This is a genomic window from Streptomyces sp. NPDC060209, assembly GCF_042728155.1.
Taxonomy (GTDB): Bacteria; Actinomycetota; Actinomycetes; order Streptomycetales; family Streptomycetaceae; genus Streptomyces.
The window spans coordinates 1-50,260 of the sequence record NZ_JBHWZS010000030.1 but is presented as its reverse complement, the minus strand read 5'-3'; the positions used below and the strand labels follow the sequence as shown (position 1 = coordinate 50,260).

The window sequence follows — 50,260 nt, the reverse complement described above, 5'->3', positions numbered from 1 at the left end:
GCTCGCGTGAGGACGGGCGCCAACCCGCTCGTGTTCCGACGGGCGGGCCGGCGCCCGGCAGCGGCATGAGCAAGTCGGAGCGGGTCGGCCCCGGTTGGCCTGATTCGGTACTCCGCTGGATCAGACGGCCTGAACGCGCCGGTCCGGGGCTTCACCTCAGGGATGTCACGGGCCGACGAGGTGGCTGTCACCGACAGGTCACGCAGCCCTGAACTGTCCGATGGTGCGTCTAATGTTGCTGTCCATAGCGATGACCACCTCTTGGGGGGCCTGGATGCGCAGCGAGGGCACGGCCGGCAGCGGTCCGGAGGACGGGCCGGACACGGTGATCGCGGGCCGTTACAGGCTGCTGCGCCAGCTCGGGCGTGGCGGGATGGGGGTGGTCTGGGAGGCCTTGGACACGAGCCTGGACCGGAAGGTGGCCGTGAAGGGGCTGCTCTATCCGGGAGCCGCGAGCTCCGGCGCCCAGGCGAACTGGGTGAGCCGGGCGCGCCGTGAGGCACAGGCCATCGCCAGGATCGGCCACCAGAACGTGGTCGCCGTGCACGACGTGATCGAGGACGGCAGCCAGGTCTGGATCGTGATGGAGCTGCTCAACTCCCGCTCCCTCGCCGACCTGCTGCGCGAGCAGCAGCAGCTTTCCGTGCCGCACGCGGCTCGGATCGGCCTGCAGGTGCTGCGCGGACTGGCCGCCGTGCACGAGTCCGGCGTGCTGCACCGCGATGTGAAGCCCCACAACATCCTCTTCCGCCCCGACGGGCGCGCGCTCCTCATGGACTTCGGGATCGCCACCTTCGAGGGTGCGGCGCAGGTGACCCGCTCCCACGAGATCATAGGGACCCCGCAGTACCTCGCACCCGAACTGCTCAGCCACACACCCGAGAACCCGCGTCCGGCCTCGACCGCGTCCGACCTGTGGGCGCTCGGCGTCACGCTCTACGAGATGGTGGAGGGCAGGCGCCCGTTCGACGGTGGCGGGAGCTTCGAAGTCCTCATCGCCGTCCGTGAGTCACCGATGCCGCCGACGAGGTACGCCGGCCCGCTCGCCGGGCTGATCGAGGCACTTCTCCAGAAGGACCCCGGGCGGCGCCCGGACGCCGCCGAGGCGGACCGGATGCTTCAGGCCGTGACCCAGGACGTCGCCGCACTGGACAGCCCCGCGGTCCGGGCGAAGCCCGCGGAGCCGGCGCCCATGAGGACGCCGGAACATTCGCGACCCGCGCCTGCCCGGCCTGCGGAAGGAGCCGGTGCGCAGTCCGCGAAGCCGGTGGATCCCGCGAAGTCCGCCGGGCGCGCGGGTGCCGCCCTGCCCGCTCCGGTGCCCGCGGCGGTGCGGCCCGAGGCATCCGGCCGCGGTCGCCGGGACCGGTGGAAGGTCCCGGCGGCCGTCGTCTGCACGGCGCTGCTCATCGGCGGAGGGCTGTTCGCCTGGGGTGAGCTCGGGGGCGACGGCGGCTCGAAGGGCGACACGGGGGCTGACAAGGGGGCCGCCGCGGCCGGGGAGACGAAGAGCCCGAGGTTCAGCGACACGCACAAAACACTGCGCGTGGGCGTCAAAGCCGATCAGCCCGGACTGAGTGTGAGGTCCGGCAACAGCTACAAGGGATTCGAGGTCGACCTGGCCGAGGAGCTCGCCCGGCATCTGGGATTCAAGGACGACCAGGTGGAATTCGTCAGCGTGAACTCCGGTAACCGGAGCGATCTGCTGGAGGCCGGGAGGATCGACCTGGTGCTGGCCACGTACAGCATCAGTGAGCAGCGCGAGGAGGAGGACAAGGTGAAGTTCGCCGGTCCCTACTTCGAGGCGCTCAAGGGACTCCTGGTGCGCAAGAACCGGCCGTACAACGACCTCAAGGACCTGCAGGACGATCCCACCGCGGACGTCTGCACCGCGAGGGAGTCGGTCTACGCGTCGTGGATCGAGAAGGAGGGCCTGGGCGACCAGATGGACCTCCGCGCCGGCTACGAGGACTGTGTGAGGGCGCTGCTGAACCCCGAGTCCGCCGTCTACGCGGTGGCCACGGACGACGTCATCGTCGCCGGGCTCGCCGACAAGTACTCCGAGAAGACGAAGGCGCTCGACAGCCTCGGGGGCTCGGAGGGCTACGGGGTGGCGATGGAACAAGGGGAGACGGGGCTGCACCGGGAGGTGTGCGGGGCGCTGTCGGACATCATGGAGAACAGTGCCGGAGAAGCCTCGCAGTGGGCCGGGATCTACGCCAGGCATCTGCAGCCGATAATGAAGCAGCCGGCTCCGAAGGAGCCGAGACTGACGTCCTGCTGAAGGGCCTGAGCCCCGCCCCCTCAGCCGATGCGGGTCCCCGTCCCGCTCACCCTGATCCGCGCGTCACCCGGCCTCAGTTCGACGGTGAGGGTGCCGGGACGGCCCATGTCGGCACCCTGGTGCAGGGTGAGGACCGCGTCGTCCGGGACGAGGCCGAGCTCGCGCGCGTACGCACCGAACGCGGCCGCCGCCGCGCCCGTCGCCGGGTCCTCGACGACGCCACCGACCGGGAACGGGTCGCGGACGTGGAAGACGCTGTCGGACTCCCGCCACACCAGCTGGACGGTCGTCAGGTCGAGCCGATGCATGAAGGCTTCCAGGCGGGCGAAGTCGTACGACAGGTCCGCCAGCCGCTCCCGGCTCGCGGCGGCCAGCACCAGGTGTCGGGCGCCCGCGTACGCGACGCGGGGCGGCAGCGCGGGGTCCAGCCCGGCGGCCGGCCAGTCAAGCGCGGCCAGGGCCTCCGCCAGGTCCTCGGGGGCGGCGTCGGTGATGTGCGGCTCGACGCTGGTGAGGGTGGCGCGGAGCTCGTCGCCCTCGCGGACGACGGTGACCGGCACCGTACCGGCGGGGGTGGAGAACACCAGATCGCCCGGGCCGTCCCGCTCGGCGAGCGCGATGGCGGCGGCCACCGTGGCGTGGCCGCAGAAGGGGACTTCGGCCTTCGGGCTGAAGTAGCGGACGGTGTGACCGCCGTGGCCGTCCGGGGCGGTGAGGAACGCCGACTCGCTGTAGCCCAGCTCCGCGGCGACGGCGAGCATCGCCGTGTCGTCGAGCCCGGAGGCATCCAGGACGACCCCGGCCGGGTTGCCCCCGTCGGGGTCGGCGGAGAACGCGGTGTAGCGGAGGACCTCGGCGCCCGGCTGTGTACTCATGTCGCAGCTCAACCACGGGGCGGGGCAACGCATTCCCGGTGGTGCCTCGGACGGCTCACCGGCTTCCCTGGCCTGCTTTCCGCAGAGGTGGTCCGGGGTCCTGACCCCCCGGACCACCCCCTGGCCGCTCCCGCGGACCCCCCGGCCGCGGCGGCCCCGTCACTGCGGTCAGTGGCAGACCTTCACGCCGGTGCCCTTCCCCCAGGAGCAGGAGTCCAGGAGGGCGCCGCTCGGCTTGATCAGCCGGGCCTTGTCACCGGTGTTGTTCCAGACGTACGAGCCGCGGTTCCAGTACACGTGGGCCCCGGCGTTCTTGCCCTTGCCGGTGTGGACCCGGACCGTCTTCCCCGCGGCGACGGTGAAGCTCGGGAAGGTGTAGGTGTAGCCGGTGTTGTCCTTCAGCTTGTAACCCTTGAGCTGCAGCTTGGACTTGCCGTTGTTGTGGATGTCCACGTATTCGGCGTTGAGGGACGTGTTCGTCCGGGTGTCCTTGCCGGGGCTGTCGTACTGGATCTTGCCCAGGTGCAGCCCGCCCTGGTGGGAGGCCGCCGAGGCCGGGGCCGTGGCGAGGAGCGAGCCGGCCAGTGCGGCGGCGGCGGCCAGGGCGAGGGGCGCGGCGGTGCGTATGCGCATGCTTTGTGGTCCTTCTGTGTGCATCCGGTGAAGGTCAGTAGCATACGGGCAGCACGCGCTTGCTCGGACTCAGAGATGAAAACTCGCAAAATCTGTCAGTCGGGGGCGAGTTCCGAGCAGGCGTGGACCGAAGTGGATCAGCCGCGGCCCACGTACGGCATGGCTGTCGCCAGCACCGTCGCGAACTGCACATTGGCCTCCAGGGGCAGCTCCGCCATGTGCAGGACCGTCCGGGCCACATCCTCCGCCGCCATGACCGGCTCGGCGGCCACCTCGCCGTTGGCCTGGAGGATCCCCGTGCTCATCCGCTCCGTCATGTCGGTCGCCGCGTTGCCGATGTCGATCTGCCCGCAGGCGATCCGGTACGGCCGCCCGTCCAGCGACAGCGACTTCGTCAGGCCGGTCACCGCGTGCTTCGTCGCCGTGTAGGCGATGGAGTGCGGGCGCGGGGCGTGTGCCGAGATCGAGCCGTTGTTGATGATCCGGCCGCCCTGCGGTTCCTGCTCCTTCATCAGGCGGTACGCCGCCTGGGCGCACAGGAACGTCCCCGTCAGATTGACGTCCACCACCGTCCGCCAGTCCTCGTACGCGATGTCCTCGACCGGCGCCGAACGCGGCCCGAACGTGCCCGCGTTGTTGAAGAGCAGGTCCAGCCGGCCGAAGCGGTCCCGTACGGAGGCGAAGAGCGCGGCCACGCCGTCCGGATCGGTCACATCGGTGGGCAGGCACACCGTGGCACCCGGGCCCGCCGCGGAGGCCGTCTCCTCCAGGGCTGTGGACCTCCGGCCCGCCAGGGCCACCGTCCAGCCCGCACCCGTAAGAGTGAGGGCGACCGCCCTCCCGATCCCCGATCCGGCGCCTGTGACGACAGCGATTCTCTGCTCAGCGTTCATGGCCCGGCAGCGTACGGGAGGTTTCACGGCGACCGGCACCCGGTGCTCATCGCACCGCCATACGGATGTTGTGTACGTGCCAACGGGAAGTCGTCGTCCCGCACTCCAATGCCTCTGACAACATCCGGCAGGGGAGGGGCATATGACACCCGCACAGATCAGCAGGACGCCCGGGCAGGGCGGTCATTCCGCCGAGCTGCGCAGTGCCGCGCAGAGGCTCGGATCCGGCGTCGGCCGACGCCGATTCCTCACCGTCACCGGTGCCGCCGCCGCACTGGCTTTCGCCGTCAACCTGCCCGGCGCGGGTACGGCGGCCGCCGCCGAGCTCGACGCCCGGAAGATCACCGAGGACCCCTTCACCCTCGGGGTGGCGTCCGGGGACCCGCTGCCGGGATCCGTGCTCCTGTGGACGAGACTCGCGCCCCGCCCGTACGAGGCCGACGGTGGGCTGCCCGCCGAGCGCGTCGAGGTCCGCTGGGAGATCGCCCGCGACGAACGCTTCCGGCGGATCGCGCGGCGCGGATCCGCCACCGCGCACCCGGAGTTCGGGCACACCGTCCATGTGGACGTGGACGGCCTCGACTCCGACCGGAGCTTCTACTACCGCTTCCGCGCCGGCAGCTGGATCAGCCCCACCGGCCGTACCCGCACCGCGCCCGCCCGTGGCGCCCGCAACAGCTCCCTGACCCTGGCCGCCGTCTCCTGCCAGGCGTACCACGACGGCTACTTCACCGCCTACAAGCACCTCGCGGACGAGGACGTCGACGTGGTCTTCCACCTCGGCGACTACCTCTACGAGTACGCGGTCACCGCCGCCGGCGGCGCCCGCAACTACACCGACCGCGTGCTGCCGGACCACTACAACCGGGAGACGCTCACGCTGGAGGACTACCGCATGCGGTACGGCCTCTACAAGTCCGACCCGGACCTGCGCGCCGCACACGCCGCGCACCCCTTCGTCGTCACCTGGGACGACCACGAGACCGAGAACAACTACGCGGGCGACACCCCGGAGAACAGCGTCCCCCCGGAGGAGTTCCTGCTGCGCAGGGCCGCCGCCTACCGCGCGTACTGGGAGAACCAGCCGCTGCGCACCCCGCAGCGGCCCACCGGCCCCGACATGCGGCTCTACCGCCGCCTGCAGTTCGGCCGGCTCGCCCAGTTCGACATCCTCGACACCCGCCAGTACCGCAGCAACCAGGCGTACGGGGACGGCTGGAAGGTCCCCGGACCGGAGTCCGAGGACCCGTCGCGCACCATGACGGGAGCCGCCCAGGAGCGCTGGCTGCTCGACGGCTGGAAGAACTCGCGGGCCCGCTGGAACGTCGTGCCGCAGCAGGTCACCTTCGCCCAGCGGCGCGACGTGCCCACGGACGCCTTCAAGCTGTCCATGGACTCGTGGGACGGCTACCCCGCCTCCAGGCAGCGGATCATGGACGGCGCCGAGGCCGCCGGCGTCGACAACCTGATGGTGCTGACCGGGGACGTCCACGTCGGCTACGGCTTCGACCTGAAGAAGGACTTCGACGACCCGGCGTCCAGGACCGTCGGTACGGAGATCGTGGCCACCTCGATCGCCAGCGGCAAGGACGGCTCCGAGAAGCCTGCCAACTGGAACAACCTGACCCAGGCCAACCCGCACATGAAGTTCTACAACGGCCGCCGCGGCTACGCGCTCGTCACCCTCGGCACGGACCGGGCGCGTGCCGACTTCCGTACGGTGTCGGCGGTCACCACGCCCGGTGCGCCGGTCAGCACGGCAGGCTCCTTCGTGACCGAGGCAGGGAACCCGGGGCTGACCCCCGCGTAGACCCGCCCCGGCCCCGCGCGAGGTCAGGCGCGGTCGTCCGCCGGATAGCGGACGCCGACACGGTCACGTACCGCGTCGAGCGTCCGCATCACGGCGAGCGAACCCTCCAGCGGCACCAGCGGGGACTCCTTCTCTCCCGCCAGCAGCGCGCGCGTCACCTCGGCGGCCTCGTACTGCATGCCCGAAAGCCCCTGCGGGCCCGGGCCCGTGACGACCTTCTCGGGCTCCCGGCCATCCCGGTGCAGGAGGAAGTGCTCCGGGTGGAAGAAGCCCTGCGGGAAGTCGATCCGCCCGGCCGTGCCGGTGACGGACGCGGTGGTCGGCAGGTTCCCGACGATCGAACAGCTGAGCAGCGCCGTGGCACCGGAGTCCCAGCCCAGCAGCATCCCGGTGTTCAGGTCGACGCCCTCAGGGGACAGCAGCGCGTCGGCCTGCACCCGGTCCGGCTCACCCAGCAGGAGCTGCGCGAACGACACCGGATAGACCCCGAGGTCCAGCAGCGCGCCGCCGCCCAGCGCGGGATCGCGCAGCCGGTGCTCGGCCCCGAAGGTGCCCGCGAAGCCGAAGTCGGCCTGCACCGTGCGGATCTCGCCGATCGCACCGTCCCGCACCAGCTCGGTCATCCGGCGGATCAGCGGATTGCAGTACGTCCACATGGCTTCCATCAGGAACAGCCCGCGCTCCCGGGCAAGATCCACCAGCTCCCGCGCCTCACGCTCGTTGAGGGTGAACGCCTTCTCGCACAGCACGTGCTTGCCGGCCTCAAGGGCGAGCCCGGCCGCCTCCCGGTGCGCCGAGTGCGGGGTGGCGACGTAGACGACGTCGACGGTGTCGTCCGCGACGAGCTCCGCCCAGCTGCCGTACGCCCGCTCGATCCCGAACCGCTCGGCGAACGCCTGCGCGGAGGCCTCGGTGCGGGAGGCGACCGCCACGACCTCCGCCCCCGAGTCCTTCATCGCCAGCAGGTCCCCCGTGAACGTGGCGGCTATGCCGCCCGTCGCCAGTACACCCCAACGCACAGTCCCACTCATGCCCGCCCGCTCCCACGCAAAAAGGTATCGACCACTACGGCTGACCTGAGAGCATAGATGTGGATTCAACGAAGCGGAGACGAGGATGCCGGACAGCGGCGCGAGCCGGGCCCAGCAAGAGCAAGAGCACATACCGACGAGCAGCAGGGGCGCCGAACTCAGCGCCCAGGCCACCGCCACCCCCACCGCTGCGGGTGTCCCGGCCATTTCCACGACCATCGCGCCGGGTGTCCCGGCCACCTCCACGACCACCGCACGGCGGGCCGGACTTCTGGTCACCCTGGTGCTGGGCGGGCTCACCGCACTGCCGCCCCTGTCGATGGACATGTACCTCCCGGCACTCCCGGAGGTCACCGACGCGCTGCACGCCCCGGCCGCGACGGTCCAGCTCACCCTGACGGCCTGCCTCACCGGCATGGCGCTCGGCCAGCTCGTCGTCGGCCCCATGAGCGACCGCTGGGGCCGGCGCACGCCGCTGCTCCTCGGCATGGTCGTCTACGTGATCGCCACCGCGATCTGCGCCGTCGCCCCCACCGCGGAACTCCTCATCGGCTTCCGCCTCCTGCAGGGCCTGGCCGGCGCCGCCGGCATCGTGATCTCCCGGGCCGTCGTGCGCGACCTCTACGACGGCGACGAGATGGCCCGGTTCTTCTCCACCCTGATGCTGATCTCGGGAGTCGCGCCGGTCATCGCGCCCGTGATCGGCGGCCAGGTACTGCAGTTCACCGACTGGCGCGGCATCTTCGTCGTCCTCACCTTCGTCGGCGTGCTGCTCACCCTCGTCGTCTGGAAGTGGCTCCACGAGACACTGCCCACGGCGCAGCGGCACACAGGCGGTGTCGGCGACGCGCTGCGCACCATGCGCGGGCTGCTGGCCGACCGGGTGTTCACCGGCTACATGATCGCGGGCAGCCTCGCCTTCGCCGCGCTCTTCGCCTATGTGAGCGCGTCCCCGTTCGTCGTCCAGGAGATCTACGGGGCCTCGCCGCAGACCTTCAGCCTGCTCTTCGGGATCAACTCCGTCGGGCTGATAGCCGTCGGCCAGATCAACGGCAAGCTGCTCGTCGGGAGGGTCAGCCTGGACAAGGCGCTCGGCCTCGGCCTCGCCGTCATCTCAGTCGCGGCGATCGCCCTGCTGCTGATGACCTCCGGGGTCTTCGGCGAGGTCGGCCTGCTGCCGGTGGCCGCCGGGCTGTTCGTGCTCATGTCCGCGATGGGCCTCGCGATGCCCAACACCAACACCCAGGCCCTGATGCGCACCAGGCACGCGGCCGGCTCCGCCTCCGCGCTGCTGGGGACGTCCCAGTTCCTGATCGGTGCCATCGCCTCGCCGCTGGTCGGCATCGCCGGTGAAAGGACCGCCGTACCGATGGCCGTGGTGCAGGTGGTCTGCGCACTGTCCGCGGTGGTGGCCTTCCTGCTGCTGTGCCGGCCGTGGCGGAGCACGGGCGCCGCGAGGGGCCCGCTCGCGAAGTGAGAGGCGGCCGGCCGGGCGGGTCCCGGCCGGCTCAGCCCACCCGCGGGTAGCCCAGCAGGTGCAGCCGGTCCTTGCGGTCCGTCCAGCGGAACACACCCACGCCGGAGGTCTCCACCTCCGGCAGCCGTGTGTTCGGTGACAGCGCCTCGACCTCCCCGGTCGTGAAGCTCATCGTGACCGGGCCGCCCCCGTCGCCCTCCAGAGCCTCGTCCGCGTCACGCACGGTCGTCGCGCCGTAGGCGCTGCCCCCGTCCGTCACCGACGCGAGCGTCAGCTGCGCCGCCCCGCCCTCGTCCTCGAAGCAGAACCCCTTCTTCGCCTCCAGGTCGAAGGCCAGATTCCCCGCGACCAGGTAGCCGCCCGAGGGCGAGACCACGGCCTGCGGATAGCGGCCCGGCTCTATGGCCGGTGTGTGGCACTCCACCGAGACGACCGGCTTCCCGCTCACCGCGTCGTGGACCGTCCACAGCTGGTGGGTGGCGGCCCGCTTCGCCCCCTCGGCGAGCTGCCACCTCGCAAGGATCAGGCCCGGCGCCACGGAGGTCGGCACCCCGGTCGCCGGGTCCGCGCCCTTCGGCGCGGTCTGCCTGCTGAACCAGCCGCCCCGCACCCAGAATTCGCGCACCCCGCTCAGCAGCAGGCCCTTCGCCGTCTGCCCGCGCACCTCGGTGAGCTGCTTGCAGGCCGCGCAGCCCTTCGGATACGTCACCGCGGACGCGGCGATCTCCGACACCTCGCCGCCGACGGGGTCCACGACCGCGCTGTTCGCCCTGCCGTCGCTGATCAGGATTCCCGGGCCGGTCGCCGTGACGACCGGTGCGCCCGTCCACGGCACCTCGACACGTCGGCGCTCGCCGTCCACCACGTCGTACACGTCGAGGGAGACGAAGGACTCCGCGGGTGTGAGCCCGTCGCCGGTCTTTCCGTAGGACCAGGTCACGAAGAACTGCCGGTCGTCCTTGGCGACGGTGAGCAGGTTCGGGAAGTGCAGCGGGTCCGGCGGCCGCCATGCCTCGCCGCTCCAGCCGGCCCGGCCGGTCTCCGTGTCGAGGGTCCGCAGCCGGTAGCGGTGGTCGGGGGCCTTCACCAGATACGCCAGCCGGCCCGTCGTGTGCGAGACGGCGTAGTCGGGCCCGGCGCCGACGACCTCCCAGCCGCGCGCCGTCGAGTACTCCGGGGGGACGTTCAGCCGCGTCGCCGGGCCGGCGCTCCTCTTCGAGGGCTTCCGCGCCTTGTCGTCGTCCCCGGCGCCTCCACCGCCCCCGCAGGTCGCCAGCACAAGCAGCAGTGCGAGGAACAGCACCCCGCCCACCAGAGCCAGGCGCACGATCCTCTGTCTCATGGTCCCCCCGACGACGATCCGACCCCTTAGCGATCCCCGAGGCGGCGTCGGTCAGCGTAGCAACGGGCCCACGGCGAGCAGCAGTTCGGTTCCGTAGCCGTTCTGTCCCGGTTCCGTACCGGGCCACCGGGCTGCGGGGGGAGGGTCCGCTGCGCCTACAATTCGGCGGTGAACGCCACCCTCCCCACCGCGGAAGCCCTGCGTGCGGCGCTTGCCGCCCTGCTCGACGGGCTGTCCCCGACGCAGGCCGCGCAGGCCGTCGACCGGCTGATCGCCAACTACCGCGGGACCACCCCCACCGACGCCCCCATCCTGCGGGACCGCTCGGACGTCGCCGCGTACGCCGCGTACCGCATGCCCGCGACGTTCGAGGCCGTACGGTCCTGCCTCGCCGCACTCCGTGAGGCCGCGCCCGACTGGGTGCCCGCCACCCACACCGACATCGGGGGCGGTACGGGCGCGGCGAGCTGGGCGGTCGCCGGGGCCTGGGAAGGCCCGCGGACGACGGTCCTGGACTGGTCGGAGCCGGCCCTCGCGCTCGGCCGTGAGCTTGCCGAGGCCTCCGGCATCCCCGCGCTGCGGGCCGCCACCTGGGAGCGGGCGAGGATCGGGGTGTCACCGGCTCCGGCGTCCACGGACCTGGTGACCGTCTCGTACGTGCTCAAGGAGCTCACGGCCGAGGACCGGGCCACCGTCGTGGACGCCGCGGCGTCGGCCGCGCAGGCCGTGGTGATCGTGGAGCCCGGCACCCCCGACGGCTACGACCGCGTCATCGAGGCACGCGACCGGCTGATCGCCGCAGGACTCCGCGTCGCGGCACCCTGCCCCCACGACGACGCGTGCCCCATCGAGCGGGGCACCGACTGGTGCCACTTCTCGGCGCGCGTCAGCCGCTCGTCCCTGCACCGCCGGGTCAAGGGCGGCTCGCTCAGCCACGAGGACGAGAAGTTCAGCTATGTCGTGGCGACCCGGTTCGCCACCGATCCGGTCACCGCCCGGGTCACCCGCAAGCCGCAGATCCGCAAGGGCCAGGTGCTGCTGGAGCTCTGCACGAAGGACGAGGGCCTGCGGCGCGCGACGGTCACCAAGCGGCACGGCGCGCTCTACCGTGCCGCCCGGGACACCGCGTGGGGCGACGCCTGGCCGCCGCCCGAGGGTGATTAGGGCCTTTCCGGATCAGGCCCGCAGCTCCTGGGTGCAGCACTTCACGCTGCCGCCGCCCTTGAGCAGTTCGCCCAGATCCATCGGGACCGGCTCGAAGCCCCGGTCCCGGAGCGGGTCGAGGAGCCCCACGGCGGCCTGCGGGAGCAGCACGTGGCGCCCGTCGCTCACCGCGTTGAGCCCCAGCCTGGCGGCGTCCGCCTCCTCGGCCAGCAGCGCGTCCGGGAAGAGCCGGGCCAGCACGGACCGGCTGCCCGGCGAGAAGGCTCCGGGGTAGTACATGATCTCGTCGCCCGCGTCGTCGAGGACGCACAGCGCCGTGTCCAGGTGGTAGTAGCGCGGGTCCACCAGATCGAGGCCGATCACCGGACGGCCGAAGAACTCCTGGGCCTCGTCGTGGGAGAGCGGACTGGACCGGAAGCCCCGCCCGGCCAGCAGATACGAGGCGGTCACCGCGAAGTCGCCCTCGCCCTCGTTGACATGGGCCGGCTCGCGGATCTCGGTGAAGCCGTTGGCCCGGAACCATTCCCGGTGGGCCTCGGCCTCCGCGTACCGCTCCCGGTAGGCGAAGAGGGCGCCGAGCACCCGGCCGTCGATGACCGTGGCCCCGTTGGCGGCGAACACCATGTCGGGGAGGTCGGGGCGGGGGGTGAGGAGCTCCACGGTGTGACCGAGGGCTCGGTAGCGGTCGCGCAGGTCCTCCCACTGGGTGGTGGCCAGGGGCAGGTCCACGGGTTTCGAGGGGTCCATCCACGGGTTGATGGAGTACGTGACCTCGAAGTGGGCCGGGGCGCACATCAGGTAGCGACGAGGGGTGGCGTCACGGGTCAATGCAGGCTCCTCACGAACGGCGGCCGTGGCCGCGGAACGGTGGGATGCGCACGGGGTTGTGTGCGTGAGTTCATGGTGCGCCGCGCCGGGCCGTTGCGCTGTGATCCGTTCGGGTGGTTCAGCGGACGGCGTGATGGGTGGGCCGGCGCCCTACAAGACGATACGTATCGGACCGTGAGCCTCTAGGCTGGCCGTATGTCACAGCACAAGGTCCCCGACTCCAGCCGCCGCAGCGACCGCTCCCGCCGCGCGATCCACGACGCCGCGCTCGCACTCGTCGGCGAGGTGGGGTATGCGAAGACGACGATCGAGGGTATCGCCGCCCGGGCCGGGGTCGGCAAGCAGACGATCTACCGCTGGTGGCCGTCGAAGGCGGCCGTGCTCATGGAGGCGTTCCTCGACATGGGCGCCCGGCAGGCGGCGGAGGCGGACGGAGCGGGAGGCGGCGGCGAACACGGGATTCCGGACACCGGCGACCTGGCGGCCGACCTCAAGCTGGTCCTGCGGGCCACGGTCGACGAGCTCAACGACCCCGCGACCGAGGCGCCCACCCGGGCCCTGACCGCCGAGGGCGTCATCGATCCGGCGCTCGGGGCCCAATTCGTAGAGAATCTGCTCGAACCCCAGCTTCAGTTGTATGTCACACGCCTGCTCTCCGCCCAGGAGGCCGGCGAGGTGCGCGCGGACGTCGATCCGCGCATCGCGCTGGAGCTCCTGATCGCCCCTCTCACCCACCGCTGGCTGCTGAGAACGCTTCCGCTCACCCATGCGTACGCGGACGCCGTCGTCGATCACGCCCTGCGCGGGCTCTTGATCCGGCCATGAAGCCGGCAGTGCATTTCGTGACATTCCGTACGGGTGTGACGACCTCTGCGCGACGGCCCGAGCACCCCGCTTGGGAAGTCCGGCCACTCGAGGAGCAGGATGGTGGGACCATGGAGAGGTAACCGCTGAGGTGAGGGGATTGATGGGCGCCGATTCCGGCCGCTACCGCGGCACAGAGGGCAGGATTTCCCAGTGGCTGCGCAGGCGGCCGAAGGCACAGCCGGAAGCCGACGAAGCGGTGCGGCTGGCGCTGCTCCTTGCCGTCGCCGAGGCAGGGATGCCGATCTCACCCGCCGCGCACCCGTCCGGATACCGATGTTCGTGCGAACGCGTCGGTTGTCCCACGCCCGCGCGGCACCCCATCTCGTTCGCCTGGCAGACGCAGTCCACGACGGACCGCGCCCAGGTCGAACGCTGGGCGGCCAATCAGCCGCTGGCCAACTTCATCACCGCGACGGGCATGATCCACGACGTCCTGGACGTCCCCCTCACCGCAGGGCTCGCCGCCTTGGAGCGGCTCACCGCTGCGGGGATCGACGTCGGCCCCGTGGCCCAGTCCGGTACCGACCGGATGCTCTTCTTCACCGCCACCCGCGGCACCCCGGACGACGAGGACGAGTGGTGGCCGTGCGAGCTGGACTGCCACCCCGAGACCATGGACGAGCACCCAGGGCTCCGCTGGCACTGCCGCGGGAGCTACGTCCTCGTGCCGCCCGCCCGGCTCCCCGGTGAGGTGGACGTGCACTGGATCCGCGGACCGGAGAACCCGCTGCCCGACCCGCTGACCCTGCTGGAGACGCTCACCGACGCCTGCGCGAGGTATGCGGACACGGCCGACGCGAGCGACCTCGACCACGATTCGGTGGCCTGGCCGCTCAGTCGCTGAGAGCGCCCGCGGTCCGGCCGCCCGGCCGCCGAGGGACCCGCCGGGCAACAGGGCCCGTGCAGGGCCCTGCCGTCCGAAGCGGTCAGGAGCCCTGCGCCGCGACCAGGCCGGGCAGCCGGTTCAGCACGCGCACCTTGCCGTCCGCGTCCCCCGCGCCCTTCTTGGGCACGTAGACCAGCTGGCTGGAGACCCGCTCCTTGGTGAGGGTGCTCTTCACCTCGCCGGTCAGCAGCGCCTGCACGTCCGCCGTGACCGTCGGCCGCAGCCCCTCGGCCGCCGTCTGCCGCTCGAAGTGCTTGCTGCTGAAGAAGACCAGCGCTCCGCCGTCCTCCGTCGTCAGGCCCAGCGGCGCGAACGTCCCGGATTCCAGCGCCTGGTCGACGAACTGGTACGAGAAGCCGGCCCTGCGGGTGTTCTTCCGCGCGTCCCGCCAGCCCGAGGTCATCGACCCCGGCGCGAACACATCCGGTGCGCCGTCACTGAGGTAGCCCGTGTACGTGGTGCTCAGGTCCGCCGGCGGGGTGGCCAGCGCGGCGTCCGTGTCCGCCGAGGGCACGGGCTGCGCCCAGCCGTCGGCGTCCTTGCGGAACTTCGGGATCTCCGACGGTGAGGCCACCGCCAGGTAGGAGACCTTCCACGGCGCGTCCGGCCCGGTGCGGACGAACGTCAGCAGCCAGCGGGTGTCCAGCTTCCCGCCGTCCTGGTCGCGGTTGGAGTCGGTGTCCGCGAGGAACCAGCGCGGCCAGCCCGCCTTCTTGGGAATGACGTACGAGGCGTCCGTCAGCTCCAGCGGCTTGTGCTGCGCGTTGCCCTCCGGACTGGTCTTCCGCCGCGCGGCCAGACCGGCCTGGTTGATCGCGCCCAGCGAACCGGTCACCCGGTCCTCGTCGAGCGCCGGATCGTATGCCTTGTCCGCCTTGTTGTAGGCGACGGTGAAGTCCTCCAGGGCCTTCGCGGCCTCGGACTTCGTCGCTCCCGGCACGACTTCCAGTTCACCGTGTACCGTCACGCAGCCGCTCGCCGTCACGACCAGTACCGTCGTCGTCGCGAGCCCCGCCGCCAGTCGACCCAGCCTTCTCATCCGTTGCCTTCTGCGCCTTCTGATCCGTCGTCCGCACTGACCGCCTGAACCCTACCGGGGCGAGGAACAGCGCGAGCGCGGGGATGAGATACAGCGCCCACACCGTGACCTGAAGAACGGTCGGATCGGCCTGGAAGTTGAAGACTCCCTTGAGCAGGGTGCCGTACCAGCTGTCCGGCGGAACCGTGGTCGTGATGTCGAACGCCTTGTTCTGCAGGCCGCCGAGGAAGCGGGCCTCCTGCAGGTCGTGCACGCCGTAGGCCAGCACGCCCGCCGCCACCACCACGAGCATGCCGCCCGTCCAGGTGAAGAACTTCGACAGGTTGATCCGCAGCGCACCCCGGTAGAACAGCCAGCTCAGCACGATGGCGCTCGCGATGCCCAGCAGCACCCCGATCAGGGGCGACGAGGAACCCTCACCGCTGGCCCGCACCGACGCCCACACGAACAGCGCGGTCTCCAGACCCTCACGGCCGACCGCCAGGAAGGCGGTGGCCACCAGGGCGCCGGTGCCCATCGCGAGCGCCGCGTCCAGCTTGCCGTGCAGCTCCCTCTTCAGATGCCGCGCGGTACGCCGCATCCAGAACACCATCCAGGTCACGAGCCCGACGGCGATGATCGACAGTGACCCCCCGAGCATCTCCTGCGCCTCGAACGTCAGCTCCTGGGAGCCGAATTCGAGCGCGGCGCCGAAGGCCAGCGAGATGGTGCAGGCGATGGCGATGCCGATCCACACCGGGCGCAGCGCGTCCCGGCGGCCGGTCTTGACCAGGTAGGCGACAAGGATGCAGACGACCAGGCCGGCCTCGAGCCCCTCGCGCAGGCCGATCAGATAGTTGCCGAACATGCCGGTCCTTCCACGGTGCAGCAGGTCATGAGAACAACGCCCGGGTCATGAGAACAACGCCCGGCCCCACCAGTCGTCCGTGTCACGGACGCCGGGCGGAACGGCGAAGACCGCCGAACCCACGTGCTGGATGTATTCGTTGAGGGCGTCCGAGGCCCCGAGACTGCGCTGCACCGGGATGAAGCCCGTGCGGACGTCCCGCTGGTAGGCCAGGAAGAAGAGTCCCGCGTCGAGCCTGCCCAGACCGTCCGTACCGTCGGTGAAGGAGTAGCCGCGACGCAGGATCGTCGCCCCGTTGTTGCTGTCCGGGTGCGCCAGGCGCACGTGCGCGGTCGGCAGCATCGCCTTCAGGAACGGCTCGTCGCGCTCCTTGGCCTTGCCGACCGGAGCACCCTCACCCTTGTCGCGGCCGAAGATGTCCTCCTGCTCCTGCAGCGGAGCGCGGTCCCACGTCTCGATGTGCATGCGGATGCGCCGGGCCACCAGATACGAACCCCCGGCCATCCAGTCCGTCCCGCCGGCCCACACGTGCTTCTTCAGAGCGGCGTCGTCCGTGCCCGAGATGTTCCGGGTGCCGTCCTTGAACCCCATCATGTTGCGCGGGGTCTGAGTACCGGGCGTCGTCGAGGACGTCTTGCCGAACCCCAGCTGCGACCAGCGGATGGCGGTGCGTCCCATCCCGATCCTGGCGAGGTTCCGGATGGCGTGCACGGCGACCTGCGGGTCGTCCGCGCACGCCTGGACGCACAGATCCCCGCCGCTACGGGCGGCGTCCAGATTGTCGCCGGGGAACTTCGGCAGGTCCACCAGTGCTTCGGGCCGCCGTTCGTCGAGGCCGAAGCGGTCCCTGGCGAACAGGGACGGGCCGAAGCCCAGCGTGAGCGTCAGCCGGGACGGCCTGAGGCCCAGCGCCTCGCCCGTGTCGTCCGGTGGGGCCTGGGCCGGCCCTCCGTACGCCCCCTCGCCCACGGTCCGTCCGGCCGTCATCCGCTCGGCGGCCCGGGTCCATTCCTCGAGGAGGGCGATCAGTTCGGCCCGGTCCTCCGTCGTCACGTCGAACGAGGCGAAGTGCAGCCTGTCCTGGACGGCGGTGGCGATCCCCGCCTGATGCGCTCCGTGGAAGGGCACCGCCGCACCGCTGTCCGAGGCCGGCTCCGTACCCTCGCCGGAACGCACCGCGGCGGCCGTGCCGCCCGCCGCCACGGCGCCGAGCGCCAGCCCGGCGCCGCCCCAGCCGAGCAGCGCCCTGCGCGACGGGGCGGGGGAGTGGCCGGCGCCCTCGCCCTCGCCCTCGGTCCCGATCTCGGTCTCGGTCATGATCGGGCTCCCGCTTACTTCGTGACCGCGGCGGCCAGCTTGGACAGCGGCTCCGCGAGCGCGTTGACCGCGTCCGAGAGCTCCTTGCGCTCCGCCTTGCCGACCTTGTCGTACGAGGTGAAGTCGTAGGAGGCCTTGTCCGCGCGGTACTTGTCCAGCAGGGTGTCCAGCGCCGCGAACTGCTTGTCCAGGGAGGCGGTCAGCGCGGCGTCGTTCTTCGACGCGATCGGCTTCAGGAGCTCGTAGGACTGCTCCGCGCCCTCGACGTTCGCCTTGAAGTCGACGAGGTCGGTGTGGCTGTAGCGCTCCTCCTCGCCGGTGACCTTGCCGGTGGCGACCTCGTCGAGGAGCTCCTTGGCGCCGTTGGCCATCGAGGTCGGGGTGATGTCGGCCCGGCCGACCCGCTTCTGCCAGTCCAGCAGGTCCTTGTAGAGGGTGGGCGCGAGGGCCTTCTCCTCGGCGCCCAGCTTCTTGTCCTGCCACAGCGCCTTCTCCAGGCGGTGCCAGCCCGTCCACTTCTGGCCGTCCTCCAGGCCGTCCTCGCGGACGTCGACCTTCGGGTCGATGTCACCGAAGGACTCGGCGACCGGCTCGGTGCGCTCCCAGCCGATCCGGGAGCCGGCGTACGCCTTCTTCGCCGCCTCGATGTCGCCCGCGGCGACGGCGTCCGTGAAGACCTTCACCTTGGGCAGAGTCTCGTCGGCCTGCGCCTGCACGTAGGTGCGGTAGCCGGCGACGGCCTTGTCCATCTCCGGGCTGCGCGCGGCGGCCTTGCCTCCGGTGACCTCGACCGTCTGCCGGATGCCCTTGCCCTTCATGCCGGGCTTGCAGGCGATCTCGTACGTGCCGGCCTTGATCTCGGCCGTGATCTTCGCCTTGGTGCCCGGGCCGATGTTCTCGCGCTCGGTGACGATCCGGTCGTCCGGGAAGAGGACGTAGACCTCGGTGACCTTGGATCCCTTGTTCTCCACGGCGAGTTCGACGTGGCCGGCCGGGATCTTCGTCGACGACACCTCGCAGGAGTCGTCCTTGGCGACCACCTCGACGGCGCCGGCGCCCTTGCCGTCGCTCTTCTCGGCGCAGCCCGTGACGGCAGTCAGTGCGGCCACCGCGGCGACAGCGGTGACGACGGAGGAACGAACGGCTCGCATGCGGGGCTCCACAAGGGTGAAAGAGCGGAAGGGTGGTGCGGACGAACAGCAGGTGAGGCGCGCCTAACTTAACCGTGCCTAACCTCACCGGTGCCAGTCATCGAGGTGATTCAGGTCTCACTCGCCCGGGCTGGAAACGGCCCGATCACGGTGCCCTCATGGGAAACCCACAGGAAGGTCAAACGCGGGTCAAGCAAGCCTTTTCGGTACGACGAGCGGTACCCCGGTCCGCGGATGGGGGAACACCTCGACCGGCTGCCGGTACACCTCGCCGAGCAGCGTGTCCGTGAACACCTCGGCGGGCGGCCCGGCCACCGCGACCCGGCCGCCGTGCAGCACCACGGCCCGGTCCGCGTACGCCGCCGCGAGGCCGAGGTCGTGCAGCACCACGACCACCGCGTCCCCGGCGGCGGCACGCTCGCGGCAGATCCGCAGGACCAGTTCCTGATGGCGCAGATCCAGCGCGGCCGTCGGTTCGTCCAGGAGCAGCAGCGGGGCGCGCTGCGCCAGCACCCGGGCCAGGGCGACCCGGGCGCGCTCGCCGCCGGACAGCGCGGAGAACGGGCGGGCGGCGAACCCGGTGACCTCCGTCGCGGCCATCGCGGCAGCGACCACGGCGTCGTCCTCGTCCTCACGGGCCGTACCCGCCCAGGGTGCCCGTCCCATCCGTACGACGTCCTCGACCGGGAACGGGAAGGCGAGCGCTGCGGACTGCGGCAGAACGGCCCGGCGCAGGGCCAGTTCGGGGGCCGGCCAGTCGGTGGCCGGCCGGCCGTCGATGCGCACCTCGCCGCTGTCCACGGGCAGGTCCGCGGCGAGCGCCGCCAGTAGCGTCGACTTCCCGGCTCCGTTCGGCCCGACGCGGGCCCAGCCGCCAGAAGAAGAACGGGCTGCCGAAGAGGTCAGCACGCCGAGCCCCCTTGGCGTCAGGGGCCCCCGCGCGGTGCTTGAATGCGCATGTGAACGACTTCGACGTACCCGACGGCATCGACGTACTGCGTGTGTTCTGCGGCCCGGACGGCCGCCACGGCAACGCGCTCGGCGTCGTACGCGACGGGCGCAGGTATCCGGACAACGAGTCCAGGCAGGCGCTCGCACGGAAGCTCGGCTTCAGCGAGACGGTGTTCGTGGACGACCCGGAGCGCGGCACGGTCGACATCCGCACGCCCGGGCTGCGGCTGCCGTTCGCGGGGCACCCGCTCGTCGGCGCCGCCTGGCTGCTCGACCTGGAGGTCCTCGAGCTGCCCATCGGGGACGTGACGGCCCGCCAGGACGGCGAGTTCACCTGGATCTCGGCCCGCCCGGAATGGGCGCCGCCGTGGGCGCTGGAGCGGTACGAGTCGGTCGCCGAGGTCGAGGCGCTGACGGGGCCGCCGCCCGGCGAGGGCTGGCTCTACGTCTGGGCCTGGGAGGACGAGGCCGCGGGCCGCGTACGGGCGCGGGCCTTCCCGCGGCGCGACGACGGGGGGATCGAGGAGGACGAGGCGACCGGTGCGGCGGCCATGCTGCTGAGCGCCGAGCTCGGCCGCGCCCTCAACATCACACAAGGACGCGGCTCCCAGATCCTCGCCGCACCCGCGCCTGACGGCACGACGGAGGTAGGGGGCCGCGTCCTTCTCGTGGTCACATCCTGACCGGGGCCCACGTGGCAGGCCGTTACGCGCTGAGCGGGAAGACCTCGCCGAGCTCGCGGAAGACGGCGGTGTTCAGCGCGAAGGCGCGCTTGCACTCGTCGATGATGCGCTGCTTCTCCAGGTCGTCGGCGTTCACCGCGTCCAGCAGCTCCCGGTACTCCCGCTTGAAGGCGGCCGGGTTGGAGATCTGCTCGAACACGTAGAACCGAACCCCGTCGCCCTTGCGCTCGAAGCCCCAGGTCTTCTCCGCCGTGCCGCGGATGATCTGGCCGCCCGAGAGGTCGCCGAGGTACCGGGTGTAGTGGTGCGCTATGTATCCGGCGGGCCACTCGCGGGCGCACTCGGCCACCCGCGCGGCGTACGCGGCCGTGGCGGGCAGCGGCTCCAGCCCCTCGCGCCACCCCTCGCCCCGCAGGTGGGCGAGGTCGCGCTCCAGCTCGGCCGTGCGCATCAGCTCCGGCTGGATGAAGGGCCCGGCGACCTGATCCTCACCAAGGGCCTGCGCGCCGTCCTCCAGCGCCCTGTAGACGAACCACAGCTGCTCGGTGTAGCGCGTGTACGCGTCCACTCCGAGCTGTCCGCCGAGCATGTCGCTCATGAAGGTCGAGGACTCCGCCTCAGTGTGCTGCTCGTGCGAAGCGGTGCGGATGAGAGTCGAGAAAGGCGTGGTGGTGGCGGTCGAGTCCAAGGCGGGCCTCCGGGGACCGAGGGGACGGGAAGTCCGGACAAAAATGCGTAAACCGGCAGCAGCTGTACACGCCGCCGCGCACCGATATGCTGATCCTCCTACTTAGGTTTACCTAAGTCAACAGGTTCCCGACCGTCTGTCGGTAAAAGCGACGCGCTACGGAAGCGTCAGGATCTCCGCTCCGGTCTCGGTCACCACCAGTGTGTGCTCGAACTGCGCGGTCCGCTTCCGGTCCTTCGTCACGACGGTCCAGCCGTCGTCCCACATGTCGTAGTCATGGGTCCCGAGCGTCAGCATCGGCTCGATGGTGAACGTCATCCCGGGCTGCATCACGGTCGTCGCGTGAGGGCTGTCGTAGTGCGGGATGATCAGGCCGGAGTGGAACGAGGAATTGATCCCGTGCCCCGTGAAGTCCCGCACGACCCCGTAGCCGAACCGCTTCGCGTACGACTCGATGACGCGCCCGATCACATTGATCTGCCGTCCGGGCCGCACCGCCTTGATGGCGCGGTTGAGCGACTCCCGGGTGCGCTCCACGAGGAGCCGCGACTCCTCGTCGACGTCGCCGCAGAGGTAGGTGGCGTTGTTGTCGCCGTGTACACCGTCGATGTACGCGGTGACGTCGAGGTTCACGATGTCGCCGTCCCGCAGCACGGTGGAGTCGGGGATGCCGTGGCAGATGACCTCGTTGAGCGAGGTGCAGAGCGACTTCGGGAAACCCCGGTAGCCGAGGGTCGACGGATACGCGCCGTGGTCCACCATGAACTCGTGGGCGACCCGGTCGAGTTCGTCGGTGGTGACCCCCGGGGCGATGTGCTTGGCGGCCTCCTCCATCGCCTGCGCCGCGATGCGGCCGGCGATCCGCATGCGCTCCACGGTGTCGGAGTCCTGGATCTCCGGCCCGGTGTACGGCGTGGGCGCGGGCTTCCCCACGTACTCGGGGCGCCGGATCCTTCCGGGAACGGAGCGGACGGGAGTGATCTCCCCTGGTACGAGAAGCGACTGGCCAGACATGTCAGCGAGTCTAACCAGCAGGCTCGGGGCACCATGGCAAGGAGGAAAGGATCCCGCAATGGCCCTGTTCAAGAAGCGCACGGTGGGCAAACCGGGCGAATGGTACTACTGCCTGGAGCACAAGAAGGTCGAGGAGGGCCCCGAGTGCCCCGGGAAGGACCGATTCGGCCCCTACGCCACCCAGGGGGAGGCGCAGCGCGCGATGGACACGGCGCGTGAGCGGAACCTGGAGTGGGAGAACGACCCGAAGTGGCACGACCGCTCGGACAGGCCGACGGACGAGACACCGGACTAGCCGCCGGACTGGTCGCCGGACTGGTCGCCGGACTGGTCGCCGGGCCCCGGCAGGTTCGCGATCCAGGGCAGGTTCGAGGCCCCGGTCACCAGCGGGCCGGTGGCGGGGCCGTCAGCTGGTCGGCCAGGCGGGAGAGGCGGTCGCGGAACGTGCGGCGGCCCCGGGGGGACGGGGTGCCGTTCTCTCCCGCCGCCGCGCTGACCAGGTGCTGGACCGTGTCCAGATCGACCTCGTCCTCGTCGGAGACCGTGAGCGCCTCGTGGGCGAGGCCCCGCACCTCCGGGTCGCCGCCGTCCAGCGCGAGCACGGTCGCGCCCGCGCGGCGCGCGTCGTGGACGCGTTCCAGCAGGCCGCTGCCCGGACGCTCGGGCGCCACCACGAGCAGCGTCTCGCCACGCCCGGCCGCCTCGATCCGGCCCAGACCGACGGCCAGCTGCACCGGGTCGTTCGGCTCCACCCGGTGGCGTACGAGAGTGGGCCGCAGTTGCGGCAGGCCCGACCATGTGGACTCGTCCACCAGGTGCGCGGCCATGTGCCACGGCTCGTAGACCTCGGTCCCCACCAGCAGCAGCCCGCCGCCCTGAGGGACGACCGACGACCGCAGGGTCCGGGCGAACCCCCGTGCCGCCGCGGGCCACTCGGTCCCGGCCAGTACTTCGCGCAGCAACGCGACACGCACAGCATCCATGACCCGGCATCATGCCCCCAACCGCCCGCCCCCGGCTGCCCGAACGCGGCAGTCCACCCGGACGGGAACTGCCGGGAACCGGCACTGCCGCCCGCTCGCCGGTCCTGCCACGATGACGCCATGACCACCGCACACACCTTCGCCCTGGCCTGGATACTCGGCTGGACGCTGCTGGTCCTGCCGCTGTCGATCGCGCTCCTGTGCGGCTGGGCCTCCGCATGGGTACGCCGCCGCGCCACGCCTCGCATGCTGCGGATGCGCGGCATCGGAGGCCTGATCCTCTGGGCGAGCGCCGTGACGTCGGCCGTACTCCTGTCGGCCGGGGTCTACGGCGACCGGTACTACCTCGGGGTCCTGGTGGGACCGGTGGCGGTGCTCGCCGCGATCGTCCTGGTCGCGGTGACGGATGTCGCGGAGCGGCGACGGGGCAGGGTGCCCTTCCCTACCTCGCAGTAGGGTCGGCGCCATGACTACGAATGACAGTGGAAGCGCCCCCAAGCCCCCCGCCAAGGACCCCTGGGACCTCCCCGACGTGTCCGGCCTGACCGTGGGCGTACTCGGCGGAACCGGCCCCCAGGGCCGCGGTCTCGCCTACCGCTTCGCCCGCGCCGGACAGAAGGTCGTCATCGGCTCGCGCGCCGCCGACCGTGCCGAGGCCGCCGCCGCCGAGCTGGGCCACGGCGTCGAGGGCGCGGACAACGCGGAGTGCGCGCGCCGCAGCGACGTCGTGATCGTCGCCGTACCGTGGGACGGCCATGCCAAGACGCTCGAGTCACTGCGCGAGGAGCTCGCCGGAAAGCTCGTCGTCGACTGTGTCAACCCGCTCGGCTTCGACAAGAAGGGCGCCTACGCCCTGAAGCCCGAGGAGGGCAGTGCTGCCGAGCAGGCAGCCGTCCTGCTGCCCGACTCCCGGGTCACCGCCGCCTTCCACCACCTGTCGGCCGTGCTCCTCCAGGACGAGGCGATCGAGGAGATCGACACCGACGTCATGGTGCTGGGAGAGGCACGCGCAGACACCGACACCGTGCAGGCGCTCGCGAGCCGTATCCCCGGCATGCGCGGCGTCTTCGCCGGCCGGCTGCGCAACGCGCACCAGGTCGAGTCGCTCGTGGCGAACCTGATCTCCGTCAACCGCCGCTACAAGGCACACGCGGGGCTGCGCACCACCGACGTGTGAGCCCGTGCCCGGAGCCGAATCGGGCGTGAGGGACACTGGACGGGACCACGCACCATCCCCGGACAGGAGCACCAGCCCTCATGCCCCGCCTCGCTCTCTACGCCAGCATCGTCTGCGTCCTCGCCGTCGCCGCAGCCGTGGTGTCCTTCGTCGAGGGCAGCCTCCTCGGGATCGTCTGGGTGCTGCTCGCCGGCCTCTCCTCGAACATGGCGTGGTTCTACGTGCGCAAGCACAGGGCGGAATCCCGCGCCGAGGCCGCCGCGCGCTAGGAGTTGTCGTCAAAGTGTCACGCCCGCATCAGCAGCGAGGCGAGGGTGACGGCGGCCTGGTAGGACTCGGCGGTTTGTCGTAGCGGGCCGCGATGCCGCGCCATTGCTTCAAGCGGTTGAAGCACCGTTCCACGACGTTGCGCTGCTTGCAGATTTCGCGATCGACTGTCGGGGGGCGTCCGCCGAGGCTGCCGCGCCGGGCCCGGTTGCGGATCTGGTCGGCTCGTTCCGGGATGGTGTGCGTGATGCCCCGGCGCCGCAGCCAGGCCTCGCCTTCGAGCTGTAGCCCTTGTCTCCCAGGACGTGTTCGGGTCGCACGCGGGGTCGGCCAGGACCGGTGCGGGGCACCCGTATCGCCTCCATCACGGCGGTGAACTGGGTGCAGTCGTTGGTGTTCCCGCCGGTGAGAACGAAGGCGAGTGGTCGGCCGACAGCGTCGCAGACCAGGTGAATCTTGCTGGTCGGTCCGCCTCTGGAGCGGCCGAGCGCGGGGTTCCGGAGCCCCCTTTTCGGGCTCCGGCCGCGCGCTGGTGGGCTCGCACGATGGTTTGGAGACACCTCCGCGAGGGGTCAGCTGATCGGCAGCGTGCTGTTCTCCTGTCGGGAGGCTGTGCCGAGCAATGTACGTGCGACGTCTTCCAGGGATCCGAGCAGCGGGTTCAGGTCGCCGGCGCGCGTGACGAGCACGAGCTCGCAGGGATCGATGTCGATGACGGGCACCAGGGCGATGTCCTCGCGCACAGCAGCGCGTCGATCGGCGGCAGGGAAGATCGCGACACAGTGGCCGGTGGCGATGAGTTCCAGCTTGTCCTCGTAGCTGTCGTCCATCGCGGGCGGGGGTGGTGCCGGGCGGTCGTCGACCGGCTTGGGCGTGCTCCAGACAACCGGAGTGCTGACGCAGGCCACCAGTTCCTCGTCCGACAGAGCCCGCAGGCTGACGGCTTTCTCGTTCGCCAGATGATGACTCGCCGATGTGACGAGTACCCGCGATTCCTGATGGAGCTTGGTCACCCTAAAGCCGTCCGTGGGGAAGGGCAGGGGCCTGTACACAACGAGGGCGTCGACCCGCCCCTCGGCGAGGGCGCGCGTGTCCCGCCAGTCGAGGTGCCGGGTGCGGACCTGGCCGTCGGGGTGTCGGCGGCGCAGTTCCTGCACACAGGCGGTGATGACCAGTCCTTCGGCGCAGCCGACGGTGACGGTACGGGGCTGGACGGCGGCTCTGGCCGTGCGAGCGGCTTGCTCGGCCTCTTGGAGCAGTTTCCGGGCCCTGGGAAGGAATGCCTGACCGGCGTCGGTGAGGCTGCTGCCCTGCGGCGAGCGGTCGAAAAGCCGGACACCGAGCTGAGCCTCAAGTCGCTGGATCTGGCGGCTCAGCGACGGCTGTGCCAGGTGCAGCTTGGTGGCGGCCCGACCGAAGTTGCCGTACTCAGCCACGACTGTGAAATAGCGCACGAGCCGGAGATCGACGTCCATTCGCCCAGGGTACGTCGCGCGTCGTCATACGCCTGGGGCATGACGGCATACGGAACAGGTCTTGGACAGGGTGTGCGGGTGGATATTGGCTTGAGGGCATGACCACTTATGACGGCAAGAAGATCGTGATCACGGGCGGAAGCAGCGGTATTGGCCTCGCTACGGCCCGGTTGTTCGCGGACGGTGGGGCGCAGGTACTGATCACCGGCCGCACCCGATCCACTCTGGACGCCGCGCTTGAGCAGCTGGGGGACAAGGCGGTCGGGGTCCGCAGCGACGCCGCGTCCATGAAGGACATCAAGGCGCTGGCCGGCACGGTCCAGGAGCGGTTCGGTGCGGTGGACGCGCTGTTCGTCAACGCCGGCGTCACCGAGTCCGCGCCGTTCGACTCGACGACGGAGGAGATGTACGACACGCTGTTCGACATCAACACCAAGGGCCCGTACTTCACGGTGCAGGCGTTGGCGCCGCTGTTGCGCGAGGGAAGCGGCGTGGTCCTCACCACGTCGGTGGTGAACGTCCTGGGCCTCGACACGCTCAGTGTCTACTCGGCGAGCAAGGCAGCCCTGCGGTCGATGACGCGCACCCTGGCCCGCGAGCTGCTGCCGCACAAGGTGCGGGTCAATGCCGTGAGCCCCGGCCCGACCGACACGGGCATCCTGGACCGCTCCGTCCCCGCCGACGTCGCCGAGACGATAAAGGACACCTACCGGAGCACCAACCCGATGCAGCGGCTGGGGACGTCCGAGGAAGTGGCCGCCGCGGTGGCGTACTTGGCGTTCGGTGCGACCTTCTCGACGGGAACGGAGTTCCCTGTCGACGGAGGGGCGTCGCAGCTCTAGGCCGTTTGCGCAGAGTCGCGTCGTCGCCCGAAGGGCAGGCGGGACTTTGAAGACGGGCCCTAAGGGCTGTCCCGTAATGCCCGGTGGATCAGCGCGCGGCGTCGGATGCGGTGCATCGCAAGGCGGAGGGGCATCCTCATACTGGGCGTATTCGGGCGACCCGACAACGCGGCGAGGTGCCGTAGCTGTCGTCGTGCGCCCGCCGGGGGATTACGGGACAGCCCTTAGCGGATCATCGCGCAGCCCGGGTCCTGGTCGCCGAACCACTCCTGCCAGAAGCGGTAGGTGTCGAGCCCGCAGTAGGTCTCGACCTCGTTGACGCCCAGGCCCCGCAGCAGCGCGTCCACCGCGTCGAAGAAGACCCCGTTGACCTCCGGGATCCACAGGAGCGCGAAGACCGCGATCAGCCCGAAGGGCGCGAACGGCTCCACCTGACGCCGGATTTTGTACGACAGCCACGGCTCGATCACGCCGTAGCCGTCGAGCCCCGGGACCGGCAGGAAATTCAGGATCGCCGCCGTCACCTGGAGCAGCGCGAGGAACGCCAGCGCGAGCCGGAAGGACAGCGGGACGCCGTCCAGGGCGCCCAGCCAGAACGGCGCCGTGCAGACGACGGCGAACAGCACGTTCGTCAGGGGGCCGGCCGCCGAGATCAGGCTGTGCTTCCAGCGCCCGCTGATGCGGCCCCGCTCGATGTAGACCGCCCCGCCCGGCAGGCCGATGCCGCCCATGATCACGAACAGCACGGGCAGCACGATGCTCAGCAGCGCATGGGTGTACTTGAGCGGGTTGAGTGTCAGATAGCCCTTCGCCCCGATCGAGATGTCGCCGCTGTGCAGGGCGGTGCGCGCGTGCGCGTACTCGTGGAGGCAGAGCGAGACGATCCAGGCCGCTGTGACGAACAGGAAGACCGCGAAGCCGGTCTGCTCGGCGAAGTCCGTCCACACCGCCCAGCCCGAGACGGCCATGACGGCGACGATCCCGAGGAAGATCGGACTGACCCGCCGGTCGCTGGGACGGCGGAACGCGGTGGTCATCGGCGGCACTCCTGAGGGCTGGACGGCGGCTGAGGCCCCCGAGAGTACGGGTGACACGGCGAGAACGTCTCACAGGTGGGTGGTAGTTCCACGGAGGGCGGACCCGTCACGGACAATGGGCGCGTGCACTACGGCATCCTCGGTACCACCCGCGCTCTCCGCGCCGACGGCACGGCCGTCGCCCTCGGCGGGGCGCGGCTGCGCGCCCTGCTCACCGTGCTCGCCCTGCGCCCGGGACATACGGTCCCGGCCGGGCACCTCGTCGACGAGGTGTGGGACGGCGACCCGCCCGCCGACGCCTCCGGCGCCCTCCAGGCACTCGTCGGCCGCCTCAGGCGTGCGCTGGGCCGGGACGCGGTCGAATCGGTGGAGAACGGCTACCGTCTCGCCGCCGACCCGGACGCCGTGGACCTGCACCGCTTCGAGCGGCTCGCGAAGGAGGGCGCCCGGGCGCTGGAGGAGGAGGGCGATGCGGCGAAGGCCGCCACGATCCTCGACGACGCGCTCGCCCTGTGGCGCGGGCCCGCCCTGGCCGACCTGCCGGACCGCGCCGTGGCGGCGGCCCGCTGGGAGGCCAGGCGCCTGGACGCCCGCCGGACCCGGATCGAGGCCGTCCTCGCGCAGGGCCGTGCCGACGACGCCCTGCCCGAACTCGCCGGGCTCTGCGCCGACCACCCGCTGGACGAACCCCTGCAGGCCCTCCGTATCAGGGCACTGCGGGACGCAGGCCGCACCGCGCAGGCACTCGCGGTGTACGACGAGGTGCGCACCCTGCTCGCCGACCGGCTGGGCACCGACCCGGGACCCGCCCTGCGAGCCCTGTACGAGGGGCTGCTGCACCAGGACCCGCCCGCCCCCGCCCCCGCTCCCACCCCCCTTCCCGCCCGGCACGGCAATCTGCGGGCCAGGCTCACGAGCTTCGTAGGGCGTGAGGCGGACATCGCGGACCTGGGCGAGGACCTGACCCGGGCCCGGCTGGTCACCCTCCTCGGACCCGGTGGCGCGGGGAAGACCAGGCTGTCCCAGGAGGCCGCCGAGACGGTCGCCGCCTCCTGGCCGGACGGCGTCTGGCTGGCGGAGCTCGCGCCGGTCGACGATCCCGAAGCGGTGCCGGAGGCTGTGCTCACCGCCCTCGGTGGCCGTGAGACGGTGCTGCGCGGGGCGGGCGCCGAGGAGATCCGGGCGGCGGAGCGGGGCGCGGGCGAACCGCTCACCCGGCTCACCGAACACTGCTCCGGGCGTCGCATGCTGCTGCTCCTGGACAACTGCGAGCACCTCATCGAGGCGGCCGCGGCCCTCGCCGACCACTTGCTGGCCCGCTGCCCCGGTCTCACCGTCCTCGCCACCAGCCGTGAGCCCCTCGGCGTGCCGGGCGAGTTCGTCCGGCCGGTCGACCCGCTGCCCGACCCGATGGCGCTGCGCCTGCTCGCCGAGCGCGGGGCCGCAGCGCAGTCCGGCTTCAGGGTCGACGCGGACGAGCGGACTGCGGCGGCCTGCGCCGAGATCTGCCACCGCCTCGACGGGCTTCCGCTCGCGATCGAACTCGCCGCCGCCCGGCTGCGCATGCTCACCCCGCGCCAGATCGCCGACCGCCTCGACGACCGCTTCCGTCTCCTGACCAGCGGCAGCCGCACCGTGCTGCCCCGCCAGCAGACCCTGCGGGCGGTCGTCGACTGGTCCTGGGACCTCCTGGACGAGGACGAACGCACCGCCCTGCGCCGGCTGTCGGTCTTCTCCGGCGGCTGCACCCTCGCCGCCGCCGAGGCGGTCTGCGCGGAACGCCCCCAGGAGGCGTACGACGTCGCCGGGGTGCTCGGCTCGCTGGTCGACAAGTCCCTCGTCGTCGCCGCCCCCGCAGCGGACGGCGGGATGCGCTACCGCCTCCTGGAGACCGTCGGTGAGTACGCCGCCGAACGGCTCGAAGAGGCAGGGGAGCGGGACGCCGTCGAACGGCAGCACCTCACGTTCTACCGGGAACTGGCCCGCACCACCGACCCCGAACTCCGGGGCGCCGGACAGCTCGCCGCCCTCGAACTCTTCCAGCGCGAGTACGAGAACCTGCGCACGGCCCTGCGGCATGCCGTCGCCGCGCGTGACGAGCAGGAATCGCTCAGCATGGTGCTCTCGCTCGCCTGGTACTGGCAGATGCGTGATCTGCGCAGCGACGCCCTGCAGTGGTCCGAAGCCGCCGCGGCGCTCGGCCCCGATCCGTTCGCCGTGCCCGCCGCTCCCGCGCCCTCGCTCACGGAACGCTGCACCGACGCGCCGCCGCCGTTGGGTCCCGAAATGCTCCAGGAGGCGCGGCGACAGGTGGCGCTGGTCCAGATGGCCAGCCTGGACCACGCGATGGACGTCTGGGCGAACGAGGCCGGTATGGCGCGACTGCGGGTCATCGCCGCCACCTACCGGGCCGGCCAGCCACAGACCTGCCGCAGCCCGGGCTCTCTCTGGTTCTTCGCCGTAGTGCTCACGGGGGACAGCTCGGACCTGCGCGGGCTGCTGGACGAGACGGTCCGCGCCTCACGGGAACTCGGATACGACTGGGACCTGGCCGCCGCGCTCCAGATGCGTGCCAACGTACTGGCCAACCGGCCCGACTGGGCGGGCGCGGCCCTCGCGGACGCCGACGAGAGCCTTGAGATCGTCCGCCGTCTCGGCGACGACTGGGGTGCGGCGGAGGCGCTCTCCTCGCGCGGCGAGGCCAATGAGAAGAAGGGCGACTACACCCGGGCGGCCGACGACTACCAGGCCGCGATCGGCTACGCGGAGAAGCTCGGCGCCCGGGCCCAGGTGCTGGTGCTCCGCACCCGGTACGCCTCCGCACTGATCGAGCTCGGCCGCGGCGCGGAGGGGGAGGCGATCCTTCGGGAGGTCCTCACCGAGGGGCGGCACGTCGGGCACGAGGGGACGGCGTTCGCCCGGTTCTTCCTGGCCATGTGGCTGGGCACGGCCGGCCGCACCGTCGAGGCTCGCGAGCAACTCGGCTTGTTGTACGAGGATTTCAGGTCCGCGTCCATCGGGGTCTTCGAGGCGTTCGTGCTGGGCGGCATGGCCTGGCTGGACAATCAGGAGGGGCTGTACGCGGACGCCCTGGTCCGGAGCCGGGAGGCGCTGGCACGGGCCGACGACCGGTTGTCGCAGATGGTGGCGCCGCAGATGCACCTGCTCTACCTGGTCACGGTGGCGCGGGCACTGGGCGGGCTCGGCGGGGAGCGCCGGGCCGCCCTCGCGGCGCGGCTGCTGGCCGCCGGACAGGCGCTGCTGCCGGAGGGGTACGTACCGACGTCGATGGAGCGGGACAACTACGCCGCGGCGGAGGAACTGGCCCGCGGTGTTCTCGGGGACGCCGCCTACGACGCCGCGTACGCCGAGGGCGGCGGCCTCTCCCAGGAGGAGGCCACCGCCCTCGTCGACGCGTACCGGGACTGATCCGTCAGGACTTCTTGCGGAACTTGGACACCGCGAGCGGGGCCATCACCGCGGTGATGACCACGGTCCAGCCGAGCGTCAGCCAGACCGAGTTGCCGAGCGGGCCGCCCATCATCAGTCCGCGGGCCGAGTCGGCCAGGTTGGACAGCGGGTTGTAGTCCGTGAACGTCTGGAGCCAGCCGGGCATGGTCTGGGTCGGGGCGAAGATGGAGGATCCGAACTGGAGCGGCATCATCACGAGCATCCCCATTCCCTGGACCGCCTGGGCCGTCTTCATGCTCAGTCCGAGCAGGATGAAGATCCACATGATGGCGGCGCCGAACGCGGCCGCCAGGCCGATCGCGCCGATCAGCCCCAGCACCGACCCGTGGAGTTCCATGCCGAGTGCGAAGCCCATGCCCAGCAGGATCAGCGTGGCGACCATCATCCGGCCGAGCTCGACCACGATCTTCGCGATGAGCACCGAGGAGCGGGCGATCGGCATCGTCCGGAACCGGTCCATGACCCCCTTGCGGAAGTCGTCGTTGACACCGCTGCCGACGGCCATGGCGATGTTCATGCCCATCATCGCCATCAGGCCGGGGATCAGGTAGTTGAGGTAGTCCTGTCGGTCGCCGCCCAGGCTGCTGCCGACCGAGCCGCCGAACACGTAGACGAACAGCAGCACGAAGATGACCGGCATCAGGAGCGCGTCGAACATCGACTCCGGATCCTTCTTGATCTGGAGCAGATTGCGCCGTACCAGTGCCCCGATGTGGCGAAGGTTGTTCCGCAGCCCGATCCGGCCCTCGTCGTGGAGCTTCGTGGCTTGTGCGGACGTGCCCGCGTCGGTGGGGGTGGGCGTCAGAGTCGTCGTGCTCATGCCGCGACCTCCTGGGGGATCGAGTCGGTGACGGTGGCCTTGTCGCCCGTGATGGCGAGGAAGACCTCGTCCAGGCTCGGCAGTGCGGTGGCGACGTGGGCGAGGGAGAAGCCCCGGGTGCCGAGCAGGCCGATCACGGCGGTCAGCTGCGCGTCGCTGAGGATCGGTACGTAGAGCAGCCCCTCGTCCGGGACCGCCTGGGCTCCCGCGACGCCGTCGAGACCGGCCTCCCGCAGCGCCTGCGCCATCGCGGCCAGTTCTGCCGGGTCGGAGGGCCGGATCTGCAGGGTGCGGCCGCCGACCTTGGCCTTGAGCTCGTCGACCCCGCCCCGGGCGATGATCTTGCCCTTGTCGATGACGGTGAGCTCGCTCGCGAGCTGCTCCGCCTCCTCCATGTACTGGGTGGTGAGCAGCACGGTCGCCCCCTCCGCGACCATCCGCTGCACCTCGTCCCAGACCTCGTTGCGGGTACGGGGGTCGAGCCCCGTCGTCGGCTCGTCCAGGTAGAGGACGGCCGGGCTGCCGATCATGGATGCGGCCAGGTCCAGTCGGCGCCGCATGCCGCCGGAGTAGTCCATGGCGGCCTTCTTGGCGGCGTCGGTGAGGGAGAAGCGCTCCAGCAGCTCGTCGGCGCGGGACCGTGCCTTCTTGCGCGGCAGGTCGAGCAGCCGCCCGATCATGTAGAGGTTCTCCCAGCCGGAGAGCTTCTCGTCGACCGAGGCGTACTGCCCGGTCAGGCCTATGGTGCGGCGCAGCTGCCGGGGCTGCTTCACCACGTCGTAGCCCGCCACGACCGCGTGCCCGGCGTCGGGCAGGATCAGGGTGGACAGGCAGCGTACGAGGGTGGTCTTTCCGGCGCCGTTGGGCCCGAGCACGCCGAGGACGGTGCCCTCGCGTACATCGAGGTCCACACCGTCCAGCGCCTTGGTCTCGCCGTAGTGCTTGACCAGCCCCCGCACCTCGACGGCGTTCCTGCCGCCCCTGAGGTTCTTGTCGATTTGCGTCATGGACACCATCAGACCAGCCGCCACCGACAAGTCACCGACATGTCGCTGACAGCGGACCGACAGCAGGCGACAGCCCGCCGATGGGGGAAGTCGGCGGGCTGTCGGTGGTGCGGCAGTGGTCGTGTGGGCGTCAGTGGAAGGTGTGCTCCGCCGCAGGGAACGTGCCGCCGATGACCTCTTCGGCGTACTCCTTGGCGGCGTCGGCGAGCACCTGACGCATGTTCGCGTACTGCTTGGTGAAGCGCGGGACCTTGCCGCCGGTCAGTCCGACCATGTCGGTGTAGACCAGCACCTGCGCGTCCGTGTCGGGCCCGGCGCCGATGCCGACGGTCGGGATGTGCAGCGTGCGGGTGACCTCGGCGGCCAGTTCAGCCGGTACGAGCTCCAGGACGACGGCGAACGCGCCCGCGTCCTGCACCGCCTTCGCGTCGCGCAGCAGCTGCTGGGCGGCCTCCTCGCCGCGGCCCTGCACCCGGTAGCCCATCGCGTTGACGGACTGCGGGGTCAGGCCGATGTGGCCCATGACCGGGATGCCGGCCTCGACCAGGAGCCGGATCTGCTCGTGGGAGCGCTCGCCGCCCTCCAGCTTGACCGCGCCGACGCCGGCGTCCTTGATCAGCCGGGTGGCGTTGCGCAGGGCCTGGACCGGGCCCTCCTGGTACGCACCGAAGGGCAGGTCGGCGACGATGAGGGCGCGCTTGGTGCCGCGTACGACGGCGGCCGAGAGGATGGCCATCTCGTCCATGGTGACGGGCACGGTGGTCTCGTAACCGAGGTGACAGTTGCCCATGGAGTCGCCGACGAGCATGACCGGGATGCCGGCCTCGTCGAAGACGGACGCGGTCATCGCGTCGTAGGCGGTGAGCATGGGCCACTTCTCGCCCCGCTCGCTGGCGGCGGCGATGTCGTTGACGGTGATGCGGCGGGTGCTTTTGCCCCCGTACAGCGCCTTGTCGGCACCGGGGGTGGGACCCGCGGGGGGTGTGGCGGACTGGTTCTGCGCAGCCTGAAGCGACATGGCCAACGGCTCCTTCGTCATCTCGAGGCGCCCTGACGGCGTCCCCGGATCCCTTCCATGGTGGCATCCCGGAACCGTTCCCGGGAAGTGGGCCCACCGCGCCCGGTGAACGGTGCGCGGCAACCGGGTAAAGTCTTTACAATACGAGACGGTCTCGTATTGGAAGTCCGCTAGAGTCTCGGCCATGTCCATACCGTCCGGCGCTCCCGTCGCCGCGCCCCGTGTCCCGGAGGCGGTCCACCGCCGCCGCTGGGCCATCCTCGGCGTCCTCATGTTCAGCCTGCTCATCGTCGTTCTGGACAACTCGATCCTGAACGTCGCGGTCAAGACGATCGCCAGCCCCGCGCCGACCGGTATCGGCGCCACCCAGAGCGAGCTCGAGTGGGCGATCAACTCCTACACGCTCGTCTTCGCCGGACTGCTGTTCACCGCAGGTCTGCTGGGCGACCGCATCGGCCGCAAGAAGGTCCTGCTGGCCGGAATCCTGGTCTTCGGCCTCGGCTCCGCCCTGGCCGCGCTCTCCTCCTCGCCCGGCGAGCTCATCACCTGGCGCGCGCTGATGGGCTTCGGCGCGGCCTTCGTGATGCCCGCCACCCTCGCCGTCCTGATGAACGTCTTCGAGCGCGACGAGCAGCCCAAGGCCATCGGTATCTGGGCCGGCAGCGTCGGCCTCGGCATCGCGATCGGCCCGATCACCGGCGGATTGCTCCTGGAGCACTTCTGGTGGGGCTCGATCTTCCTGGTCAACGTGCCCGTGGTGATCATCGCGCTCATCGCCATGGCCGTCCTCGTGCCCGACTCCCGGGACCCCGCCCCCGGCCGCGTCGACCCGTTCGGGGTTGTCCTGTCCATCGTCGGCCTGGTCCTGCTGGTCTACGGCATCATCCGGGGCGGCGAACTCGCCTCCTTCACCGACGTCACCGTGCTCGCACCGCTGATCGGCGGCCTGCTGGTACTGGCCGGCTTCGTATGGCACGAGAAGCGCAGCAGCCACCCGTCGATCGACATCTCCTACTTCCGCAAGCCCGCCTTCTCCGCCGCCGTCGCCGCCATCGCGCTGGTCTTCTTCGCGCTGATGGGTGTCACCTTCTTCTCCGCCTTCTATCTGCAGAGCGTGCGCGGCTACACCGCGCTGGAGTCCGGGCTGCTGATCCTGCCGCTCGCCGCCGCGCAGATGATCTTCGCGCCGCGTGCCCGCCTGGTCGTCGACCGGTTCGGGGCCCGGGCGGTCTGCACCGTCGGCATGCTGCTCGTCGCCGCCGGTCTCGCCGCCTTCGCGCTGTTCGGCGCGGACACCCCGCTGTGGGTGCTGTGCCTGGTCTTCTTCGTCCAGGGCACCGGCATGGCGCACATCATGCCGCCCGTCACCGTCGCCGTGATGCAGGCCCTGCCCCGCGAGCGGGCCGGCTCGGGCTCCGCCATCAACAACACGTTCCGCCAGGTGGGCGGCGCGCTCGGCATCGCCGTACTCGGCTCGGTGCTCTCCACGGTCTACCGGGGTGACATCGAGGGCCACCTCGACGGCGTACCGGCCCCCGCGCGGGATGTCGCGGGCGAGTCCATCGAGGCGACCCTGGGCTTCGCGGAGAAGCTGGGCCCGGCGGGCAAGCCGCTGATCGCCGCGGCGAACGACGCGTTCATCGGGGCGATGCACGTCACCGCACTCGGCTCGGCGGCGGTCGCGCTGATCGGGGCGGCGGTGGTGGCCGCGTTCCTTCCGGGCCGACAGCAGGCGCAGGCCGGGCCGGACCCGGCCCGGCAGGCGGCCGAGGAGCCGGTGCACCAGTCCTGACCCACCGCTCCGGCCGGGGAGTCGCTCCACCCCCGGCCGGTCGGCGAGAATCGAGACGTACGGGCAAGTGAACGGCGGACGGCGCAGCGAGAGGCGGCCCACGTGCGGCAGGCGGCACAGAACCCGGTGCAGGACCCGGCCGCGGGCCCGGCGGGCCCGCCCTGCCAGGGCCAGGAGCCGCGCCGCGGCCGCCCCCGCAGCGCGGCCGTGGAGCGGGCGATCCTCGACGCCGTCGTGCAGCTGCTGGAGGCGGGGGAGACCCTGGACGGCCTGTCCATCGAGCGCATCGCCCGTACCGCCGGGGTCGGCAAGGCCACCATCTACCGCCGCTGGAGCGGCAAGGAGGAGCTCTTCGTCGACGTCCTGCGCGACATAGAGCCCGCCGATCCCACCGTCTCCGGCACCGCCGGCCTGGACGACCTGCGCGTACTGCTGGAGTCCATGCGCACGCGCGGTCTCGCCCAGCGCTCCTCCGCCCTCCTGCACAACGTGTTCGTGCAGATGAAGAAGCACCCCAGGCTCTGGACCGAATACCAGAGCACCGTCATCGCGCCGCGCCGCGTCGCGATGCTGGCCGCCGTGCAGCGGGCGGTGGACGCGGGCGAGCTCCGCGACGACCTCGACGTGGAGCTCATGGACGACCTGTTCCTCGGGCCCATGCTGGTCCGCACCGTCCACCGCCCCGAAGCACCCCTGCCGGAGGACCTCGCCGACCGCATCATCCGTACCCTCCTCCAGGGCCTCGCGCCGCGCTCGTCGAAACCGCAGGTCACAGCCGTGGAGCCGACGTCCGCCCCCGTGTGATCGTTCCGTCACAAACCTCGGGAACCGTCACCGTGGCAGGAACCCGCAGCACCGCATCCGTCGTCCTGATTCCAATACGGCCGTCGTCGACGGCGGGAACGGCGTCACCCATCGCCTAGGGTCAAGAGGCGCGGTGATGTGTACGGACAGGCAGTGAGGACGAGCGCAATGGTGCAGGCGTACAGGGCGGACACCGAGAACGCCGGTGCGGGTTCGCAGCCGGTCTCCCGTTTCCGGGCCATGTGCCGGAGACTGGCCTCGGACCGGGGCATCTGGCGGCGCGGCATCCTCCTGGCGCTCTGCTCGGTGTTCCTGACCGTCGTGATGGTCTTCCACTCGGACATCCCGAACACCATCGGCAACCTGGGCAGCCTCATCGAGACGTTCCTGCCATGGTTCGGCCTTCTCCTGCCGCTGCTGCTGATCCTCGGTCTGGTGCGGCGTTCCGCGACGGCGGTGATCGCCCTCGTCCTGCCGGTCGCCGTCTGGCTCAACCTCTTCGGCGGCCTGCTGTTCGCCGACAAGTCGGGCACCGGCGGCGACCTCACGGTCGCCACGCACAACGTCAACGCGGGCAACCCCGACCCCGCGGGCACCGCCCAGCAGGTCGCGGGCTCCGGCGCGGACATCCTGGCGCTGCAGGAACTCCCGAGCGGCAAGGTGGAGGCCTACGAGGACGCCCTCGCCGACCGCTATCCGCACCACTCGGTGCAGGGCACCGTGGGCCTGTGGAGCAAGTACCCGGTGACGGACTCCAGCCCCGTCGACATCAAGCTGGGCTGGACCCGCGCGATGAGCGCGACGGTCACCACCCCCGAGGGCCCGGTCAAGGTGTACGTCGCCCACCTCCCCTCCGTGCGGGTCAAGCTGAACGCGGGCTTCACCGCCAACCAGCGGGACGACAGCGCGGACGCCCTGGGCGAGGCGATCTCCGACGAACCGATGGACCGGGTCGTTCTGCTCGGCGACCTGAACGGCACGATGAACGACCGCTCGCTGAACGCGGTCACCGCCCAGATGCGCTCCACCCAGGGCGCTGCGGGCGACGGCTTCGGCTTCAGCTGGCCGGCGTCCTTCCCGATGGCGCGGATCGACCAGATCATGGTGCGGGGCGTCGAGCCCCTCGCCTCCTGGACCCTCCCCGCCACGGACAGCGACCACCTCCCGATCGCGGCCCGCGTGCAATGGTGAGCGCTGCCACTTCGGCAGGCGGTACGCTCGCAGCCATGTCCAGCCCCGAGTCCGACAGACTCCGGCCGCCGGTTCGCCGGTGGCCGCTCGCCGACGCCGAAGCCCGCTGACCCCAGCGGTCACCGGGCTTCCACCGTCGCGCCGTCGGCCACCGCCGGATCATCCGCGGCGGTGTGGGCCGACTCCCATGTTCCGTGAGAACACCGGACATTCCACCGCGTTGCCGTTCTCGCGCTCCGGCGCGTGACACGGGCGCGGCCCGCATCCCCTGCACACCGCTCGTTCCTCCGACGGTTCCGTACAAGGGGTCCTCTCTCATGCCATTCGCTGTCCATGTGCTCGGGCTGGCGGTCTTCGCCCAGGGCACATCGGAGTTCATGCTGTCCGGCCTGCTCTCGGGCATCGCCGGTGACCTGCACGTCTCACTGGGCGCCGCCGGTCTGCTGACCTCGGCCTTCGCGGTCGGGATGGTGGTCGGTGCGCCGCTCACCGCTCTGGCCGGCCGCACCTGGCCCCGGCGCCGGGCACTGCTGTTCTTCCTCGGCGTCTTCGTCGCCGTCCATGTCGTCGGCGCCCTGACCCCCAGCTACGGGGTGCTGCTCGCGACCAGGGTCGCGGGGGCGCTCGCCAATGCCGGTTTCTGGGCGGTGGCGCTGGTCACCGCACTGGACATGGTCGGCCCGCACCAGCGGGCGCGGGCCACCGCCGTGGTCGTCGGCGGCGTGACCGTCGCGTGTGTGGTGGGCGTTCCGGCGGGTGCGGCGCTCGGTGAACTGTGGGGCTGGCGCTCGGCTTTCTGGGCTGTTGCCCTCGTCTCCGTGCCGGCCGCGGTCGCACTGCTGGTGGCCGTGCCGGGGGGCCGGCCCGACGACGCGCCACAGGTGGGCGCGAGGAGTGAACTGCGCGCCCTCGCCCGGCCCCGGCTGCTGCTGACGCTGCTGGTGATGGCGCTGGTGCAGGGGGCGACCTTCTGCACGTTCTCCTACCTGGAACCGCTGGTCACCCGGGTCACCGGGTTCGGCGCGGGCTGGGTGCCCGTGGTGCTCGCGCTGTTCGGCGTCGGCTCGTTCGCGGGTGTCACCCTGGCCGGACGCCTGGCCGACGCCCGCCCGGACGCGGTCATCGGACTCGGAATGACCGCCCTGGCCGTCGGCTGGGCCGCCCTGGCCCTGACCGCCGCCCACCCGGTGGCAGCCCTCGCCCTCGTCCTGCTCCAGGGGGCACTTGCCTTCGGTACGGGAACGACGCTGATCACCCGGGTCTTCCACCTGGCTCCGGACGCCCCGACGATGGCGGGCTCCTTCGCGACGGCCGCCTTCAACGTGGGCGCCGCGGCCGGGCCCTGGCTGGGCGGCCTGGCTCTCGGCGCGGGTTTCGGCTTCCGCGCTCCGGTCTGGGTCAGCGCCCTGCTGATGGGTGCGGCCCTCGCGCTCACGGGGGTACTCTCGGCGGCTTCCGGCGTCGTACGGCCTCCTACCGCCCGGAGGCGGCCGGCGCCGGAACGATGACGGCGACGGCCCGGGGCGGACCCACCGAGTGACGTCCAGATCACACTCCGCCGCAACGGCATGTTCACGTCCGGGCATAAAACGTCTGAGAGACTTTGTTCCGACGGGGTACATAACCCGTCCCGGCAACGAAGCCGACGCTCCCGCACACACTCCGCCGCCACCCGGCCCTCCACGGCCCGGGCGGCCCCCCTGCCCGAAAGGTTCTTTCCATGCCCCTGGCCCTGCTCGCCCTCGCTGTGAGCGCCTTCGGCATCGGCACCACCGAGTTCGTGATGATGGGGCTGCTGCCCAACGTCGCGGACGATCTGGGAACGTCCGTACCCACCGCCGGTTACCTCGTGTCGGCGTATGCGATCGGCGTCGTGCTCGGTGCCCCGCTGCTCACCGGCCTCGGCTCCAGGATCCCGCGCAAGCGGATGCTCCTGCTGCTGATGGCCGTCTTCACCGTCGGCAACCTCGCTTCCGCCTTCGCCCCCGACTTCGGCTGGCTGCTGGCCGGCCGATTCCTGGCCGGACTTCCGCACGGGGCCTTCTTCGGGGTCGGCGCGGTCGTAGCCGCGCGCCTCGTTCCCGACGGCCGCCAGGCCCGCGCCGTCGCCACGATGTTCCTCGGCCTGACCGTGGCCAACATCGTCGGCGTCCCGGCGGCCACCCTGCTGGGGCAGCACCTCGGCTGGCGCGCAACGTTCGTCGTCGTCGCGGTGATCGGGCTGGGCGCGATGGCCGCCCTCGCCCGCCTCGTACCGCAGATCCCCGTCGAGGCGCACCAGAACGTGCGCCGTGAACTGAGCGCGCTCGGCAACCGGCAGGTGGTACTCGGCCTGCTCACCGCCGTCCTCGGCTTCGCGGGTGTCTTCGCCGTCTACTCCTACCTCTCGTCCATGACGACCGAGGCGATGGGCTTCGGCGAGTCCTCGGTGACGCTCGTACTCGCGCTCTTCGGCATCGGGATGACCCTCGGCGCGCTGGCGGCGGGACCGCTGACCGACCGGGCGCTGCGTCCCACCCTCTACGGCTCGCTGGCGGCCCTGGCCGTCGTCCTCGTGGTCTTCCCCTTCACGGTCCATGTGCAGTGGGCGGCGCTGGTCATGGTGGTGCTGCTCGGCGGCATCGGCTTCATGACGACCACGCCGCTGCAGATGCTCGTGATGAACAAGGCCAAGGACGCCCCCACGCTGGCGTCCGCCTCCAACCACTCCGCCTTCAACCTCGCCAACGCGGGCGGGGCCTGGCTCGGCGGCGTCGCCATCGCGGCAGGCTGGGGCTGGACGTCTCCGGCCCTGGTCGGCGCGGTGCTGGCCGTGGCCGGACTCGCCGTGGCGGTCACGGCGGGTGTGCTGGACCGGAACCCGGGCACCTCGCGTGTCGTGGCGTCCGGCGCCCGCGCCGAGGCGCGCGAGCACGCGGAGGCACGCTCCGAGTCCTGAGCCCCGGGTCCCTGGGCTCCGAGCCCGGGCCCCCGGTCCCGGGCTCCGGCGAGCCGTGAGTCCGGGACCGGGCATCGTCGGTCACGGCGATGCCCGGCCGGTGGGGGCGGATGTCCCGCGTCCCCACCGGTCCGATCCCAGCCAGGCCGCCGTGACCAGGCCCGCCGACGCTGCCACTGCCAGAAGCAGCCGTACGTCCGTCACCGCGAGCAGCCCGGCCCCGCACGCGAGCGCCAGTGCGTTCGGCACCATCATCAGCGAGTTGGCCGCCGCCGCCGTACGGCCCAGTACCGCGTCCGGGGTCTCCCGCTGCACCGCGGTCATCGCGGTGATCAGCACGCACGGCAGGCCCGCACCGATGGCCACGCTCGCCGCGAGGGCCACCGGCTCACCGGCCGAGGGCCTCACCCCCAGGGCGACCGCGAACACCGCGATCCCGGCAGCCGCGAAGGCGCGCTCCGGCACGCGGCGCAGCATGGGCCCGGCCAGCAGCCCGACCGCCACCGACCCCGCACCCTGGAAGGCGTACAGCACCCCGGCGTACGCCGGTGGACGGCCCAGCGTCTCGACGACGGCGTACACCGCCGCCCCGTTGAACCCCGCCAGGAGCATCGTCAGCGCTCCGGCGTACACCAGCGGCCGCAGGGTCGCCGAGCCGCGGAGCAGCCGTATCCCCGCCGCCGTACCGCCCCGCCGTCCAGCCCTACGGGGCGCCCCGGCCGGCTCCCGCACCCGCAGCTGCGCGAAGACCAGGGCCGCCACGGCGAACGTCACCGCGTCCAGCACGACCACGGGGCCCGCGCCGTACCGTGCGTACAGCCCGGCGCCCGCGAGGGGCGCGAGCAGCTTCATGCCCTCGTTCGCCGTCGTGCGCAGCCCGTTGAAGTCGCCCAGCAGCCGGGAGTCGACCGCCCGCGCCACCAGCGCGGCCTCCGCCGCGTCCAGGAGTACGCCACTCACTCCGTAGAGGAACAGGACCGCGAAGAGCGCACCGATCCTGTGGCCGGGATCGACGAGGAGAAGTGCGGCCAGCAGTCCGGCCATCACCGCATTCACCGTGATCAGCAGGAGCCGGCGGGGCACCTGGTCCGCCACCGCTCCGAGGAGGGGGCCCGCGAGGACCGGCGCCCACATCGCGCACACCGTCAGGGCGGCCAGACCGTCCGACCCGGTGAGCGACTTGACCCAGATTCCGGCGGTCAGCCACATCGCGGACGTACCGAACCCGGACACCGTCAGGCCCACGAGACAGAGCAGGGCCGTGCGATCCCGTACCACCGCGCCCGACGCCACCATGCACTCCCTGCACCCGCAGTTCGCGCTCCCGGCCGGGGCGCTCTCCGGGCCATGCTGACGACTGAGGTGGGGCGGCGGCATCGGGCAGACGCCTCAGAAAGCCATCCCGTTCGCTGAGTGCGCGGTAGCGGATGGGCGGTGGCGGCCCAGTCCCCGCCGGTACACGACTGCAGCGCAACTGCAGCGGGAATGAGGCGCTTTCACGCCCCGAGGGCTGCGTATTCTCCTCGTGACCTCTGGGCGCGGCGACAGGAAGGACGCGGGGATGAGCGGAAGCGGTGCGCCGTGGAATCCGTACGGAGGAGGACAGCCGCCGGGACCGGGGCTGCCACCCGTACCGCCGGCGGGCCCGTGGCCGCCGGGTCCGACGCGCAGGCTGACCTTCGCACGTCTCTTCAACCCGTTCGCTGTGGGGCGTGCGGTGTTCACACCGTCCCGGCCGGACCGTGTGCACGACCCGGCGGTGAAGAGGGTGCAGGTCCTGCGGACGGTCGTCGGCCTGGTCGCCATCACGTGGATGCTGTTGTCCTACGGGCTGGCATCGGACGCCGACGCCGTGGTGGACGACCGCTTCGACCAGATCCGCACCACCCTCATCGTGCTTGGGGTGACCTTCCCGGTCGCCGTCGCCTGCTTCGTCGCGGCGGCCCGCCCACCCAACCGGCGCCTGTTCCTGCGCCGCGTGGCCAAGCCCGCCGGGGCGCTGCTCGCGCTGGTCGTCACGCTCGCCGTGCCGAGACTGATCACGGGGCTGGGCTACGTGGACGAGGAAACGGACTGGACGGCGTCGCCGGGGAGGGTGGTGCTGCTGTTCGCCCTCGGCGCCTTCCTGTTGTGGCTCGCCCCCTTCGCTCTCTACGGCATCGCGCAGTCGCTCGTGCACGTCTTCCGGACGGCAGACCTCCACGAGACGGTCCCGCCGCTGCTCGCGACGCTGCTCGTCTGGGAGGTCGCCCTCTTCGACGTCTTCCGGGGCGCCTACGACAGCGTGCCGTTCGGGGTGCGGGTGGCCTTCACCCTGGGAGCCCCGCTGTCCGTCACCGCCGTGGCGGTGTGGGAGCTGAGGCGGCTGCGCACCCGGCACGGCATCACCCTGCGCGGAGCGCTGCTCCGCTGAGCCGCCCCGGCGGAGACCGTCCCTCGGGCCTGCCGCTGCCGACCGGTCCGCACCGCGTGTGCGGACCGGCTCCAGGTGTCCCGCGTCAGCTCGACTCGCGCCACCGGTTCGTGATCGGCAGCCGGCGGTCCTTGCCGAAGCCCTTCGGCGAGATCTTCGTGCCCGGCGGGTACTGCCGCCGCTTGTACTCCGCCGTGTCCACCATCCGCAGCGTCTTCGTCACCAACGCCTCGTCGTACCCGGCCGCCACGATCGCGTCCCGGCCCTGGTCCCGGTCGACGTACAGCTCCAGGATGCTGTCCAGGACGTCGTAGTCCGGCAGCGAGTCCGTGTCCACCTGGTCCGGGCGCAGTTCGGCGCTCGGGGGCTTGGTGATGGACGCCTCCGGGATCGGCGGCGTCAGGCCGCGCTCCTCGGCGGCGCGGTTGCGCCACTTCGCCAGGCGGAAGACCGACGTCTTGTACACGTCCTTGATCGGCCCGTACGCGCCGACGGAGTCCCCGTACAGCGTGGAATAGCCCACCGCCAGTTCGGACTTGTTGCCCGGCGCGAGCACGATCTGGCCCTCCTGGTTGGAGATCGCCATCAGCATCGTGCCGCGCAGCCGCGACTGGAGGTTCTCCTCCGCCAGCCCGGTGAGCCCCAGCGACCCCATGTAAGCGTCGAACATCGGCTCGATCGGTACGGTGCGGAAGTTCAGCCCCGTACGCCGGGCCAGCTCGGCCGCGTCGCCCTTGGAGTGGTCCGAGGAGTACTTCGACGGCATCGAGATGCCGTACACATGCTCGGCACCCAGCGCGTCGCAGGCGATCGCCGCGACGAGCGCCGAGTCGATTCCGCCCGAGAGGCCGATCAGGACGCTGCTGAAACCGTTCTTCGCGGCGTACGCGCGCAGACCCACGACCAGCGCCGAGTACAGCTCCTCGTCGTCGTCCAGCCGCTCGGCGTATCCGCCGGCCAGCTCGGGCTCATAGGCCGGCAGCGGCTCCTCGCTCAGCACCACATGGTCGATCCGCAGTCCGTCGTTGACGACCCCGGACGGCGCCACGGCCGCAGCGGCCGGCAGGTCCAGGTCGAGGATCACGGTGCCCTCGGCGAACTGGGGTGCGCGGGCGATGACTTCGCCGTCCTTGTCGACGACGATGGAGTCCCCGTCGAAGACCAGCTCGTCCTGGCCGCCGATCATCGCCAGATACGCCGTCGTGCAGCCGGCCTCCTGGGCCCGCTTGCGGACCAGTTCCAGCCTGGTGTCGTCCTTGTCGCGCTCGTACGGGGAGGCGTTGATCGACAGCAGCAGCCCGGCTCCGGCGGCGCGCGCGGCCGGGACACGGCCGCCGTCCTGCCAGAGGTCCTCACAGATCGCGAGCGCCACATCGATGCCGTGCACCCGCACGACGGGCATGGAGTCGCCCGGCACGAAGTACCGGAACTCGTCGAAGACGCCGTAGTTGGGCAGGTGGTGCTTGGCGAAGTTCAGGGCGACCTGCCCGCGGTGCAGCACCGCGGCGGCATTGCGCGGGGACCCCGCGGGCTGGCCGTAGCGTGCCGCGGCGTGCTCCGAGCGGTCGAGATGGCCGACGACGACCGGCAGTTCCCCGAAGCCCTCGTCGGCGAGACGGGCGGCGAGCGCGTGCAGCGCCTTCCGCGAGGCCTCGACGAAGGACGACCGCAGGGCCAGGTCCTCGACGGGATAGCCGGTCAGCACCATCTCGGGGAACGCCACCAGGTGGGCGCCCTGCTCGGCGGCGTGCCGGGTCCAGTGGACGATCGACTCGGAGTTGCCGGCGAGGTCTCCGACGGTCGCGTCGATCTGATTGAGTGCGAGACGTAGTTGAGGCACGCGGCCAGTGTAATCGTCTGACTGACGCGATGTCCTGGTGTCACCCCGGCCGGAGGCGGCGGACCGCCTCCGGACGCAGTCGGGCCGCGCGGCTCAGCGCAGGTAGCCGAGGACCGTCATCATCCCCGATTCGGAGTGGTAGACGTTGTGGCAGTGCAGCATCCACAGCCCCGGGTTGTCCGCGTCGAAGTCGACCGTCAGTGAGCGCCGGGGCAGGATCGCCGCGGTGTCCTTACGGGCGCCGGGGGCCGCCCCCTTGCCCGCTCCGGCCAGCGCGAACGTATGGCCGTGGAGGTGGAGGGGATGCCACATCGAGGTGCGGTTGGTGAAGACCAGGCGTACCCGCTCCCCGGCCCGGACGGGCTGCCGCACCGCCGGGTCGTAGCGCTTGCCGTCGAAGGCCCAGTCGTAGGCCGCCATGGAACCCGTGAGCGTGATCCGCACGGTCCGGTCGGGCTCACGAGCCGGGAGCGCGACGGACTCGTCGGGAGCCAGCTTGTTGGCCGTGAGCACCTGGCCGTCCAGCTCCCCGGGCCGTGCGGAGGGCGGCGGCACAGCTCCCCGGGCCGTCCGCAGCACGGCCATCGTCGACGCGCCCTTGCCCTCGGCGAGAGCGGTCAGCGGGAACACCCCGTCCCCGGCCGTCACCAGCACGTCGTACCGCTCGCCCATGCCCAGCAGCAGGGCGTCGGTCTCGGTGTGCCGCACCGGGAAGCCGTCCGTGTGCGTGACGGTCATCCGGTGACCGCCGAGTGCCAGCCGGAACGCGGTGTCCCCGCCCGCGTTGATGACGCGCAGCCGGATGCGGTCGCCGGGGTGGGCCTTGAATACCGAAGGGGCTTCGGCCCTGCGGCCGTTGACCAGGTAGTGGGGGTAGTCGACGTCGCCCGCGTGGCCGCCGAGCAGATCGCTCTCGGCTCCCGCCAGCAGACGGGAGGGGGCGTCGCCGTCGCCGTCGGTCGCTGCGGCCATGTCGTGACCGGCGGCGTCATGGCTGCCGCCCCGGCCCTTGGTGAGTTCGTCGAGGACCGCGTCGGGGGTTGAGCCGTCCACCCCGTCGAGCCAGTCGTCGAGGACGACGATCCACTCACTGTCGTACTGGAGCGGCTCCTTCGGGTCGTCGACGATCAGCGGCGCGTACAGCCCCCGGTCGAGCTGGACACCCGAGTGGGGGTGGATCCAGTACGTCCCGGGGTGGGTGACCGCGAACCGGTAGGTGAAGTCGGCGCCCGGCTTGACCGGTTGCTGGGTCACCCCGGGGACGCCGTCCATGTCGTTGCGGAGGGAGAGGCCGTGCCAGTGCATCGAGGTGGCCTGGGGCAGGTGGTTGGCCAGGGCGAGTTCCAGGGTGTCGCCCGCCGTGACCCGGATCGCCTCACCCGGCAGACGGTCCCCGTACGCCCAGGTGGGGACGGTGAGGCCGCCGCCCAGTTCGAAGCGGGACGTGGTGGCGGTGAGCGAGACCTTCCGCAGGGGGCCGGCGCCCCGCCGGGTCTCGGTGTCCACCACCTCGGGTCCGTCGGGCGTGACGTACTGGTCGGCGGCTCGCGCGGGGGAGGGGGCGCGGAGGGGCGCGGCATGGGCCTGGGAGGCGACGGCCTGGGAGGCGAGGCCTGCTGTCCCGGCCAGGGCGACGCCGGCGCCGAGCACGGTCCGGCGAGTGGGCATTTCAGACATATTGCGCACGGTACCGCTGGCGGGTATAAGGGCGCGGCCCCGACACCCGGCAGCCCGGTGCCCCCCTCGTGCCTACGGGGGAGGGGCACCAGGCGCCCGGGGTGCGGGGCGGTACGGACTCTCTGTGGCGGCGGCGGAGCGGTCAGGTGCTGGCGTAGACCCTCTCCGCCCAGCCGGCGACCTGCTCGTCCGAGAGGTGGAGCGCCAGGTCGGCCTCGCTGATCATGCCGATCAGCTTCTTGTCCTCGATCACCGGGAGCCGGCGGATCCGGTGGCTCTGCATCTCCTCCAGCACCGCGTCGACGCCGGCCGTCGACTCGATCCAGCGCGGAGTGCCGTCGCAGAGCTCGCCCGCCGTCACCGCCGACGGATCGTGCCCCGACGCCACGCACTTGATCACGATGTCTCGATCGGTGATGATCCCGACCATTCGGTCCTGCTCGCCGTTGGCGGAGACGGGAAGCGCCCCCACCTTGTGGTCCCGCATCATCTGGGCGGCGCGGTCGAGCGTCTCGTGGGCGGGGATCCAGTGGGCCCCGGTGTGCATGATGTCCTTGGCCGTGGTCATGGGGTTGCCTCCTGCGTGCCGATGGGCACTGCTGTACGTCCCCGAGTCCTTCCATCGTCCCGGGCCCGCCCGGCGCACGCCAACGCTGTCACCCGTTCGGGCGTACGCCGGGCCGGTCCCGCGTTCAGGAACGGGGCGCGGCCCCGCGCGCGGCGAGCATGTCCGCCATCAGGTCCAGCTCGGACTGCTGGGCCTCGACCATGCCCTGGGCCAGCCGCTTCTCCACGGGAACGGTGCACTGCTCGGCGCAGCCGCGGGCCATCGCGACGCCGCCCTTGTGGTGGTCGGTCATCAGCTGCAGGAAGAGGATCTCGGCCTGCTTGCCGTCGGCCCCGCGGAGCCGGTCCAGCTCGGTCCTGGTCGCCATGCCGGGCATGAGGGCCCCGTCATGAGCCATGCCCGCACCCTCCGTGTCCCGCATGCCCTTCATGCCGTGCATGTCGTGGCCGCTGTGGGCGTCCGGCATCCAGGCCATCGGGCCCTGCCCGTCGGGCGCCGTCTTCGGCAGCTCCCACAGATCCAGCCAGCCGAGCAGCATGCCCCGCTGGTTGGCCTGCGTATTGGCGATGTCGTACGCGAGGCGGCGTACGTCCTCGTCCCGCGTCCCGTCCCGCACGATGAACGACATCTCCACGGCCTGCTGGTGGTGGACGGCCATGTCCCGCGCGAAGCCGGCGTCCGCGGACTCCGCCGAGGGTGTACGAGGCCCGGGCGCAGTCCCGTCACCTCGCGCCGAGGCGACCGTAGCCGCGCCGGCGAACAGCAGGGCGAGGCCCACGGCGGAGCCCGCCACCCACCGCGTACGACGGTTGCGCGAGGGGCTCAACCGTCGATCCCGCCGGTGCAGGGCGCGCCGGGCTCGGGCGTCTGCGCACCCTGGACGTACTTCGCGAAGAACCGGGCCACCCGGGGGTCATCGGCGCTGTCCACCGTGACCTGCTTGCCCCAGGCGCTGAGCATGATCGCCCCGGCCTGCCCTTCGTACGGGGACATCAGGGAGTACGGGGTGCTCCTGACGCGCGACGCGAGTCTGCCGACGTCGTCCCCGGAGGCCTTCTCGCTGTGCGTCACCCAGACCGCACCGTGTTCCAGGGCGTGCACGGCGTTGACGTTCGGGACGGCCTTTTCGTATACGACGCCGTCGCAGTTCAGCCAGGCCGGATTGTGGTTCCCGCCGACGGGCGGCTCCATGGGGTACTTCACGTCGGTGGTGACGTGGTCACGGGTCAGCGCCTTCGCGTCCCACGTCTTCTCGCCCGCGATCGGCTCGGCGGCGAGCTTCTTCTTCTCCTGCTCGGTCTGCTTGGAGTCCTGGGCCCGGCTCTCCTCGGTCTTCTCCTTCGCCTCGGACTTCTCCAGCAGCATGTACGACCCGAATCCCAGCAGGCCGGCGACCACGACGGCGCTCAGGCCTATGGCGACGACCCGGTTGCGGCGGTCCCGCGCACGGTCGGCGCTGCGCATCTGCTCTATGCGGGTCCTGCGGTCGAAGCTCATGACGTCGGGTCCTTCTGCCAAGGGGTCGGGAGGGACGGGAGAGGAGCGGGGGAAACCGGTGCGCGTGAGACCGTGGGGGAGCCCCCGCGGCCCTTGCACACCATGGGCGCCGATCGTAGTGGGTGGCCGCGTGCTCTCTCTCACACCGTGTGCGTAATCTGGGTGAAATCCCGGGTCGTGATACTGAGGTGTCTCCCCTACCCCGGGCGGTGGTGCACGGACCGTCTGAACTGCAAGGATGTGGCTATGGACAAGCAGCAGGAATTCGTCCTCAGGACGCTTGAGGAGCGCGACATCCGCTTCGTACGGCTGTGGTTCACCGATGTTCTCGGTTACCTCAAGTCCGTCGCCGTGGCCCCGGCCGAGCTCGAGCAGGCCTTTGACGAGGGCATCGGCTTCGATGGCTCGGCGATCGAGGGCTTCGCCCGTGTATACGAATCGGACATGATCGCCAAGCCGGACCCCGGCACGTTCCAGATCCTTCCGTGGCGCGCGGAGGCTCCCGGCACGGCGCGGATGTTCTGCGACATCCTGATGCCGGACGGCTCGCCCTCCTTCGCCGACCCGCGCTACGTCCTCAAGCGCATCCTCGCCAAGACCTCCGACCTGGGCTTCACCTTCTACACGCACCCGGAGATCGAGTTCTTCCTGCTGAAGAACAAGCCGGTCGACGGCAGCCGCCCCACTCCGGCCGACAGCTCCGGCTACTTCGACCACACCCCGCAGAACGTCGGCATGGACTTCCGCCGCCAGGCGATCACCATGCTCGAATCGATGGGCATCTCGGTCGAGTTCAGCCACCACGAGGGCGCCCCCGGCCAGCAGGAGATCGACCTCCGCTACGCGGACGCGCTGTCCACCGCCGACAACATCATGACCTTCCGCCTGGTCATGAAGCAGGTCGCGCTGGAGCAGGGTGTGCAGGCCACCTTCATGCCGAAGCCGTTCTCGGAGTACCCGGGCTCGGGCATGCACACCCACCTCTCCCTCTTCGAGGGCGACCGCAACGCCTTCTACGAGTCGGGCGCCGAGTACCAGCTCTCCAAGGTCGGCCGGTCCTTCATCGCGGGCCTGCTCAAGCACGCCGCTGAGATCTCCGCCGTGACGAACCAGTGGGTCAACTCGTACAAGCGCATCTGGGGCGGCTCCAGCCGCTCCGCGGGCGCCGGCGGCGAGGCCCCCTCGTACATCTGCTGGGGCCACAACAACCGCTCCGCGCTGATCCGCGTCCCGATGTACAAGCCCGGCAAGACCGGCTCGGCCCGCGTCGAGGTCCGCTCCATCGACTCCGGCGCCAACCCCTACCTGACATACGCGGTGCTGCTCGCCGCGGGCCTCAAGGGCATCGAGGAGGGCTACGAGCTCCCGGCCGGCGCCGACGACGACGTCTGGGCCCTCTCCGACTCCGAGCGCCGCGCGATGGGCATCGAGCCGCTGCCGCAGAATCTGGGCGAGGCGATCTCGCTGATGGAGAAGAGCGAACTGGTCGCAGAGACTCTGGGCGAGCACGTTTTCGACTTCTTCCTGCGCAACAAGAAGCAGGAGTGGGAGGAGTACCGCAGCGAGGTCACGGCCTTCGAGCTAAAGAACCTGCTGCCGGTGCTGTAACCGCAGGTCAGCGCCCTTGAGGTGCTTGAACGTGGCTTCGGGCCGACGGTGCGAC

General features: G+C 71.2%; 43 protein-coding genes and 3 pseudogenes. 20 read left to right on the top strand and 26 right to left on the bottom strand.

Annotated elements, in window-relative coordinates; all coding sequences use genetic code 11:
- Positions 1 to 250 precede the first annotated feature (250 nt).
- Positions 251 to 2,284, top strand: coding sequence for a serine/threonine-protein kinase (locus ACFWFI_RS09175; protein ID WP_387387368.1), 2,034 nt, complete (start codon positions 251 to 253; stop codon positions 2,282 to 2,284).
- A 20-nt stretch (positions 2,285 to 2,304) separates the two neighbouring features.
- Here ACFWFI_RS09175 and ACFWFI_RS09170 read toward each other — a convergent pair whose 3' ends face one another.
- From ACFWFI_RS09170 to ACFWFI_RS09160, 3 genes are all read right to left on the bottom strand, one after another.
- On the bottom strand, positions 2,305 to 3,159 hold the full coding sequence (locus ACFWFI_RS09170) for a PhzF family phenazine biosynthesis protein (RefSeq protein WP_387387366.1): 855 nt from the start codon (positions 3,157 to 3,159) through the stop codon (positions 2,305 to 2,307).
- Positions 3,160 to 3,327: 168 nt separating this feature from the next.
- Entirely contained in the window at positions 3,328 to 3,792 is a 465-nt protein-coding gene (locus ACFWFI_RS09165; protein ID WP_387387365.1) for a lamin tail domain-containing protein, read from the bottom strand.
- 137 nt (positions 3,793 to 3,929) lie between these two features.
- On the bottom strand, positions 3,930 to 4,685 hold the full coding sequence (locus tag ACFWFI_RS09160; RefSeq protein WP_387387363.1) for an SDR family oxidoreductase: 756 nt from the start codon (positions 4,683 to 4,685) through the stop codon (positions 3,930 to 3,932).
- A gap of 142 nt (positions 4,686 to 4,827) precedes the next feature.
- On the opposite strand from ACFWFI_RS09160, the gene ACFWFI_RS09155 reads away from it, so the two are divergent.
- Positions 4,828 to 6,495 (top strand): alkaline phosphatase D family protein, encoded by a 1,668-nt coding sequence (locus ACFWFI_RS09155; RefSeq protein ID WP_387387361.1) that lies wholly within the window; start codon positions 4,828 to 4,830, stop codon positions 6,493 to 6,495.
- Between the two features lie 23 nt (positions 6,496 to 6,518).
- Here ACFWFI_RS09155 and ACFWFI_RS09150 read toward each other — a convergent pair whose 3' ends face one another.
- On the bottom strand, positions 6,519 to 7,526 hold the full coding sequence (locus tag ACFWFI_RS09150) for a Gfo/Idh/MocA family protein (RefSeq protein WP_387387359.1): 1,008 nt from the start codon (positions 7,524 to 7,526) through the stop codon (positions 6,519 to 6,521).
- Between the two features lie 85 nt (positions 7,527 to 7,611).
- Here ACFWFI_RS09150 and ACFWFI_RS09145 point away from each other — a divergent pair, with 85 nt between their 5' ends.
- A complete protein-coding gene (locus ACFWFI_RS09145) occupies positions 7,612 to 9,003 on the top strand; it encodes a Bcr/CflA family multidrug efflux MFS transporter (protein ID WP_387387357.1) in 1,392 nt (463 codons plus the stop codon).
- 31 nt (positions 9,004 to 9,034) lie between these two features.
- Here the strand turns inward: ACFWFI_RS09145 and ACFWFI_RS09140 are convergent, their stop codons facing one another.
- Complete coding sequence (locus ACFWFI_RS09140) at positions 9,035 to 10,345, bottom strand: hypothetical protein (RefSeq protein ID WP_387387356.1); 1,311 nt, start codon at positions 10,343 to 10,345, stop codon at positions 9,035 to 9,037.
- A 168-nt stretch (positions 10,346 to 10,513) separates the two neighbouring features.
- On the opposite strand from ACFWFI_RS09140, the gene ACFWFI_RS09135 reads away from it, so the two are divergent.
- Positions 10,514 to 11,509, top strand: a complete 996-nt coding sequence (locus ACFWFI_RS09135; RefSeq protein ID WP_387387355.1) for a small ribosomal subunit Rsm22 family protein — start codon at positions 10,514 to 10,516, stop codon at positions 11,507 to 11,509.
- Positions 11,510 to 11,521: 12 nt separating this feature from the next.
- Here the strand turns inward: ACFWFI_RS09135 and ddaH are convergent.
- Positions 11,522 to 12,358, bottom strand: a pseudogene (gene ddaH / locus ACFWFI_RS09130) (dimethylargininase); the annotation flags it as partial.
- 174 nt (positions 12,359 to 12,532) lie between these two features.
- Between ddaH and ACFWFI_RS09125 the strand changes: the two are divergent.
- Entirely contained in the window at positions 12,533 to 13,162 is a 630-nt protein-coding gene (locus tag ACFWFI_RS09125; RefSeq protein ID WP_387387353.1) for a TetR/AcrR family transcriptional regulator, read from the top strand.
- Between the two features lie 142 nt (positions 13,163 to 13,304).
- Entirely contained in the window at positions 13,305 to 14,048 is a 744-nt protein-coding gene (locus ACFWFI_RS09120; RefSeq protein WP_387387351.1) for a bifunctional DNA primase/polymerase, read from the top strand.
- A gap of 82 nt (positions 14,049 to 14,130) precedes the next feature.
- Here the strand turns inward: ACFWFI_RS09120 and ACFWFI_RS09115 are convergent, their stop codons facing one another.
- The 5 genes and pseudogenes from ACFWFI_RS09115 to ACFWFI_RS09095 form a co-directional block, all read right to left on the bottom strand.
- Positions 14,131 to 15,129 carry an SCO2278 family lipoprotein gene (locus tag ACFWFI_RS09115; protein ID WP_387387350.1) on the bottom strand — a complete coding sequence of 333 codons (999 nt, stop codon included), beginning with the start codon at positions 15,127 to 15,129 and terminating at the stop codon, positions 14,131 to 14,133.
- Positions 15,041 to 15,976, bottom strand: coding sequence for an iron uptake transporter permease EfeU (gene efeU / locus ACFWFI_RS09110; protein WP_387387348.1), 936 nt, complete (start codon positions 15,974 to 15,976; stop codon positions 15,041 to 15,043). Before efeU ends, ACFWFI_RS09115 begins: the two co-directional genes overlap by 89 nt.
- A 45-nt stretch (positions 15,977 to 16,021) precedes the next feature.
- Positions 16,022 to 17,293 (bottom strand): iron uptake transporter deferrochelatase/peroxidase subunit, encoded by a 1,272-nt coding sequence (efeB, locus tag ACFWFI_RS09105; protein WP_387387346.1) that lies wholly within the window; start codon positions 17,291 to 17,293, stop codon positions 16,022 to 16,024.
- Between the two features lie 14 nt (positions 17,294 to 17,307).
- Positions 17,308 to 18,444, bottom strand: coding sequence for an iron uptake system protein EfeO (gene efeO, locus ACFWFI_RS09100; RefSeq protein WP_387387344.1), 1,137 nt, complete (start codon positions 18,442 to 18,444; stop codon positions 17,308 to 17,310).
- 189 nt (positions 18,445 to 18,633) lie between these two features.
- A pseudogene (locus ACFWFI_RS09095) lies at positions 18,634 to 19,311 on the bottom strand (heme ABC transporter ATP-binding protein); the annotation flags it as partial.
- A gap of 92 nt (positions 19,312 to 19,403) precedes the next feature.
- Here ACFWFI_RS09095 and ACFWFI_RS09090 point away from each other — a divergent pair.
- Positions 19,404 to 20,078 (top strand): PhzF family phenazine biosynthesis protein, encoded by a 675-nt coding sequence (locus ACFWFI_RS09090; protein ID WP_387387343.1) that lies wholly within the window; start codon positions 19,404 to 19,406, stop codon positions 20,076 to 20,078.
- Between the two features lie 22 nt (positions 20,079 to 20,100).
- On the opposite strand, the gene ACFWFI_RS09085 is transcribed toward ACFWFI_RS09090, so the two are convergent.
- The gene (locus ACFWFI_RS09085) at positions 20,101 to 20,766 is read right to left on the bottom strand and encodes a biliverdin-producing heme oxygenase (protein ID WP_387387341.1); all 666 of its coding nucleotides are present in this window, start codon (positions 20,764 to 20,766) and stop codon (positions 20,101 to 20,103) included.
- Between the two features lie 156 nt (positions 20,767 to 20,922).
- Complete coding sequence (map, locus tag ACFWFI_RS09080; RefSeq protein ID WP_387387340.1) at positions 20,923 to 21,780, bottom strand: type I methionyl aminopeptidase; 858 nt, start codon at positions 21,778 to 21,780, stop codon at positions 20,923 to 20,925.
- A 58-nt stretch (positions 21,781 to 21,838) separates the two neighbouring features.
- Here map and ACFWFI_RS09075 point away from each other — a divergent pair, with 58 nt between their 5' ends.
- Complete coding sequence (locus tag ACFWFI_RS09075) at positions 21,839 to 22,075, top strand: hypothetical protein (RefSeq protein ID WP_387387339.1); 237 nt, start codon at positions 21,839 to 21,841, stop codon at positions 22,073 to 22,075.
- Between the two features lie 85 nt (positions 22,076 to 22,160).
- On the opposite strand, the gene ACFWFI_RS09070 is transcribed toward ACFWFI_RS09075, so the two are convergent.
- Positions 22,161 to 22,763 (bottom strand): hypothetical protein, encoded by a 603-nt coding sequence (locus ACFWFI_RS09070; RefSeq protein ID WP_387387338.1) that lies wholly within the window; start codon positions 22,761 to 22,763, stop codon positions 22,161 to 22,163.
- A 120-nt stretch (positions 22,764 to 22,883) separates the two neighbouring features.
- Here ACFWFI_RS09070 and ACFWFI_RS09065 point away from each other — a divergent pair, with 120 nt between their 5' ends.
- The 3 genes from ACFWFI_RS09065 (at position 22,884) to ACFWFI_RS09055 (ending at position 24,209) form a co-directional block, all read left to right on the top strand.
- Positions 22,884 to 23,219 (top strand): hypothetical protein, encoded by a 336-nt coding sequence (locus ACFWFI_RS09065; protein ID WP_387387336.1) that lies wholly within the window; start codon positions 22,884 to 22,886, stop codon positions 23,217 to 23,219.
- A gap of 10 nt (positions 23,220 to 23,229) precedes the next feature.
- Positions 23,230 to 23,940: an NADPH-dependent F420 reductase gene (gene npdG / locus ACFWFI_RS09060; protein ID WP_387387335.1), complete on the top strand. Its 711-nt coding sequence runs from the start codon at positions 23,230 to 23,232 to the stop codon at positions 23,938 to 23,940.
- An 80-nt stretch (positions 23,941 to 24,020) separates the two neighbouring features.
- On the top strand, positions 24,021 to 24,209 hold the full coding sequence (locus tag ACFWFI_RS09055; protein WP_387387334.1) for a hypothetical protein: 189 nt from the start codon (positions 24,021 to 24,023) through the stop codon (positions 24,207 to 24,209).
- 17 nt (positions 24,210 to 24,226) lie between these two features.
- Here the strand turns inward: ACFWFI_RS09055 and ACFWFI_RS09050 are convergent.
- Both ACFWFI_RS09050 and ACFWFI_RS09045 read right to left on the bottom strand, forming a co-directional pair.
- A pseudogene (locus ACFWFI_RS09050) lies at positions 24,227 to 24,757 on the bottom strand (IS5 family transposase); the annotation flags it as partial.
- Between the two features lie 22 nt (positions 24,758 to 24,779).
- A complete protein-coding gene (locus ACFWFI_RS09045) occupies positions 24,780 to 25,682 on the bottom strand; it encodes a LysR family transcriptional regulator (protein ID WP_387387333.1) in 903 nt (300 codons plus the stop codon).
- Between the two features lie 98 nt (positions 25,683 to 25,780).
- Between ACFWFI_RS09045 and ACFWFI_RS09040 the strand changes: the two genes are divergently transcribed.
- Positions 25,781 to 26,524: an SDR family oxidoreductase gene (locus ACFWFI_RS09040; RefSeq protein ID WP_387387331.1), complete on the top strand. Its 744-nt coding sequence runs from the start codon at positions 25,781 to 25,783 to the stop codon at positions 26,522 to 26,524.
- A gap of 224 nt (positions 26,525 to 26,748) precedes the next feature.
- Here the strand turns inward: ACFWFI_RS09040 and ACFWFI_RS09035 are convergent, their stop codons facing one another.
- Complete coding sequence (locus tag ACFWFI_RS09035; protein ID WP_387387329.1) at positions 26,749 to 27,561, bottom strand: site-2 protease family protein; 813 nt, start codon at positions 27,559 to 27,561, stop codon at positions 26,749 to 26,751.
- Positions 27,562 to 27,684: 123 nt separating this feature from the next.
- On the opposite strand from ACFWFI_RS09035, the gene ACFWFI_RS09030 reads away from it, so the two are divergent.
- Positions 27,685 to 30,990, top strand: a complete 3,306-nt coding sequence (locus ACFWFI_RS09030) for a BTAD domain-containing putative transcriptional regulator (protein WP_387387328.1) — start codon at positions 27,685 to 27,687, stop codon at positions 30,988 to 30,990.
- Positions 30,991 to 30,994: 4 nt separating this feature from the next.
- Here ACFWFI_RS09030 and ACFWFI_RS09025 read toward each other — a convergent pair whose 3' ends face one another.
- The 3 genes from ACFWFI_RS09025 to panB all read right to left on the bottom strand — a co-directional run bounded on the left by ACFWFI_RS09025 (position 30,995) and on the right by panB (position 33,877).
- Complete coding sequence (locus ACFWFI_RS09025; protein WP_387387327.1) at positions 30,995 to 31,852, bottom strand: ABC transporter permease; 858 nt, start codon at positions 31,850 to 31,852, stop codon at positions 30,995 to 30,997.
- The gene (locus ACFWFI_RS09020; RefSeq protein WP_387387325.1) at positions 31,849 to 32,868 is read right to left on the bottom strand and encodes an ATP-binding cassette domain-containing protein; all 1,020 of its coding nucleotides are present in this window, start codon (positions 32,866 to 32,868) and stop codon (positions 31,849 to 31,851) included. The genes ACFWFI_RS09025 and ACFWFI_RS09020 overlap by 4 nt, the downstream gene beginning before the upstream one ends.
- Before the next feature lie 121 nt (positions 32,869 to 32,989).
- On the bottom strand, positions 32,990 to 33,877 hold the full coding sequence (gene panB, locus ACFWFI_RS09015) for a 3-methyl-2-oxobutanoate hydroxymethyltransferase (protein ID WP_387387324.1): 888 nt from the start codon (positions 33,875 to 33,877) through the stop codon (positions 32,990 to 32,992).
- A gap of 184 nt (positions 33,878 to 34,061) precedes the next feature.
- Between panB and ACFWFI_RS09010 the strand changes: the two genes are divergently transcribed.
- The 5 genes from ACFWFI_RS09010 to ACFWFI_RS08990 all read left to right on the top strand — a co-directional run bounded on the left by ACFWFI_RS09010 (position 34,062) and on the right by ACFWFI_RS08990 (position 40,602).
- Positions 34,062 to 35,669 carry an MFS transporter gene (locus tag ACFWFI_RS09010; RefSeq protein WP_387387323.1) on the top strand — a complete coding sequence of 536 codons (1,608 nt, stop codon included), beginning with the start codon at positions 34,062 to 34,064 and terminating at the stop codon, positions 35,667 to 35,669.
- Between the two features lie 102 nt (positions 35,670 to 35,771).
- Complete coding sequence (locus ACFWFI_RS09005; RefSeq protein WP_387387322.1) at positions 35,772 to 36,473, top strand: TetR/AcrR family transcriptional regulator; 702 nt, start codon at positions 35,772 to 35,774, stop codon at positions 36,471 to 36,473.
- A 240-nt stretch (positions 36,474 to 36,713) separates the two neighbouring features.
- Positions 36,714 to 37,664: an endonuclease/exonuclease/phosphatase family protein gene (locus tag ACFWFI_RS09000; RefSeq protein ID WP_387387370.1), complete on the top strand. Its 951-nt coding sequence runs from the start codon at positions 36,714 to 36,716 to the stop codon at positions 37,662 to 37,664.
- Positions 37,665 to 37,981: 317 nt separating this feature from the next.
- A complete protein-coding gene (locus tag ACFWFI_RS08995) occupies positions 37,982 to 39,172 on the top strand; it encodes a Cmx/CmrA family chloramphenicol efflux MFS transporter (protein ID WP_387387321.1) in 1,191 nt (396 codons plus the stop codon).
- 212 nt (positions 39,173 to 39,384) lie between these two features.
- Entirely contained in the window at positions 39,385 to 40,602 is a 1,218-nt protein-coding gene (locus tag ACFWFI_RS08990; RefSeq protein WP_387387319.1) for an MFS transporter, read from the top strand.
- Positions 40,603 to 40,683: 81 nt separating this feature from the next.
- Here the strand turns inward: ACFWFI_RS08990 and ACFWFI_RS08985 are convergent, their stop codons facing one another.
- Positions 40,684 to 41,898 carry an MFS transporter gene (locus ACFWFI_RS08985; protein ID WP_387387317.1) on the bottom strand — a complete coding sequence of 405 codons (1,215 nt, stop codon included), beginning with the start codon at positions 41,896 to 41,898 and terminating at the stop codon, positions 40,684 to 40,686.
- Between the two features lie 265 nt (positions 41,899 to 42,163).
- On the opposite strand from ACFWFI_RS08985, the gene ACFWFI_RS08980 reads away from it, so the two are divergent.
- Entirely contained in the window at positions 42,164 to 43,015 is an 852-nt protein-coding gene (locus ACFWFI_RS08980; RefSeq protein ID WP_387387316.1) for a hypothetical protein, read from the top strand.
- A gap of 85 nt (positions 43,016 to 43,100) precedes the next feature.
- On the opposite strand, the gene ACFWFI_RS08975 is transcribed toward ACFWFI_RS08980, so the two are convergent.
- From ACFWFI_RS08975 to ACFWFI_RS08955, 5 genes are all read right to left on the bottom strand, one after another.
- The gene (locus tag ACFWFI_RS08975) at positions 43,101 to 44,855 is read right to left on the bottom strand and encodes an NAD+ synthase (protein WP_387387315.1); all 1,755 of its coding nucleotides are present in this window, start codon (positions 44,853 to 44,855) and stop codon (positions 43,101 to 43,103) included.
- 93 nt (positions 44,856 to 44,948) lie between these two features.
- A complete protein-coding gene (locus tag ACFWFI_RS08970) occupies positions 44,949 to 46,532 on the bottom strand; it encodes a multicopper oxidase family protein (protein WP_387387313.1) in 1,584 nt (527 codons plus the stop codon).
- A gap of 142 nt (positions 46,533 to 46,674) precedes the next feature.
- The gene (locus ACFWFI_RS08965; protein WP_387387312.1) at positions 46,675 to 47,100 is read right to left on the bottom strand and encodes a CBS domain-containing protein; all 426 of its coding nucleotides are present in this window, start codon (positions 47,098 to 47,100) and stop codon (positions 46,675 to 46,677) included.
- A 124-nt stretch (positions 47,101 to 47,224) separates the two neighbouring features.
- Positions 47,225 to 47,926: a DUF305 domain-containing protein gene (locus ACFWFI_RS08960; RefSeq protein ID WP_387387311.1), complete on the bottom strand. Its 702-nt coding sequence runs from the start codon at positions 47,924 to 47,926 to the stop codon at positions 47,225 to 47,227.
- Positions 47,923 to 48,597: a DUF3105 domain-containing protein gene (locus ACFWFI_RS08955; protein ID WP_387387309.1), complete on the bottom strand. Its 675-nt coding sequence runs from the start codon at positions 48,595 to 48,597 to the stop codon at positions 47,923 to 47,925. Before ACFWFI_RS08955 ends, ACFWFI_RS08960 begins: the two co-directional genes overlap by 4 nt.
- Positions 48,598 to 48,843: 246 nt before the next feature.
- On the opposite strand from ACFWFI_RS08955, the gene glnA reads away from it, so the two are divergent.
- The gene (gene glnA / locus ACFWFI_RS08950) at positions 48,844 to 50,205 is read left to right on the top strand and encodes a type I glutamate--ammonia ligase (RefSeq protein WP_327119220.1); all 1,362 of its coding nucleotides are present in this window, start codon (positions 48,844 to 48,846) and stop codon (positions 50,203 to 50,205) included.
- Positions 50,206 to 50,260: the final 55 nt, after the last annotated feature.

Coding starts and splice junctions, on each gene's coding strand:
- ACFWFI_RS09175 (WP_387387368.1), top strand. CDS start 251: ATGACCACCTCTTGGGGGGCCTGGATGCGCAGCGAGGGCACGGCCGGC.
- ACFWFI_RS09170 (WP_387387366.1), bottom strand. CDS start 3,159: ATGAGTACACAGCCGGGCGCCGAGGTCCTCCGCTACACCGCGTTCTCC.
- ACFWFI_RS09165 (WP_387387365.1), bottom strand. CDS start 3,792: ATGCGCATACGCACCGCCGCGCCCCTCGCCCTGGCCGCCGCCGCCGCA.
- ACFWFI_RS09160 (WP_387387363.1), bottom strand. CDS start 4,685: ATGAACGCTGAGCAGAGAATCGCTGTCGTCACAGGCGCCGGATCGGGG.
- ACFWFI_RS09155 (WP_387387361.1), top strand. CDS start 4,828: ATGACACCCGCACAGATCAGCAGGACGCCCGGGCAGGGCGGTCATTCC.
- ACFWFI_RS09150 (WP_387387359.1), bottom strand. CDS start 7,526: ATGAGTGGGACTGTGCGTTGGGGTGTACTGGCGACGGGCGGCATAGCC.
- ACFWFI_RS09145 (WP_387387357.1), top strand. CDS start 7,612: ATGCCGGACAGCGGCGCGAGCCGGGCCCAGCAAGAGCAAGAGCACATA.
- ACFWFI_RS09140 (WP_387387356.1), bottom strand. CDS start 10,345: ATGAGACAGAGGATCGTGCGCCTGGCTCTGGTGGGCGGGGTGCTGTTC.
- ACFWFI_RS09125 (WP_387387353.1), top strand. CDS start 12,533: ATGTCACAGCACAAGGTCCCCGACTCCAGCCGCCGCAGCGACCGCTCC.
- ACFWFI_RS09120 (WP_387387351.1), top strand. CDS start 13,305: ATGGGCGCCGATTCCGGCCGCTACCGCGGCACAGAGGGCAGGATTTCC.
- ACFWFI_RS09115 (WP_387387350.1), bottom strand. CDS start 15,129: ATGAGAAGGCTGGGTCGACTGGCGGCGGGGCTCGCGACGACGACGGTA.
- efeU (WP_387387348.1), bottom strand. CDS start 15,976: ATGTTCGGCAACTATCTGATCGGCCTGCGCGAGGGGCTCGAGGCCGGC.
- efeB (WP_387387346.1), bottom strand. CDS start 17,293: ATGACCGAGACCGAGATCGGGACCGAGGGCGAGGGCGAGGGCGCCGGC.
- efeO (WP_387387344.1), bottom strand. CDS start 18,444: ATGCGAGCCGTTCGTTCCTCCGTCGTCACCGCTGTCGCCGCGGTGGCC.
- map (WP_387387340.1), bottom strand. CDS start 21,780: ATGTCTGGCCAGTCGCTTCTCGTACCAGGGGAGATCACTCCCGTCCGC.
- ACFWFI_RS09075 (WP_387387339.1), top strand. CDS start 21,839: ATGGCCCTGTTCAAGAAGCGCACGGTGGGCAAACCGGGCGAATGGTAC.
- ACFWFI_RS09070 (WP_387387338.1), bottom strand. CDS start 22,763: ATGGATGCTGTGCGTGTCGCGTTGCTGCGCGAAGTACTGGCCGGGACC.
- ACFWFI_RS09065 (WP_387387336.1), top strand. CDS start 22,884: ATGACCACCGCACACACCTTCGCCCTGGCCTGGATACTCGGCTGGACG.
- npdG (WP_387387335.1), top strand. CDS start 23,230: ATGACTACGAATGACAGTGGAAGCGCCCCCAAGCCCCCCGCCAAGGAC.
- ACFWFI_RS09055 (WP_387387334.1), top strand. CDS start 24,021: ATGCCCCGCCTCGCTCTCTACGCCAGCATCGTCTGCGTCCTCGCCGTC.
- ACFWFI_RS09045 (WP_387387333.1), bottom strand. CDS start 25,682: ATGGACGTCGATCTCCGGCTCGTGCGCTATTTCACAGTCGTGGCTGAG.
- ACFWFI_RS09040 (WP_387387331.1), top strand. CDS start 25,781: ATGACCACTTATGACGGCAAGAAGATCGTGATCACGGGCGGAAGCAGC.
- ACFWFI_RS09035 (WP_387387329.1), bottom strand. CDS start 27,561: ATGACCACCGCGTTCCGCCGTCCCAGCGACCGGCGGGTCAGTCCGATC.
- ACFWFI_RS09025 (WP_387387327.1), bottom strand. CDS start 31,852: ATGAGCACGACGACTCTGACGCCCACCCCCACCGACGCGGGCACGTCC.
- ACFWFI_RS09020 (WP_387387325.1), bottom strand. CDS start 32,868: ATGGTGTCCATGACGCAAATCGACAAGAACCTCAGGGGCGGCAGGAAC.
- panB (WP_387387324.1), bottom strand. CDS start 33,877: ATGTCGCTTCAGGCTGCGCAGAACCAGTCCGCCACACCCCCCGCGGGT.
- ACFWFI_RS09010 (WP_387387323.1), top strand. CDS start 34,062: ATGTCCATACCGTCCGGCGCTCCCGTCGCCGCGCCCCGTGTCCCGGAG.
- ACFWFI_RS09000 (WP_387387370.1), top strand. CDS start 36,714: ATGTGCCGGAGACTGGCCTCGGACCGGGGCATCTGGCGGCGCGGCATC.
- ACFWFI_RS08995 (WP_387387321.1), top strand. CDS start 37,982: ATGCCATTCGCTGTCCATGTGCTCGGGCTGGCGGTCTTCGCCCAGGGC.
- ACFWFI_RS08990 (WP_387387319.1), top strand. CDS start 39,385: ATGCCCCTGGCCCTGCTCGCCCTCGCTGTGAGCGCCTTCGGCATCGGC.
- ACFWFI_RS08985 (WP_387387317.1), bottom strand. CDS start 41,898: ATGGTGGCGTCGGGCGCGGTGGTACGGGATCGCACGGCCCTGCTCTGT.
- ACFWFI_RS08980 (WP_387387316.1), top strand. CDS start 42,164: ATGAGCGGAAGCGGTGCGCCGTGGAATCCGTACGGAGGAGGACAGCCG.
- ACFWFI_RS08970 (WP_387387313.1), bottom strand. CDS start 46,532: ATGTCTGAAATGCCCACTCGCCGGACCGTGCTCGGCGCCGGCGTCGCC.
- ACFWFI_RS08965 (WP_387387312.1), bottom strand. CDS start 47,100: ATGACCACGGCCAAGGACATCATGCACACCGGGGCCCACTGGATCCCC.
- ACFWFI_RS08955 (WP_387387309.1), bottom strand. CDS start 48,597: ATGAGCTTCGACCGCAGGACCCGCATAGAGCAGATGCGCAGCGCCGAC.
- glnA (WP_327119220.1), top strand. CDS start 48,844: ATGGACAAGCAGCAGGAATTCGTCCTCAGGACGCTTGAGGAGCGCGAC.